The sequence below is a fragment of the Synechococcus sp. OH20 genome (assembly GCF_047502685.1).
Taxonomy (GTDB): domain Bacteria; phylum Cyanobacteriota; class Cyanobacteriia; order Thermostichales; family Thermostichaceae; genus Thermostichus.
Genome location: NZ_JANSIQ010000011.1, coordinates 37998 through 95154, shown reverse-complemented (window position 1 = coordinate 95154; position 57157 = coordinate 37998). Strand labels below are relative to the sequence as shown.

Genomic DNA, 57157 nt, shown 5'->3' with positions numbered 1-57157 from the left:
GCAGATCCACCACCGTATAGCCGCTGGGCACAAAGGGAATCTGCGGGGGAGCGTTGGGGTTGGGTCGCACCACCTCCCGCTGCGGATCCCGCGGATCCGCCACCAGCGTGGCCACCAACCTCGCCCCCCACACCTGGCTGGGATCGTCGTAGTGCAGCCCCAGCACCGCCGTCAGCGGCTCGATTGAAAGCAGGGGCTTGTTTTCTGTAAGATTGTCCCCCACCGCCCAGGCAAAGCTGCCGTTTAGGCTCCAACCGGTTAGGTCGGGGCTAAAGAAATATTGTCCTGTCGCCTCTACGCCATAGATACGGGCGCGGCTGACGTTTTGGCTCTGGAACAGGATGACCGGCGGGGGCGGCGGGCTACCGGGGGGGCCGGGGGGTGAGGGCTCGGATCCCACCTCCCGGAATGCCTCGATAAAGTCGTTGTAGGTGTTGTAGTAGGCCGCCAAGCTGAAGCTGGCCTGCGGGTAGATCCCTCGCAAACCCACTTCAAAGCCCTGGCTGGTTTCCGGGCGCAAGTTGGGGTTGGAGAGGGTGCGATAGCGGAAAACCGGGCTGACCAGGTTGGTGAAGCCGCTGTTGATCTCGTTGTATTGGGGAGCGCGAAAGCCGGTGTTGTACTGGGCCGTAAAGGTGAGGTTGGGGTTAATCCTCCACACTAGGCCCAGCTTGGGGGAGACGGCATCGGCAAAGAGGCTGGCCGCTTCTGACCCGCTTTTCAAGAAAGCTTCATCAGGGCTGGGGGTGAGGTTGTAGGTGTCGTAGCGGATGCCGGGGATCAGAGTCAAGTTGCCGCCGCCAAAGTCGATCTCATCCTGCACATACAGCCCAAAGCGCACGGTGTCCGAGTCGGGAAAATCTTTGGTGGGAAAGGTATCTGGGGGAATGTTTTGGGTTACTGCTCCAGTTTGCAGATTGGTCTGAAAACGGTTGCGAGGTCGCTCGTTGCGGGTGGTGGAGATCTCCATCCCATACACCAGGCGGTGGGAGAGATCCCCGGTTTGGAAGCGGCTTTGGGCCTGCAGGCTGGCTCCCAAAATGTTGCTGACCAGCTCGTTGAAGGTATCCCGCCGCACCGGTACGGGTCGGCCTTGCACCGTGAGGGTGCGCTCCTCTACACTGGGCTCGCGGGTGCGGGCGGGCTGGTAGTAGATCTGGACAGTGGCCAGCTCAAAAGCGGGATTCTCTGGGTTGGCGTAGCGATACTCCAAACTGAGGCGGCTGCGCTCGGTGTCGATGGTTTCCCTAAATAAGCTGACGGCGGGATCCAGGTTGCGCCGCGAGAACGTGGTGGTGGTGCGGCTGTTGAAGTACTCGCCGGTCAAGGTGAGGCTTTCCAAGGGGCTGAAGCGGTAAACCAGCTTGGCCAAAACGTTGTCCCCCTCCACCGTTTGCCGATCTTTGAAACTGGGATCCGCCTTGATATCCGGCTCCCTGGCGTCGCGGCGGGTGTAGATGAGCAGGGCTTCCAGGTTCCCCTGGCGGCCCGCCAAGCTGAGGGTGTTGACAAAGCCTTGGTTTTTGCTGTCGTACTGGCTGGAGAGGCCCACATGGCTGTCCCGTTCCCCCAGCAGATCCACTGGATCTAGAGTAGTGTAGGTTACCACGCCCCCCAGGGCATCGCTGCCGTAGAGGGTGGAAGCAGGGCCGCGGATGATCTCCACCGTCTTCAGGGTCTCCAGCTCAAAGGTGTCCCGCCCGATGTTGAAGGGGCCAAAAGAAAACCGCTCCGGCTGCCGGATCCCGTCCACTTGGATCAGCACCCGGTTGGCGTCAAGGCCGCGGATGTTGAAGTCTTGCAGTCCATAGCGGACATTTCGCCGCACGCTCACCCCCGGCTCGTAGCGCACCAGATCCTGGATGTTCTGGATGAGCTCCCGCCGCAGGCGCTCCCGGTCGATGACGGTGATGCTGGCCGGCGAGTCGGCCAGGGTGCGCTCGGTGCGGGTGCCGGTGACTGTAACCTGCTGCAGGTTGAAGACAGGGGTGCCCTGCTGCAACACCTGCAGATCCGCTTGCAGCCGCTCCACTTCCGCCTGATCCCCCCGCCGACGGGCAGCTTCGATCTGGGCTTCTAGCTCGCGAATCTGCTCTTGGATGGTGGTGGCCCCCCGAGGGGTGGCCTGGGCCAGCAAAGGAGTCTCAGGAATCCGAGCCGCGGGTTGCGCCTGGGCCAGGGATCCCCAACTCAGCCCCAGACACAGCCCCAAACTCACTGCCTTCCAGCCACAGCCGGTTACTCGCATAACTTCTCACTCTCCCAAAAACCACCAGAAACAAGTCAAACCTTCGCCTCAACACCCTTTCCTCCCAGCCAGAGGGGCCTTGCCGGGTCTGCGCTGCGCAAGGGGCAAAGCTGGAGCCCCACCGGCGTTGGGATCCACTCCACCTCTAGGCCAAACACCTGCCGCACCCTCTCAGCAGTCAAGGCCGCCTGCGGGGATCCCAGGGCCTGCAACTGGCCGGATCCCAGCAGAGCCACCCGCCGGCTGTAGCGAATGGCCAGGTTTAGATCGTGCAGCACGCTAACCACCGTCAGCCCCTGCTCCTGCTGCAGCCGTCGCAACAGCTCCAGCAGCTCCAGTTGGTGGCGCAGATCCAAAAACGTGGTGGGCTCGTCCAACAGCAGCACCTGCGGCTCCTGCACCAGGGCTAGCGCCAGAAAGGCCCGTTGCCGCTCGCCGCCGGAGAGCGTTTCCACCCGCCGCAGGGCCAGGGATCCCAGTCCCGTCTGCTCCAGCGCCCATTCCACCCGCTGCTGATCTGCCCGCGGCAACTGCCACGCCCACCAGGGCTGGTGAGGAGAACGCCCCAAGCTCACCAGTTGCCGCACCGTCAGCCCTGTCGGGATCCGCGGCTGCTGGGGCAAAAGGGCCAACTGCCGCGCCACCTGTTGCGGGCTGAGCTGGGTGTGCAGATCCCGACCGTCCAAAAGTACGCGCCCCGCCTGCGGAACCAACACTCGGCTGAGTAGCCGCAGCAGGGTCGATTTGCCTGAGCCATTGGGGCCGACAATGCTCAGCCAGTCCCCCGCCTGCAGGCTGAAGCTCACCTGCCGGATCACCTGATGCGAGCCATAGCCCCCGCTCAGCGCCTCGGCCTGCAAAATCGGCCGGCCCGCCCTCATTGCCCCGCCTCCCGCTGCCGCAGCAGCCAGCCGAAAAACGGCGCCCCCATCAACGCCGTGACGATCCCCACCGGCAGCTCTACAGCCCCCAGCCGGGCGAGGAGATCGGCGCCGCTTAACAGAGCCGCCCCCGCCAAGGCAGAAAGGGGCAACAGCCAGCGGTGATCCGATCCCACCCCCTGGCGCACCATGTGGGGCACCACCAACCCCACAAAGCCGATCAACCCCCCCACGCTGACGACTGCCGCCGCCAACAAAGCCGCCACCAAGCCGATGGTCACCCGCGTCCGCACCAACGGGATCCCCAAGCTCACCGCCATCTCTTCTCCTAGGCCCAGCAGGTTCAAAGCCCGCGCCTGCGCCCAGCCCAGCCCCAGCCCGGCCAGGATATACACCCCGGCCACCCGCACCTCCGGCCAACCCCGCCCGCTCAGGCTGCCGATCAACCACGTCAGGGCCACCTGGACCCGCTCATCGGCCAGGAGCAACAAAGCAGAGCTGATCGCCCCAAAGAGGGCGCTGACAGCCACTCCCGCCAGGATCAGCCGTTCCACCGCCAGCCCGGAGCGGGTGCGCGCCAGCCCATACACCAACACCGTGGTCAGCACGCCGCCCACCCAAGCTGCCAAGGGCACCCAAGCCGTCCACTCCCCCCAGGTGAGCAGCGCTACGGCCGCCAGGCCCGCCCCCGCCGAGATGCCCAGCAGGTAGGGATCCGCCAGCCCATTGCCCAACATCCCCTGCAACAGGGCCCCCGCCATCCCCAAGGCTGCCCCTAGCAACTGGGCCAAAAGCGCCCGCGGCAGCCGCAACTGCCAGACAATGGTCTGCCGGATCGGATCCCCTTGCCCCCACAGGGCCTGCCACAGCTCCGAAAAAGTTATGGGAACGGATCCCAAGGCAATTGAGATCCAAAGCAGCAAGAGGATGACACCCAGTAGCAAAACCATCAAGCCGACCGGCGAGCGGATCCGCCTGGTCTGCCCCCAGCGGGTCTCCGGGTCAACTCCTGATGACAGACGCTCTTGCTTGGCCAACATCGCAAACCTCTGGACTTTTAAGAGGGGGAGATCCCCAAGACAAGACAGCCCCAGCCGGCTCGCCAGCGCACCCAGACCCACCCTGGCGCAGCCCTAACCTGCCGAGCTTCTTAGCCTGTTGAGACTTAGATTCAATAAAAACGTAGCTGTCAGAATAACAGGCTTTCTTAGCTATTGCAAGTTAGTTTTAATAAGTCTTCGACCCCCTTTGAGCCAAGGGGAGATGGATCGGCACTCCCAGCCGCCTAGGCCGGCTTGTTCCCCGAAACCAAAGTCTGCCTTCACTGAGCTGCCCAAGGAGAGGGGGGAAGATCCCCAATAAAATGGCCGAAGCCGGCTAGCTTGGGTTGGACAGAGCCGTCTTGAAGTATTGGCGCTATGACTTCTTCCGCTGCCCCTGAGCCCACCTGGGATGCCCTGCAGGTGGATCCCGCCCTGCTCACCCCCATGATGCAGCACTACGTAGAGCTGAAGCGGCAATACCCCCACGCCATCCTGCTCTACCGCCTGGGGGATTTCTACGAGATGTTTTTCCAGGACGCGCAACTGGTGTCGCGGGAGCTGGAGCTGGTGCTCACCGGGCGAGAGGCGGGGGCCATCGGGCGGGTGCCCATGTGCGGGATCCCTTACCACGCCTTTGACCGCTATGCCGCCCAGTTGGTGGCCAAAGGGTATGCCCTGGCCGTCTGCGACCAGATGGAGCCGGCGGATCAAGCCAAAGGCTTGGTGCGGCGGGAAGTGACGCGGGTGATCACCCCCGGCACGGTCATCGAGGAGGAGCTGCTGCAGGCGCGGCAAAACAACTACCTGGCGGCCATTGTCCGCCTGCGAGGCTCCAAGCAAACCGCCTGGGGCCTGGCCTATGCCGACATTTCCACCGGCGAGTTCTGGGTCTGCCAGAGTGAGGGGCAAGAGCAGCTAGAACAGGAGCTGGCCCGGCTGCAGCCGGCGGAGATCCTGCTGCCCACCGAAGAGGGGCTGGGCCTGGGCCTGATGCGGCCTGGGGATCCCCAAGCCCCCCTGGGCCTACCCGGCCAGTACACCTATACCCTGCGCCCGGCGGAGCCCTTTGAGCTAGCGGTGGCGCGGGACAACCTACTGCAGACCTATAGCCTGCGCTCCCTGGAGGGCTTGGGCTGCGAGGGGCTGCCGCTGGCCATTCGGGCGGCAGGGGGATTGCTCCACTATCTGGAAGAGACGCAAAAGAATCTGGTGCAGCCCTCTCCCCAAGGGGGCCATCCGCTTCTGCGCCCGCCCCGCACCTACCAGCTCACCGACTACCTAATATTGGACGCCCAGACCCGCCGCAACCTGGAGCTGACCCAGACCATCCGCGAGGGGGCCTTTGTCGGATCCCTGCTCTGGGTCTTGGATCACAGCCGCACCGCCATGGGCGGGCGCACCCTGCGCCGCTGGCTGCTGCAGCCTTTGCGGGATCGAGAGCAAATCCGCCTTCGCCAGGACACCATCCAGGAGCTCTTGGAAAACCCCTCCCTGCGCACCCGCCTGGGATCCCTGCTGGACTCTCTCTACGATCTGGAGCGGCTGGCCAACCGCGTCGCCTCCGGCACTGCCAACCCGCGCGAGCTGGTGGCCCTGGGATCCTCCCTGGGCAAACTGCCCCAACTGGCCGAGCTGGTGGCCGAAGCCCAAACTCCCCTCCTGCAGAGCCTGCAGCAGGTGGATCCCGCTCTGGTTGACCTGGGCCGGCGCATCGAGCACACCCTCTTGCCCTCGCCCCCGCCCATTCTCACCGAAGGGGGGCTGATCCGGCCTGGCGTAGATCCGGAGCTGGACAGGCTGCGGCAGCAGGTGGAGCAAGACCGCCAATGGATTGCCCAGTTGGAGAAAACCGAGCGCGAGCGCACCGGCATTCCCACCCTCAAAGTGGGCTTCAACAAGGCCTTTGGCTACTACCTCAGCATCAGCCGCGCCAAGGCGCAGCAGGTGCCCAAGGAGTACATCCGCAAGCAGACGCTAACCAACGAAGAGCGCTTCATCACCCCCGAGCTCAAAGAAAAAGAAGCCCGCATCCTCACCGCCCAAACCGACATCAACCAGCGGGAGTACGAGCTGTTTGTGCAGTTGCGCCAAGAGGCGGGATCCCAAGCTGCCGCCATCCGCCAGGTGGCCCAGACCCTGGCCGCCGTCGATGCTCTGTTTGGCCTAGCCGAGGTGGCCGTGCAGCAGGGCTACACCCGCCCGGTGATCACTGCAGATCGCCGTTTAATCATCGAAGAGGGTCGCCACCCGGTGGTGGAGAAATCTTTGCCCCAGGGCCTGTTTGTCCCCAACTCGGTGCGCCTGGGATCCCCCCACGGCCCGGATCTCATCGTCCTCACCGGCCCCAACATGTCCGGCAAGTCCACCTACTTGCGCCAGATTGGGCTGATCCAGATCCTGGCCCAGATGGGCAGCTTTGTCCCGGCGCGGCGGGCGGAGCTGGGCCTGTGCGACCGCGTGTTTACCCGCATCGGCGCCGTGGATGACCTGGCCACGGGACAGTCCACCTTCATGGTGGAGATGAACGAGACGGCCAACATCCTCAACCACGCCGGCGAGCGATCCCTGGTGCTCTTGGACGAGATTGGCCGCGGCACCGCCACCTTTGACGGCCTCTCTATTGCCTGGGCGGTAGCGGAGTACCTGGCCACCCAGGTGCGCGCCCGCACGATCTTTGCCACCCACTACCACGAGCTCAACCAACTGGAGACGCTGCTGCCCAACGTGGCCAACTTCCAGGTGGTGGTCAAAGAGCTCCGGGATCGCATCATCTTTTTGCACCAGGTGCAGCCGGGGGGAGCCGACCGCTCCTACGGCATCGAGGTGGGGCGCATGGCCGGCCTGCCCCAGCCGGTGATCGAGCGGGCCCAACAGGTGCTGGCCCTGGTGGAACAACACAGCCGCATCGGCCTGGGCCTGCGCAACCAAGGGAAAAGCCGCCTCTCCGCCAAGAAAAAACAGGCTGAACAAGACTCTGAGACCGATGGGATCGTCGCTCCCGCCCAAGGGGATCAACTGTCCTTGCTTCCGGCTTCCTTCTTCCCCAAAGAGCTCTAGGGCTACCCTCGACCTGGATCCCGTTCTTGCAGCCCCAAGGTAATGGCCAGCACCTCCAGCTCATCCCGGTGCCCCTCCACCCACAGCAGGGATCCGGGGGGCGAGTCCGCCGCTTGCAACCTCAGGCGGATCTGCTCCGGGCGGTGGCTGCGCCGCCAGTAGTACCAGCCCGCCCAAGGAGAGACCAACAGCAGTGTCCAGGGCCAGGCTCCCCAGCCCGGCTCCAGCACCTGCAGCACCAAAGCCAGACAGGCCAGCCCCGCCCCCGCCAGCCCCGTCAAAAAAACGGCCAACCCGGCGCTGGCCCGCGCCTGCCCCGCAAAGGTGGCGATCCCCTCCGCATCGGCAGACTGCAAGCAATAGGCCCGCTCTTCCAGGTGCTTTCGGAGAAGGGATCCCATTTCCTCCAGGCTGCGACTGCTAAAATAGAGACGAGCTTCGACGCGGTCTTTGCCAGAGGCTCGCAGAAAAAAGAATAAGCCGATGGCCAGCAGCACCGTCAGCGCCAAGGTTGAAACTCTGCCCCCCGTCAGCGTGGCGTCTGGCGGCACAAAGGCGATCCCAAGCATCTGAGCAGCGCCCATCCTGCCAGGAGTCAGTGGGTTCGGTAAGTCTAACTTTTCGGGGAGCTTCTCCGCCAGCAAGCCGAATAGAATATGTGAACGGGAACGGCTCATCCGATCACTTAACAGATGACTTAAAACATTGCTTCTCAAGTTTAGACCCTCTAGACCTTGAGGATGGATGGGTTGCCGGCTTCGCCGGCAGAGACTGTCCCGAGGGCAGTGCGCTTTTCGGCAGTAGCGGTGGCAATTGAGCTGGGGGAGCTCTACGCTGGATCTCATGCGTTTAAGCCGAGAAATGCAACTATAATTAAGTTATGATAAGGGGCTCACGCTCCGCCCATTGGGTGGCCCCTCCACCACTTCAGCTTTTCTCTGTGAAGTATGGGCATGAAGTCGGGCTGAGGGCAGTGTTTCATCCGTTTGGATGATGATAGCGCGAAGCCCTCGGTACTGGGGAATACTTAAGCCCAACCGGCTCTACAGCCATCACCACTGCTTGCTCAGCCCACTTGACGGCCTGCCTCTATCGCTGTTTCAGCAACACCCTACATGTCTAACTACGAACCTGAACTCAACGATGTTTTGTTGGATGGCGATCTCCTCGATCCTCCGGAGGAGGTAGAGGTCGATCTGGCCGAAAGCGAGTTTTTGGAAGAGGAGCCGACTCGTCGCTCCACCGACTTGGTACGCCTCTATCTGCAGGAGATCGGGCGTGTTCCCCTCTTGGGGCGCGATGAAGAGGTGGCCCTGGCCCAAAAAGTCCAAGACTACATGAAGCTCTTGGACATACGCCTGCGCCTGCAGAAGGAGCTGGGACGGGATCCCACTCCCGCCGAATGGGTGGCCAAAGCCAACCAATACCCCGAGTGGGCCAACCTCACCCCCGAAAAGCTGCAGCAGATCCAGCGGACTGGCAATCGTGCCAAAGAGCACATGATCAAGGCCAACCTGCGCCTGGTGGTGTCGGTGGCCAAGAAGTACCAAAATCGAGGCCTGGAACTGCTGGACTTGATCCAAGAGGGCACGCTGGGCCTGGAGCGGGCGGTGGAGAAGTTCGACCCCAAGAAGGGTTATCGCTTCAGCACCTACGCCTACTGGTGGATCCGGCAGGGCATCACCCGCGCTATCGCCACCCAGAGCCGCACCATCCGCCTGCCCGTCCACATCACCGAGAAACTGAACAAGATCAAGAAGGCGCAGCGCAAGCTCTCCCAAGAAAAAGGTCGCACTCCCACCATTGAAGATATCGCCTCCGAATTGGAGATGACCCCGCCTCAAGTACGAGAGCTGTTGGTACGGGTGCCGCGCTCGGTCTCTCTGGAAACTAAGGTGGGCAAAGACAAAGACACCGAACTGGGGGATCTGCTGGAAACCGACGACATCTCCCCCGAAGAGACGATGATGCGGGAGGCCCTGCATCGCGATCTGCAGCAGTTGCTGGGGGATCTCACCAGCCGCGAGCGGGATGTGATCCGCATGCGCTTTGGCTTGGGAGATGGGCGCACCTACTCGCTGGCGGAAATTGGTCGCGCCTTGGATCTGTCGCGGGAGCGGGTACGGCAAATCGAGGCCAAAGCCCTGCAAAAACTGCGGCAGCCGAAGCGGCGCAACCGGGTGCGAGACTACCTCGAAGCCATCAGCTAGTCGGGCCTGCCTAGGGTCTGGATGGAGATCGCCGGCTGGCAATCTTGCTCAAGCGCGTCTGGATCCGGGCTGCCAGCCAGTTCACTTCCGGGATCCGCAAATACAGGGCCCCCGCCGCAAACAAGCTGAGACCGATGCCGGCGGCCAGACCGGCCCAGAGGGCGGCGGTGATCAAAGGGGATCCCAGGATCTGCTGGGAGCGCAGTTGCGTCCACAGCCAATGGCTGAGGGCCCCGGCCAAGGTGGTGATCCCCAGCAAGGGCAGCAGGGCCTGCCCCATCTCCCGCCAAGGGATCCCCGGCAGACGCCGGTGGAGGCGGATCCCCAGTCCAATCAGAGCCATCAGGTTAACGCCTGCCGTAGCCAGGGCAATGCCCGGTGCTCCAAAGGTTGGCAAAAACAGGAAGTCCAGCAGGGCATTCAGGCCGATGGCCAGGCCGCTGATGTGCAGAGGTGTAGCCCCGTCCTCCAGGGCGTAGAAGATGCGCACCAACACATCCCGCAGCAGGTAACAGGTCATCCCCAGCCCATAAGCCATCAGCAGGGCCGCCACCTCCTGCGTCACCTCCGGCGCAAAGCGACCGCGCTGGTAGGCCACTTGAACGATAGGTTCGGCCAGGGCCACCAACACCATCGCAAGGGGCAGGGTGAGGATGGCCGTAACCATCAGCCCTTGGCGGATGCGCTGGCGCAGCTCCGGCCAACGGGATCCATCCCCCGCCAACTGGGCGTAGAGGGGCATCAGGGGCACCAGCACCATGTTGGAGAGAATCCCCAGGGGGGTTTGCACCAAAAGCTGGGCATAGCCCAAGTTGCCGATGGTGCGATCCCCGGGCACGAAAGAAGCAAAAAAGAGATCCACGTAGACATTGATGTGGATCATGCCGGAGGAGATCACCGCCGGCAGCATCAGCAGGCCCACCGCCCGCACCTGCGGGGATCCCCACTCAAAGCACAGCCGCAGCCGCCCCAGCCCCAGCCGCATCTGTAGAGGCACCTGCGCCAGCCACTGGGCAATGGCGCCGATGAGCACACCCCAGGCTAGCAACGTCGGGATCCCTGTCCACCCCAACGTGACCAGGATCCCGATCACCGCCAAGCTGGAGATCAGGGGGCTGAGGGCGGGCAAGAGGTAGTGCTCGGCCGCATTCAGCGCCCCAAAGCCGATCCCAATCCAGCCCGAGAGCAAGGCCAGGGGGGCCATGATCCGCAGTTGCGCAGCGGCCAAAGCGTGGACTTCGGGGCTGGCCCCTGGCGCATTCAGGCGCACCACCCAGTCGGCTCCCCACCAGAGGCCCAAGGTCACCGCCAAGAGCAAACAGCCCACTAGGGTGGAAATCGCTTCCAGCCAGACGGTCGGATCCTCTCTGCCAGGATCCCGCTGTTTTTTGAGAATGCTGACGATGGCGCTGTGGAAAGGGCCGTTGATCCCACCCAGCAAGATCAACAAAAAGCCGGGCAGGACGTAGGCTATGCTAAAGGCGCTGTACTCCGGCCCTGACCCGTAGACTGCCGCGATCAGAGCCTGCCGGATAAACCCCATGCCCTTGCTGAGCAGCGTGGCCCCTGCCACCAGCCCTGCCACCGAGAGCAAAGAACGGGACGGCAGGGCGGAAGACTCCTGCGTGGCGGACTCCTCTATCACGCTGCCCTAACCCCTGCCTCAACAACCAACGGCTGCCGGGATCCCTCACCACATCCCTGGGAACCGTCCCCCATTATGCGGCATTTGCAGGTTCCGTCAGGCTCCTTTTATAAGAGAGGGCAGCCCTCAAGCCAACAGTTGCCGTTCCTGCTCCAGTTGCTGCAACAAATGCTCATCCCCACGGGTTTGGGCAGAACGGATGCGCTCCTGCAGCCGGTGCAGCAGGTTCCGCCGATGGGTTTCCTCAACCAAGCTCATAAAGTGTTTCCGAGAAGAGGCTTGAGGGGAGACAACTGCTGCCGGGATCCCTTTCACCTCAGGGCTCGCCGCCGTCACCCTTGTTTCAGACTGGAGGGCCACACCTCGATACATGAAGGCAAAAGACTGAGGCAGCGCCACGGCTACGGATTGAGCTGGCCAGCTCCACTCCAAACCTCGATGCCGAGCCGGCACGCCCTGCCGATTCTGAATCGCCGCAGAGGGTGAAACAAACTCATGGGCAATACCCCGATAGGTCAGTTGCATAGGAAAACTCCCTTGGTTCAGTTGATCGATCTTTACTTTCTCTAGAGAGCTTAAAAAAGCCGCCACCTCAAGGCTGCCCAAAGGGGATCTCTCCTTCACGCAACCCAAGCGACCGAAAAGACAAAAACAGGCTGAAAGGGTAAGCCTTAACTTTATTCTGTATTCACTTTGACAAAATCATCCCTTTGGTGTCAACTTGCGGTTACTGAGCACATGGACTACCCCACCGCATGGGCGGGTGGGGTTTCCTGACCTACCGGCAGGTCTGCGAAGAATAGGCAGGCGGCACCAGCAGCAACCGAACGTCTGCTCTAGTTGCTTTGTGAGCACTCGCCATAGCAGCGAGGAGCGCTTGGGGAACACCTCTACAGAAAGCCTGCAAGAGCCTGCAGCTCAAAGCAGCTCGTCGATCAGCCGCAGCACCTGCTGCAGCTTGGCGCTGGGGGATTCTTGGTGTTTTAGGTTCATCTCCACCAACTGCTTGAGGGCGAGCAGCTTGATGTTGGACTCCACCGCCGCCGCTGCAATGGCCTGTGCCGCCGGCAAATAGCCGCTGGCCCCCAAATCCAGGAGAGCAGCCCGCCGCAGGTGGATGTTGGTGTGCTCCAATACCGAGAGCAGACGCTGGGCAAAAGCCGGATCCCCAGTCAGACGATAGCAGGCCCGCGCTGCCGCGCATTGCAAACGAATGGACGTGTGCTCTAGGTAAAGGCGGATTGGCTCCAGGGCAGCGGCCACTTGCAGGTGACCAAGAGCCTCGATAATCGCCTCTAGGGCGGCTTGCGCTTCCGTCTCCAGCCCTTGCTCCACAAAGCGCAGCCCTTCCAGCAAAGCGGATCCCAGCTTTTCCACTTCCTCAGGATCCCCATCGAGGTTGTTGGCCAGAGCGATCTCCACCAGCGCTTGGGCGGCGGCTGCCACCACTTGGCCATCGGAGCAAAACAAAGCCCCTTTTAGTGCTGGGATCCCGGCAAGGGATCCCAGTTTGCCCAGGGCGCGAGCAGCATTGCGCCGCAGCGGATATCCCCCTTGAGCTGTGCGATCCGTTTCATCCGCCAGAGCTTCGATCAGGGCCGGGATCCCTTCGGGGATGCGCATGCGCCCCAGCCACCAAGCAGCATAGTAGCGTTCCCCCGGATCCCCGTGGCGCAGCTTGGCGACCTGACCAGCCGGCGTGAGATCCACCGACGGATTGGGATCCGAAGGAACAGCAGTGGTCATGAAGTCAACAACGAAGAAAACACGCAGAAGGGATCAAGCGCTGCGGACGCTGACGATCTTGGCGCCCGATTTGAGCAGCCGCTGCATCGTCGCCGACAGTTGATCGGCGGAGACGAAGATCTGCTGGTTGGATTTGCGCACCCGGCTGGAGGTGGCCAGAGCTGAAGGCGGATTCAACAGTCGGGTCACTTCCACACAGAACATGCGATCCGACTGGCCCGTTGGCGGCCCCAGGTGCTTGGAAATGGGGCTGGGCGGCAGCAGGCCCCGCACCCCGATGCGGCGAATGGCCGGGGTAAAGCCGGTGGCCAGAGGCATCATCAAGCGGGGTCTGGGCCCCTGGGAGCGGTCGTTGTTGGCGTAGCCTCCGTAGAGGGCAAAAAGGTTGGTGAAGTCGCGGGTGGTATGGGCCTTGCGGTATTCAAACCCGCGCGGATAGGGGACGATGTTGTCGCCAAAAGCTTCCAGGTATTCCGGGCTGTCGATGTAGGAGTCGATCTCGGCGCTGTGGCCGCCCGATTGGTAGATGTCCAGGTGGCGGGCGATATCTTTAGAACTGGTGGGAGCGCGACCCAGCAGATGCTTGAAATTCAGTTCGATGGCACGGGTTTGCGAGTTGGGGTAGAAAAACCGCTTCTTATAGGCTTCGGACTTGGCGATCAGTCGCACAAACTCGCGCACCGTCAGGCTGCCCTGGCGCAGCAAGGATTCCGCACTGGCCAGCTCCTTCCTGTCCGCCCCAAACAAATGATCGTTGCCCAGCACCTGACGATAGATGGCGCGCAGCACCGCATTGAGCTGCTCCTGGCTGGCATTGGGACGCAACTCCAATGGGGTGGTCTCCGTAATACCCCGGATGCCCATCTGGCTTGCCGCTGTGATTGCACTCATGCTAGTTCCCCCGATTGAGCTGGATGAATACAGATTGCAAATTGACTTGACAAAAAGCTTGTGTTTGGAGATCAACAAAAGCCAAAGCCCTAAGCTGAATGAGAGCAACAGCGGTGCCCTCTCGTTCGCTGGAGAGACTGCCCCTTAAACCCACCCGGTTAAAAGGAACTCTCCACTCCGTAACAGGCTGACCACCGTTGCCCTCAACAACCTCATCCCCCGGCGCCTGCACGACCGGCCAGCTATCTTCTGGCCAGCGTCAAGGGGGATCCCAAGCCAAGGGCCTAGCTGAGCGCGTTGATGGCGTAGTCGATGTAGGTGTTGGCTTCGGTGGCCGCTTGCCCGGTCAGGCCGTGGTTGGCTTTGATGTAGCGCAGGGCTTCGATAAACCAACTGGGGGAGAGTTCAAAAGCGGCGTTGATCTCGCGGATCCCGGCCAACTGATACTCGTCCAGAGGGCCGGTGCCACCGGCTACCAAGCAGTAGGTGATGTAGCGCAGGTAGTGGCGCACATCGCGGGCGCACTTGTCTTTGCCGGCCTGGGTGTGGCACTGCCCGCCCGGCTGGGTGGTGTAGGGGAACTTAGCGTAAACCGCTTCGGTGGCACCGCGCACCAGCTCGTCGGCACGGCTGCTCAGGACGCGGGCAGCTTCCATGCTGGCGGCAGCTCGCTGAAAACGGCCATTGATGGCTTGCAATTCGCTGTTGCTCAGGTAGCGCCCTTGGCTATCGGCAGTAGCAATGGCGTCAACAATTGGGGTTTGCATGATTCAAAACGCTCCTTTACTTAAGCTCAATGCAAAAACAAAGCAAAAGATTCAAAGTCGTAACTGCAAAATGTCTCAACTGCAAAATCGCTGCAAAAAAGCCACTTTTCCAGGGATCCCCTGTCAACCTAAGCTGCTTTGGATTCCAGAGTGGTCTTCACAACTGGATCCGTCTACAGCAGAAGCTCTGGCCCAAAAGGGATCAAACGACAGCCGCAGCGGCGCGATCGAAGTAGGATTCGATTTCGGCAATCAGAGCGCTGCAATCGCCCCGGGTGATCCCGTTGGGGTCGTTCACCACCGCCACCGCGGCTTTTTTCATCTTTTGGATGCCGTTGGCCACCGAGCTACCGGGGGTGCCCAAGGCTTGATAGGTCTCCCGCAGGCCGTTCAAGCAGCGCTCGTTCAGCACGCTGGCATCTCCGGCTGCCACGGCGTAGGTGATGTAGCGGAGGATGATGTCCATATCCCGCATGCAGGCAGCCACGTTACGGCTGGGGTAGGCAGGGCCACCGGGAGCGTTCAAATTGGGCTCCTCGGCAAACAATTGACGGATGGCATCGGTCACGATCTTAGAAGCGTTGCTGGTGAGGCGGTTCACAGCATCCAAACGCTTGTTGCCCTCAGCAATCACCTGCTGGAGAGCCGCAAACTCGTTCTCCCCCAGGAAAGCACCTTTGGAGTCAGCTTGGGCAACCACTTTGCCAAATACATCGTTCATGGTTTTCAATCTCCCTAGCGAAAATAAAAGAGGTTATGAACCCACATTCCCTACCGCCGACCGGAGGACACACGCCAGTCGGAAAGGCGACACTGCTTGGATCCTCAGTGCCGAAGGGCGCTGCTTGGCCTACAGACCCACCGACGGGGTCAAAGCCAAGAGAACCAAGATGAGCCAGCAAAGCCCCTATCCTCCAGCAAAGGTAAGCTGCTGCCGAGGGTAAAGCTACTCCAGGTTGCAATCCAAAGAATTGGACTTGGATCAGAACCCTCAGCCGCTGCCGCCAACCGCAACTGGGCAGAGGGGGAAAAGTCGGCTCCCCTTGTTTCCAGTCTTTTTCTACCGCGAAGGCAGGAAGCGGTTGCATCAAAAAATGTAAATTGCCTTCACCTCGCGCAAAAAGAGTTGGATTGCTTTCCAAGCTGCTTCCCATCTGCGATCCCGGCCAACGCTCTCCATCTTTTTAGCGGGAGTTTTTTTTACAAAAGAACATGGTACTTTGCTTAGCTTTACAATATAAAGAAAGGTGTCAGCCTCGATCGCGGCTTTGCCGCTTGGCAGGGAGCCATTTTCGGTGTCGGGGCGAACACTCTCAGAAAAGAGACATAATTTAACATTTGCTGAGATCCTTGGATGGGCCTGGGGTTGGGGCAAAATCTGAGAAGGCTTTTCTCGATGCCGGCAACTTTCGGTATACGCCTTTACAGAACTTTTGGATGATTGCCTATGCCTGTCGGGTTTGATCGCACCGCTTCCCCGGAACTGCTACAGATGGCGCGCTGGCTGGCAGGAGACTTCAGCAACCAAGAGCAAGCCTGGGAGAATCCGCCCTTTTTTGCTTCCATCCGGGTGGCCTATCGCCCCTTGCCGGCTCAAGTGTTGGGTGGGATTGGCTTTTATGTGGAGCAAGCTTACAGCGGCCATTTGGAGGATCCCTATCGGCAGGCGGTGGTGGAATTGACTCAGGTGGGCGCCGGGATCCGGATTCGCAACTACCGTCCGCTGGAGCCGCAGCGGTGGCGAGGCTGTGCCCGGGAGAGGGCAGACCAACTGCGCCAACTGAGCGCCGCCGATCTGGCTTATTTGCCTGGGTGCGATGTGCAGGTGCGACGGGAGGGATCTGGCTTTGTGGGCGTGACGGAGCCGGGGTGCCGGTGCTGCGTGGTGCGCAACGGCCAGACTACTTATTTGCAGACCACCTTGCACCTGAGCGAGAGCGAGTTTTGCAGCCATGACCGAGGCATGGATCCCATCACCCACCGGCAGGTTTGGGGGGCATTGGCGGGCGCTTTTCGCTTCCAAAAGGTGGTCGATTGGCAAGCGGAGCTGTTGCTGTGCGGATGATCCAATGCAAGTGAGGTCGAGCCCAAAGGATGAGCCACGGTCGGGGGGGATGTTGCCGGCTCTGATGGTGATGCTGGCTTTGCTGCTGCTCGGTGTTGGATGTGCTGGCCAGGGGGAATCTGTCGCCCCGGTGTTGATCCCTCTCCCGCCGCAAGCGGGAACTGAGTCGATTCCCATGCCGGTGCGCACGCTGGGCAACAGCCGCTTTAAGTTGCTCGGCTTGAACGTGGGGGTGGCCGGGGCCGGCGCGGAGTTGCTCTTGGACACCGGCTCGGCAGGTCTGCGCATTGTATCGGCGGCGGCAGGTCGCTTCGGCCTAGAACGGACGGAGATCCCTTCTACCGTCACCTTTGCCGATGGCACCCAGTTTGTCGGCGTATTGGCCCGTGCCCCCTTCAGCATCGGCGGGATCCCCAGTCGAGAGCCGGTAACGATTCAGTTGATCGACCGCATCGCCTGTGTGGACGCGCTGGTAGCCAATTGCTCAGACAACCTGTTTGGGGTGGGGCGGCCTTTTGCCGGGATCCTGGGCACGTCCCTCGATGAGCGCAGCCCCGATCCGGAGCTGTTCAGTCCGCTCACCCGTCTGCCGGGCAATTTTCGCTCCGGGTACATGATCCAAACGGGCGGCTTCAACTCCACCCAGGGCCTTTTCACGGTTGGCCTGACGGACAACAACACCGCCGGCTTTAACTTCCGGCAGTTTCCCCAAGTGGGGAGCTTTCCCGATGGCACCCCCATCTGGCGGGATGAGGCTTTGCAAGTGGCCTACAGCATCAGCAATACTTCCATCCAAAATGCCCTCAGCCCCACCCAGTTCGACAGCGGCTCTTCCGACATTTTCCTCAACGTCAGGCTGTTGGGAGCAGCTCCCTTCTCCACCTCGACTCTCCCCCCTGGGGCGGAATGGCGAGCAGTGTTGGAGGGGGCTTTCGACTACCGTATTCGAGTTGGCTTTCCGATTACGCCCAGTCGAGATCGAATTTTTGTGAGCGGCAACCAGGGGGTGCAACTGTTGGGCATGCCGCTGTTTTTCAACACTGATGTTGCCTTTGATGTTGAACGGGGTCGGGTCGGCTTTCGCGTGCGTTGAAAAAAAAGAGCTTGTTGCAGACTGTTGCACGGCTGGCCAGATCCAGCTAGCTTTCCCCGGTACCGGCCACATTTCGAGCGGTACTGAAAGGGCAATTAAGGGTTCTGCTTCCCTTTGGTCAGGAAATAGCGGCGGCTGATCCCCTGGGTCAACAAGACAAACAACACCAGGGATCCCTGAATGATGCCGGCCAGCGAAGACTCCAGTTGCAAAGAGAGAGGCAGTTGCAAGCTGCCGATGTTGAGGCTGACGGAGTCATTGCGTCCGGAGGAATGCGAGTCCGGCGTAGGTACGGAGCCGGGCAGTAACATAGTATCTGTTGAGATAGAATAGGAGCATGCACCAAGTCCTGACTATCTCCTGCAGGCTCAAGGTGTCTGCTTCGCAAGCCGCCAAGCTGGATGCGACGCTAGACGCTTTTGCACAAGCCTTGAACTGGGTGAATGAGAACACGCCGGAGAAGATAGTCAACGCCGTCAAGCTCCAATCTCTCTGCTACCGCGAGATCCGTACCCGCTTCGGGCTATCCAGCAACCTGGCACAACAGGTGTGCAGGCGGGTTGCTGGCTTGCGCAAGGTTGCCCGGCAAAAGAACCGTCCGGTCAAAGCGTTCAAGGGGGGTTTTGTGACCTATGACGCCCGCATCTTCTCTTTCCGCGAGAAGGACTGGACGGTGTCGCTAACCACCGTTGAGGGGCGGGAACGCTTTGAGTTGGCAATTGGCAACTACCAGCGGGGCGTGTTGGCAGGCACCAATCCCAAAGCGGCCACGCTCATCAAACGCAAAGATGGTTCTTACTACATCCAAATTTGCGTGGAGCGCGACCCACCGGAGCCACGAGACACCACCGAGGCGATTGGGGTGGACTTGGGTAGGAGAGATATTGCTCATACCAAGGACTCCGTCCCGCTGACGCGAACAGAAGGAGACCACTGGAATGGACAGCAGTTGAACCAGGTCAGAGACCACTACTCCCGCTTGAGAGCGGCTCTGCAACGCAAGGCCGGTAAGGGCACACGCAGCACTCGGCGCAGGTGTCGGCAACTGCTGCAACGGCTGTCTGGTCGGGAGAGACGCTTTCAAGCTTGGGTGAACCATCGCATCTCCAAGTCCATTGTTGCTAGGGCACTGGCCACCCACCGTTTTATTGCCTTGGAAGACCTGACCGGGATCCGGGAGCGTACCAACCAACAGCCACGCAGCAAGACGGAGCGGCGGCGGGCGAACAGTGAGGCCTACGGCCCGCTAGCGCGAGGGGCGTTCTACCAGTTGCGGCAGTTTGTGCACTACAAGGCCGCCAGAGCAGGGGTGAAGGTTGTGGTGGTGCCGCCTGCCTACAGCTCGCAGACCTGCCACCGGTGTTTGTGGCTTGGGCAACGGGAAGGGAAGCATTTTCGTTGTGTGAACCCGGCCTGTGGTTGGGAAGGGGATGCAGATTTGAACGGTGCCAACATTGCCCTTTTGGGGGTCGCTGTAAACCGGCCCAGAGGCCCGTGGTTGGCTTGCCAACTGCAGGGCTACCCTTCGCGTCAGCGGCGCGGAGCGCTTAAGCCCGCTCCGTACCGCTTAGCGGTCGGAGTCGGGTAGTTTACAGTTTTGATCGTAAACGCCTCAGGAAGGCTCCCCGCTGGCCGCATCTGAGAGGGAGCGGTGCACCAGTTGCCAGCCCTCCACCTCGGCCAAAGGCTGCAGTCCCAAGTCTTCGATGTCAACCTGTTCTGCCTGCACAGGGGATACCCAAAGGTAGTCTCCATGCTCCCCTTGTTGCAGAGCCTGATCATCCACCCATCTTCCCGGATTGGGCGTATAAAAGGCGATGGCCTGCGCCTGACAGACATCCGGCAAGCCGCTGCGGCCAATATCCACCACGGGAAAACCAGTGTCTGCAGATCCCAGCATCTGTTTCCAGTCCATCTGGGCAAAAGCAGGGCTGAAATTGCCGAAGTCAGGCCGCAGGAGGATGCTCACCATGGCGAGAATCCCGGCAGCTAGGAGTGTGCCCAGCCAGAGCTCCCCGGCATGGTGCAGCACCCGCCGCCAGCTCCAGATCCCTGGCAGCAAGAGGTACAAAAGACCCATCACCACCAGAGGCCAGGCATGGGGTTGTAGGAGCTGCAGACCGTCTACGCCCAGGCGGACGGCTACCCCCAAACCCAAAAGCAGCAGCCCTACCGCCGCTAACCCCCAGGAGAGCACCTGGGCCAGGTGGGGTCTGTCTCGCCGAGAACCTCGTCCCGCTGTCCCAGTCGAGGCGGTGCGGAGCGGAAACGGCAGAGCTTGATCGAGGACCACCCCCGCCAGCAGAGCTAGCCAGGGATAGAGCTGCACCGTGTAGTAGGGGGTTTTGGTGGGATAAAGCTGCAATAGAACCAAAAGCAGCAGGGGAAAAGACCAGATCAACAAAGTGGATGCCGGCTTTTGCCGCACCAAGAGAATTCCTCCCACCACCCCCAAAACCGTCCAAGGAAAGCCGTGGGCCGGGATGTGCCAAAAGTAGTACCAGCCGGTGGCATCGGCATGGAAGGGTTCTTGCCCCAGATCCCACACCTTTCCCACCAAGGTGGCCAGCACCTCGGAACCGTATATCCCCATGGCCGGCACCAGCCAGAGGCCAAAGATCCCCAGGCCCAGCAACATCCCCAGCCAAAAGGGGGCGGATCCCAGCCAGTGGCGCCGCTGCTGCACCCAGTAAGGGATCAAAGCCGCTGCCGGCAGCAGGATCATGGCGCTCTTCATCAAAAGGCCCAGCCCAAAGGCCACCCCCACCAGCCAAAACCAAACTGGGTGGCCGCGGCTGCCGTTCACCAGCCCCAGGATCCCCAAGAGCTCCAGGCAGGTCAGGGGCACATCTTGCCCCACCAGCCGCCCCTGCTGTACCCAGAGGTAGCAGAGGGGCAAAACCGCCATGCCCAGCAGGGCCGCCCGTGTCGGCAAAAAAGCCCGCCCAATCCAGCCCACCAGAGGAATGGAGAGCAAAGCGGCCAGGATCCCGGGCAGCCGAGCCGCCCATTCGTTGATGCCGTAGAGGGCAAAGCTGAGGGCCACGCTCCAGGTGAGCAGAGGCGGTTTCTCGAAAAAAGGCTCCCCCAAAAAAGTCGGCCCCAGCCAGTTGCTCCCCCACAGCAGCTCGCGGGCCATCTGGGCATAAAAGCTCTCGTCGCAGCCAGCCAAACTGGGATCCGCCCCCGAAAGCACAAACAGGGGCACCGCCAGGCCCATGATCAACAGGCTCAGGCTCCAAAAGGGCAACAGGTGCGGGTCGCGGCGAAACTGGACAAAAGAGCTGGTTGCCGGCAGGGATCCTCGGCTGGGAGAACTGCCCAGACGGTTAGGTTGGCCGAAAGGACACATGAGACAAGCCTTCTGGAACGACACCAAGGGGCGGCTCTGACCAAACTAAACTAAACCCTGCGGTAAAGAGATCTGGCTTTTTTTACGGAAGCTCCAGGGATCTAGAGGCGCTCTCCAGCTTATCTGCCAGAGAGGTCAAGCCCTGAAACCAGCCGAAAAACTGCTCGGCATAGGGTTGCAGGGCCGGTTCGAGGTAGTAGAAGTTCTCCCCCCGGTCGGTGAACTCCCAAAACTCCGCAGCCGTAGAGAGCAGCTCTTGGCGGATGCTCTGCAGGCGCGCCGAGGGCTCGTGCTGCATATCCCTGTAGATCAACTTGGCCAAATCCTCCCGCCCACGGCTGAGAAAGTAAGCCGCCAGCCGCACCTGGGTTTTGCGGATCCCGCGCAAGGTATTCTCCTGTTGCTCGCTTTCGGGGTCTTGGTCTAGGCGTAACAAAGCCTGCACAATGGCTTCGGTTGTTTCCGACTGCAGAGCACAGCTCAACTGGGCCAGCCTTCCCAGATCGAAGCCAAAGGTTTCCGAAAGGAAAAAGAGGCCGGCCTTGTAGGCAGTCAAGCTGTAGTAGCGAAAGTAGTCAACAATCTGCAAGACCAGGGCCGACTGACGGTGGTGTAGGGCTGCCTCGGCCAGCAGGCGGTATTGCTTGAGCAGGTTGTAGCCACCGCGGATGTCGCGCGCGTTGATGACAGCCCGCAGGTAGGTGTTGAAAAACTTGATCACCCACCCCGCTACCGTGAGTCGTTGGGTTTCCAGGGCGCGGATCCCCAGCTCCCGGCTGTGAATGGCCACCAGGGTGCTCGCCTGCTGCATGCCGTTTAGCCCCTCGACAAACAAGGCCTGATACTGCCGCAAGATCTTCAGCTCCAGCCAGGATCTCTCTGCCTCGATCTGGCTCAATAGGCCCTTATCCACCGAAGCAAAGTCCGGATCCCGCTGCAGAGCCGCGGTCAAGAGAAACCAGGTGGGGTGCAGTTGTGCTTTGTGCTCGGCATAGAAGATCCATAGAGACTTTAGACTATCCAACGCTTCCAAGAAAATGCTTCCTTCCTGTTGGCGGAGAGCGCTGGTGGCGATGCTTTTGATCTCATCGAGGGCAGCAAGGCAGCGCTGATGAGCTGGCGAACATTGGCCTGTTGGAGAGTGCTGCTCTGTTGCCACACCACGCCGACGCCAGCGAGAGAAACGACTCTCCTCGAACCCGAAATCAGATCCCAATCTTCTGGAGACAAGGGATCCCAGGACGGCCTGCCGCACCTGCTGCTCAATGCGACGGATGATCGAGGTCGGTTGCAAGAAGTTAAACACAAAGCGAAAGTAGGGGATCAGCACCAAAAACGAAGCTGTGCCCAGCAGCAGGTTCAGCCCGATGAGCAGCCCCGGATGTCCGCTGGCGGGATCGTAAAAGCTCAGGGCTATCGAGCTCCACAAACTGACCACATTGGCCAGGATCAGGAAAAAGAAGAGATAGAAGTTGACCTGCTCGCGCAAAAACAGCTCGGTGACCTTCGGGGTGAAGCGATCCGCGCTCAACTGCACCACAATGGCCACCACCGAGAGGGTAACGCCCAACACCCCCGACAACACCTGGGTCAAGGTGGCTACAAATTCTTGCAAAGCCTCTGCATCCTGGGTGGATCCCGTCCAGGCCAGGTTCAACCCGCTCTGGATCCAGCGGTGCCCACCCCAGGCCCAAAGCAAACCTGCTCCCACCCCCGCAGCGCTCCAGGGCAGAAGGCGAGGGCGACGCCCAACACAGTTGGGAGCTGTGTGTGTCTCTTTCACGGTGGCTTTTCCCAGAAAGGGGGCGCCTCAATACTCGCTCAGGAGAGCTTCCACAAACTCATAGCTGGAAAAAGGCCGCAGATCTTCCAGCCCCTCGCCGGCGCCGATGAAGCGGATGGGCAAGTGCATCTGTTGTGTAATGGCCAGGGCAATGCCCCCCTTGGCGGTGCTATCCAGCTTGGTCAGGATCACGCCGCTCAGCTTGGCCACTTCGGAAAACACCGCCGCTTGGCGCAAGCCGTTTTGCCCTTGGGTGGCATCCAGCACCAGCAGGCTTTCCACCTTGGCTTCAGGAGCTTTTTTGTCGATGATGCGGCGGATCTTGGCCAGCTCCTCCATCAGGTTTTTCTTGTTTTGCAGACGGCCCGCCGTATCCACCAAGAGCAGCTCGGTGCCCCTGGCCTGGGCGGCTGTGATGGCGTCAAAGACCACCGCCGCCGGGTCAGCATTGGGAGAAGGATTGGCGATCACCTCTACCCCCGCTCGTTCTGCCCAAACCTTGAGCTGCTCCACCGCGGCAGCCCGGAAGGTGTCGGCAGCGGCGATCAAGCAGCGGTACCCAGACTCGCGGGCCACATGGGCAATTTTGCCGATGGTGGTGGTTTTGCCCGCTCCATTCACCCCGACAATCAGCCAAATGTTGAGCGTGCCCCGTTGCGGCGCAAAGGTGGGATCCCCTACCGTCAACATCTGGCGCATCTGCTGCTTGAGGTATTTGACCGCCTCCTCCGGCGGCACCACCTCCTCGCGCATGCGCTTTTGTAGGGCTTGGATGATCCGCTCGGTGGCATCGATCCCCACATCGGCCTGCAGCAACAGGGCCTCAATTTCTTCTACAGCTTTCTGGTCGAGGGGGCCACGGCCTACCAGGGCCTTCAATTGGTTGATTAGGTTGAGGCGGGTTTTGCCCAAGCCTCGCCGCAGCTTTTGCAGCCAAGAGATCTCTTCTACGGAGATCTCTTCCGGTTTGCGCCCTTGGGCCGCCAAGATCTCGGCTGACCAGCGGAAGCCTTCATCGAAGACCAGCTCTTCCGGCCCGGTCTCGGGAGAGGGAGCGACGGCTGGGGTCATCGGCTCCGGCTCTTCCACAGCGCTGGCTTGCAGGGCTTGCAGACGCTCGGCAGCACGGGGAGCCAGATCGAAAAACGAGGGAGCTGCCGCCGGCTGCACAGAGGGTGATTCTGGAGATACCGGTTCTTTTGTTGGAATAGGCTCCGGAGGCGAGGCCGGTGGCTGTGGCTGGAGAGCTTCTGCAGGGATCCCTTCTATTTGCCCATCTGTTTGCTCAAGCGGGACGGAGTCCTTGGCTGGGGCCTCCTGGCCAGCGGCACGGGCCTTCAGGTTGGCATAGGCGGCTTTGGCGAAGGCCAAATAGTCTTCGGGGGAGATCTCCGCTGGCTTCGTGGCCGACGTGGGGTCTGGTGGCGAAGGCTTTGCTTCACCAGGGGAGTCGGTATAGCGGCGGCGAAACCAATCGAAGGCCATAATCCCAATCTCCAGCCAGACTGTTTTTTTCCAGTTTGACAGAGCAGACCTTAGAGCGCAGCCGTAAACTACCCGACTCCGACCGCTAAGCGATACGGAGCGGGCTTCTGGTAGCCCTGCAGTTGGCAAGCCAACCACGGGCCTCTAGGCCGGTTTACAGCGACCCCCAAAAGCGCAATCACGTTGGCACCGTTCAAATCTGCATCCCCTTCCCAGCCACAGGCCGGGTTCACACAACGAAAACGCTTCCCTTCCCGTTGCCCAAGCCACAAACACCGGTGGCAGGTCTGCGAGCTGTAGGCAGGCGGCACCACCACAACCTTCACCCCTGCTCTGGCGGCCTTGTAGTGCACAAACTGCCGCAACTGGTAGAACGCCCCTCGCGCTAGCGGGCCGTAGGCCTCACTGTTCGCCCGCCGCCGCTCCGTCTTGCTGCGTGGCTGTTGGTTGGTACGCTCCCGGATCCCGGTCAGGTCTTCCAAGGCAATAAAACGGTGGGTGGCCAGTGCCCTAGCAACAATGGACTTGGAGATGCGATGGTTCACCCAAGCTTGAAAGCGTCTCTCCCGACCAGACAGCCGTTGCAGCAGTTGCCGACACCTGCGCCGAGTGCTGCGTGTGCCCTTACCGGCCTTGCGTTGCAGAGCCGCTCTCAAGCGGGAGTAGTGGTCTCTGACCTGGTTCAACTGCTGTCCATTCCAGTGGTCTCCTTCTGTTCGCGTCAGCGGGACGGAGTCCTTGGTATGGGCAATATCTCTCCTACCCAAGTCCACACCAATCGCCCTGGTGGTGTCTTGTGGCTCCGGTGGGTCCTGCTCCACGCCAATCTGGATGAAGTAGGAACCATCTTTGCGCTTGATGAGCGTGGCCGCTTTGGGATGAGAACCGGCCAGCATGCCGCGCTGGTAGTGACCTACATTCAGCTCAAAGCGTTCGCGTCCCTCGACGGTGGTCAGCGACACCGTCCAGTCCTTCTCGCGGAAAGAGAAGATGCGGGCGTCATAGGTAACAAAGCCAGACTTGAACGCTTTGACCGGACGATTCTTTTGCTGGGCAACCTTGCGGGCACCGGCCAACCTTCTGCACACCTGTTGGGCCAGGTTGCTGGATAGCCCAAAGCGGGTACGAATTGCGCGGTAGCAGAGCGATTGAAGCTTGACTGGGTTGACCACCTTCTCTGGTGTGTTTTGGTTGACCCAGTAAGGCCTACGGCCCGCTGGCGCGAGGAGTGCTTGTGCAAAAGCCGACAAGGTTGCCTCTAGCTTCACGGCTTGCGAAGCAGACACCTTGAGCTTGCAGGAGATAGTCAGGACTTGGGCCATGTCACGATTATCCGTCGTCCGCATTCCTCCCGACCCTGACCGGCCCGCCTTCCCCCCGTATACGGGTGGACAGAGGGGGGTACAGGGCGGGGCTCCTGCGGTTTCTAGCTGAAGATTGCATCCATGCTCAACCGGGATCTCTGGCCGTCCGCGTCAGGGATCATGATCTTCTCCAGCGTCTCCACCCGCACAAACCCAATCACCTGCAATTGGTCAGGTTCTATCTCTAGGCTGAGCACCCGCAGCAGGATCCCGATCTCTTCCAGCTCTTGCAGGTCAAACACCTTATTGAGCCCGCCCAAGAAGGCTGCTGAGATCTCATCGGGAACCCGTACAGAACCGATGACAAACTCCGGATTCTCCAGCTTGAGGCTGCGCCCTTCTTCCACCCGGATCCCGGCGTTGAACACCACTTCGACCGACTGCTCGGTGCCGCCGTCCCGCTCCACCAAGAGGGCAGAAAGCTGAATACGGCTGGGATCCAAAAACTCGACGCGGGGCTGACGCAGGTCAAAACGGCGAGCTTCCCTGCCAGCTCCGCCAAAGGGCAGATCTGCTTGAATATCCTGAAACTGGCGGAGCACCTCTGGCAGGTTGAGGGCAGCATTCAAGTCCTCTTCTCGCACCACCACCCGCACCGCAGCTTGCAGAGGTCGCGCCAGGCGCAGGGGAGCCCCCTGAAAAAAAGAGGGATCGATCGCCACCGGATCGGTTTCCAACTCGAGAAGCTCAAGGCGGGGGAAAGGGGCCCGATACAGCCCGCGACCGGCAATCAGCAGGCGATCCGCTTGGCCCTTCAGCAGACGGTAGTTGGGCCGGCTTTGGATGCGCACCTCCAAAACCTCGGCCCGATCCAACTGATCCAGCAAAAGCTGCCGTGCCGTCTGATCTGCCAGATAGCCTGCTCCTCCTCCCAAGCCTGCCAACAGCCCCACGAGAATCGCCAGGAGCTCCATACTCACCACCCTGATGCGCCCCAGCCCAGGTTAGCAAAGGGGCCATCTTGGGGATCCCGGCTAGCGCAGCACCTTGAGGGGACTGGCCTCGATGGGGCGGTTGCCCAGGAAGGTTTTGGCAATTTTCAGGCCATCGGCCATCACCGGACGATTGAGAGCGGGATCATGGATGAATTTGGCCCCCGAGGCAACCGTTGGGCGCCCCTCGCCCCAGGTATCCACAACCTTAAGAGTTGCGGCGGCAACCGGACGTCCGTCGGCATAGTAATCTACCACCTTCAGGGTCGAAGCCCCCACCGGACGGTGGTCGATCTCGATCTTGCTGAACTTGACAGGGCTGGGGAAGACGGGCGGGCCGGATCTCTCCGTCAGCAGTACCGGCATCTGAGCAGAGGCCCCCTCAGCAGGCAGAGGAGCCAGGTTCAGAGGGCTACCCATCTGCGTTGGCGAGACGGAGTCCTTTCCCACAGAAGAGGCTTCTTGCTCTGGAAGCGTGCTGGAATGACCATTGGGAACGGCCATAAGAATCTCCCAAGTTGATAGAAAAACAAACCAAACAGGACGGGAAAGGATCTAGACCCAGTGGGGCGCTGCAGAAGAGCCGTACAGCTCAGCCAGGCTAAAGTTGACCTCTTCAAATCCAAGCTAAGCCGAAATCTAAAAAGATTATAAACCAAACTTGGATATGGGATCCGCTGGGCACAGCTCGGCGCTCTCTTCAAACTGACCCTGTGTTCTGCTCTTGAGCTCATGGTTGTCCAGATGCAACCCATTGAACACCCCTGCGCAAGACCCAAAAGGGTTGGTACACTAGCGCTGGAGTGAGTTGGCCAGATCGATGGCGGGGATCCCTCATGTCTGTTGGCCCTGGGCTATAGGGTAAAACCGGCAGCACAGGCAAGATCTCGATTTCGGTGCGCTGGGTTTGGGGGAGAGATTGCGCAGGCCAAGTGGAGCTGCCGGAGCTGACTAGGCCATGCTGAGCGATTTGGCCAAAAATTGCACCATACCCCTGGGGAAGAATGGAATAGGATGAGGCTCTATATTCGGGCAAATGTTCAGGCGCCGTCATGATGGGATCCCCTACATGGAACCCTGAAATCTCCCCGCTTACCCCATCTCCAGACTCCTGGGCTACGGGCAGTGTGTACTTTCGCTCGGATGCCCAAGGGATCCATCTGCACCTGCCCAGCACCCTGACCTGGGAAGAAGTTTGGGAGAACTTGGTGTGGCAGTTGCGCAGCCGCAAACCCCACTGGGCAGGAGTGGCCCCCCTGACCCTGTGGTGCCAAGGGCGAGAGCTGGACATGCCTGCCTTACAAATCCTTGCTGCCCTGTTGTCCCAGCATGGACTGCAACTGTGGCGCGTCCAAACCGGATCCCGCTCGACGGCGATTGCGGCGGCGACGCTGGGCTATTCTGTGGAACAATCTTCCCCCTTAGAGGCGATTCCCCCTGTCCCCCCGGATACCACCCCCCTCTACCTGCGATCCACAGTGCGCTCGGGAATGTCCGTGCGCCACCGCGGCTCGGTCTTCTTGCTGGGGGATCTCAACCCTGGCGGCGAGATCATTGCGGGCGGAGACATTTGGGTTTGGGGACGTCTGCGAGGGCTGGTGCATGCCGGCGCCGAGGGAGATAGGAGTGCTGTGATCTTGGCTTTGCAGTTGGAGCCGACTCAGTTGCGCATTGCCGATCAGGTGGCCCGTCCACCCGAGGGTGGATCCCCCCCCGACACGCCAGAGGTGGTTTACTTGCAGGAGGATGCCATCTGCATTGCCAGCCTTCAGGATTTTCTGCGGAGGGGGGTATGAGCCGAGTCATTGTCGTAACCTCTGGCAAAGGCGGGGTGGGCAAAACCACCCTAACGGCCAACCTGGGCACTGCCTTGGCGCGCTTGGGTCGCTCGGTGGTGGTGGTGGATGCCGACTTTGGCCTGCGCAACCTGGACTTGTTGCTGGGGCTGGAGAATCGGGTGGTGTACACGGCTCTAGAGGTGATTGCGGGGGAATGTCGCCTTGAACAAGCGTTGGTGAAAGACAAACGCACCCCCAATCTCTCGCTGTTGCCAGCAGCCCAAACCCGCAACAAAACGGCGGCCAACCCAGATCAGATGCGCCAGTTGATCGAGAAGCTGGCCGGCAGCCACGACTATGTGCTGATCGACTGCCCGGCAGGGATCGAACAGGGGTTTCGCAATGCCATCGCGGGGGCCGGCGAGGCACTCATCGTCACCACCCCGGAGGTGGCGGCAGTGCGGGATGCAGATCGCGTAGTGGGCTTGTTGGAAGCTGCACAAATTGCACCGACCCAGCTTATCGTCAACCGCCTGCGCCCCGATATGGTGGTAGCCGGCCAGATGATGTCGGTGGAAGACGTGGTGGAGGTGCTGGCCATCCCCTTGGTGGGTATCATTCCAGAAGACCGGGAGGTGATCGTCTCCACCAACAAAGGGGAGCCCCTAGTCCTCTCGGCCAACCCAACTCTGGCTGCTCAGGCCATCCAGCGCATTGCCCGACGGCTGGAAGGGGAGACGGTGGAATTCCCCAAGTTGGCCAGCTTGGGTGAGTCTTTCTGGGAAAAAGCCAAGCGGTTTTTAAACCAAAAGGTGCTTTGAATGGCTCTTCTGCCTGATTTGGATTGGGTTTGCCCATCCCCATTCGCCTTGACGACTGACTCCAGCTACCGCTAAGGCCCATGCTTCTCGATTTCTTAGATCAGCTTTTCTCCCGCCACTCCGGCAGCAGCCGCGAGCAGGCCAAGCAACGCCTGAAACTGATCTTGGCCCACGACCGCACCGACCTCACCCCGGCAGCCTTGGAAGCGATGCGGCTGGAGATTTTGGGGGTGGTGTCCCGCTATGTGGAGCTGGATGCGGAGGGGCTGCAATTTCACTTGGCGGCAGAAGGGGGGACGACGGCCCTGATCGCCAACCTGCCTATTCGTCGTGTCAAGCCCCTGGCGGAGGCCGGCCCCTGCCAAGAGGACAGCCTGCAACAGGGAGCTGCCCCCTCCGAGGGCGGCCATTTGAGTTCACCTTCGGCCTGAGCTACCCTAGACTCAAGGAGCAGTAACTTCAAGGTGTTACATAAAAGTGTTACATTCGGCCAGAGTTTGCCTGTTCGTCAAGATGCTTTCTCGCTGCTCCCACCTGTGTCTGTCCCGGCCCGGAGCGACTTGTAGTTGTTAACAGCCTGTTCATGTCAACCTTCTGTGGCCCCAACGCTAACCAAGACAGAACTGCTGGGACAGAGTTCTCGCTAAGGGAGGTTGAGCCTCGGCATGGAAAACTCCTTTGAGCTGACGATCCTGTTTACGCTGGCCCTAGTGGCCGGGATCGCAGCTCAAGTCCTGGCCAATTTTGTCAAGGTGCCCAGCATTGTTTTCCTGCTCCTGTTTGGGGTGCTGCTGGGCCCGGATGGCCTGAGCTGGGTTCACCCCCAGGTTATGGGATCCGGGCTGGAGGCGCTGGTGTCGTTGGCGGTGGCTCTGATCCTGTTTGAGGGGGGGCTGAACCTGCGGCTGCAACGCCTCAACCAAGTCTCCGATAGCCTGCGCAATTTGGTGTTGTTGGGATCCCTGCTGACCTTGGGAGGGGGGGCGCTGGCGGCCCACTATTTGGGGGAGTTTCCCTGGCCCCTGGCCTTTTTGTTCGGATCCCTGGTGGTGGTGACGGGGCCGACGGTGATTAACCCCATCCTGAAGCGGGTACGGGTCGATTCCGCCGTCAGCACCCTGCTGGAAGGGGAAGGGGTGCTCATCGATCCGGTGGGGGCCATCTTGGCGGTGGTGGTGCTGCAGGTGGTGCTTTCTGGCCACCCCAGCTTCCTCATGGCCTTGGAGCAGTTGTCCAGCCGCTTGGCCATTGGGTCGGCGGTGGGGGCGCTGGGGGGCTGGCTAATGGGATCCTTTCTGCTCTGGTCGCGGCAGTTTTTGACGGAAGAGCTGCGCAACTCGGTGGTGCTGGCGGGGGCGCTGGGGGTGTTTGCCCTGGCCCAGTCGCTGCGCTCCGAGGCGGGGCTGATGGCGGTGGTGATGGCGGGCCTGGTGGTGCGGCAGAAGGCGGCCATTGCCGAGCGGAGCGTGCGCCAGTTCCACGGCCAGTTGGTGGTGGTCGCTATCTCGGTATTGTTTATCCTGCTCACGTCCACCCTCTCTCTGAAGGCGGTATTTGCTCTGGGCTGGGGAGCGTTGGCCACGGTGCTCTGCCTGATGCTGGTGGTGCGCCCCTTGAGCGTGTGGCTGTGTACCTGGCGCAGCGACCTCAATTGGCGGCAGAAGCTGTTTGTGGCCTGGCTGGCCCCCCGCGGCATTGTGGCGGCTTCGGTGGCCTCTTTGTTTGCCATTTTGCTCACCGAGCGGGGCATTACCGGGGGAGATGCCCTCAAGGCGCTGGTGTTTTTGACCATCTCGCTCACGGTGACGGTGCAGGGGCTGACCGCCGCCTGGGTGGCCCGCTGGCTGGGCTTGGATCAGGGCAGTTCTACGGTGATCGTCGGCAACCATCCGCTGGTCGACCAGTTGGCCCAGTTGCTGCGCTCCCTCAACCAGGCGGTGGAGGTGCTGCCACTGCCGTCGGGATCCCGTCTGCGCGAGCCTGTCGGCCCAGCCGAGCTCAACGGCCACAAAGCCGGCCATACCTCAGGGCCCCAGCCCCCCACCAGCAATGGGCTCTCCAAAGCTCTGCCCGTTCGCGTCAGCGGGACGGAGTCCTTGGAGGAACCTGGCCAGGTGCTTCCCGGATCTTTGCAGGAAGCCGTGCTGAGCGAGTCAGCCTTCTTGAAAGCCGATATCGACCATGCGGAGACGCTGCTGATCCTGACTTTGGATCCCCAGATGAACTGGGCCATTGCCGAGTTGATGGTGAAGCTCTCGGTTTCCGCTGCCATCTGGACGGTATTGCTGCCGGAGATGCCCATCTCAGAAGGGATCCGCACCCTGCCGATCCCCTTTTCCCAACTGCAGCGCTGGGCCGGCTACCTGGAGGCCAACCGGGCCGAGTTGCGCTCGATCACCCTGCCCACCTTGGCGGATCTGGGTCTGAAGCCCCCCCAATTGACAGTGGCCTCGGCCCAGGAGTCGATCTCGGCGGCGCGCTCAGCTCTGCTCAACCCCTTTTCAGCCCAGATGGAAGTGGAGGATCCCACGTTGGAGCGGCTGCGGGATCAGTTTGCCTACCGCATCAAAGCCGATCTTTGCCTGCCTTTGTTGCTGGTGCGCCCGCAGCGCTTGGGGGGCTGGTTCCGGGAGGGAGGCGGATCGTCTCAACTGGGCCGGTTGTTTTACCTGCCTGAGCCGGACGTTTGGCGACGCGGAGATCGCATCTACTACCTGGAGCGCACGTCCAGCCCTGTAGAGGCCGCTGCTCCCTTTGCCAGAGAGTCGGATCCCCCGGAATGGGATCCACCCTCAGCCGAGTTACTGCCCCAGTATGTTGAGGGCGTCAAGCTCCACTTTGATCTCTAGGGATCTCGAGGCAGCCAGCGGCCACTGGGGATGAGCGAGCACCCCTGCACCTGCTTGGGCCGACCTAGGTATACCCAGGCCGAGGTGCCGCTCTCCAATTGCACCCACCGTCGTTCGTACAGCCGCGGGTGATCTTCCAGCTCGTCTAGGCGGGGTAACAGGCTCAAGGGAATGCGGTAGCGCTCGCCGTAGAGCCGATTTTGGCCAGGAACCGCCATCGGGTAGGGGCCGAGATCGTAGAGGTCGATGTGGTTGAGGCTGTCGGTTCCCAAAAACTCTGCTCCTTGCAGCAGGCTGTGGTACTGGCCACCCCGCAGCAGGGATCCGTAAACGAAAACCACTGTCGTCTGTTCCATCGTGCTCTGGGACAGGGTGAATTAGGGAGATTGGGCCAATTTTTGGCCGATGCGCGGCTCCGAGCCGGCCAGCAGGCGCTCGATGTTGCGTCGATGAGCCCCGATCACATACACTCCGCCCGCCAAGGCAAACAACACATAGGGCAGAGGCTGAGCCATTGCCCACATCAGCAGCGGCGCCACCACCGCCGCCAGCAAAGAGCTGAAGGAGACAATGCGGGTGAGGGCGATCCCCAGTAGCCAGACTCCGCAAGTGGCCAGCGCCACCGGCCAAGCCATAGCCAACAAGATCCCCAGGCTGGTGGCCACCGATTTGCCCCCCTTGAAGCCCAGCCAACAGGAGCGGCTATGGCCGATCACCGCCCCCAGGGCCGCTACGACCACCCACCACGGCGATCCCAAAGCCGATCCCAGGGCCACCGCTGCCGCCCCTTTGGCAGCATCCACCAGCAACACCAGCAGCGCCGGCCCCTTGCCCAGCGTCCGCAACACATTGGTTGCCCCCGTCGAGCCGGATCCCTGTTGGCGGAGGTCGATGCCGCCCCACCAACGGCCTACCCAGTAGCCAGTGGGGATGGATCCCAGGAGATAGCCCCCCAGCGCCGCCAGGAGAGCCGCAAACAATGTAGGCATGGCCGGATCTTGAACGCTCTTCCCTCACTTTGCCACATGGCTTGAGCTGCAACTGCCTTGACCTATTCATGAAACGTTTCTCTACGTCGTTATTGCTACGCAACGCTGTCGCGAACACGCCTATCCCTAACTCCCCTCTCCCTCAGGGAGAGGGGTCGGGGGTGAGGGCTGCTCCCTCAGGGAGAGGGGTCGGGGGTGGTCGCGTGAGCGGCGCGGAGCGCTTGGGCCAGCGGCAAAGTGTCTTAGATCCTGTTGGAAACGACTGTAACTGCCGACAGTGGAGAGCGACCCTCCTCCAGAGGGCAAAGCTTCCCGCCATCGGCTAGATATCCAGAGCCGCCAGATCCAGATGGGCACTGTGAGCCTCAATAAACTCCCGTCGGGGGCCGACAGCATCTCCCATCAAGATGGTGAAAATGCGATCCGCCTCCACCGCATCTTCAATGGTGATCTGTTTGAGGGTGCGCGTTGCCGGGTTCATGGTGGTCTCCCAAAGTTGTTCGGGCATCATTTCCCCCAGACCCTTGAACCGTTGGATAGTGTACTTGGCGTTGGCCGGCAATCCCCGCACGATCTGATCCTTCTCGGCGTCGCTGTAGCAATAGCGAACATTATTGCGGCCCCACTCGATTTTGTAAAGCGGCGGACAGGCGATATAGACATAGCCCTGTTCCAGAAGGGCCTTTTGATAGCGGTAGAAAAAGGTCAGCAACAGGGTGCGAATGTGGCTGCCGTCCACGTCGGCATCGGTCATGAGGATGATGCGGTGGTAGCGCAGTTGGCTGGGATCAAATTCATCGCCTTTAACCCCCAACCCCAGCGCCGTGATCATCGCCTGAATCTCGGCATTTTTGTAGATCTTGGCGGGATCTGCCTTTTCGATGTTGAGGATCTTGCCGCGCAAAGGCAGTACCGCCTGAAACTGCCGATCCCGACCTTGTTTGGCGCTGCCCCCCGCCGAGTCGCCTTCCACCAAATACACCTCGGATTCGGCCGGGTCACGGCAACTGCAATCGGCCAACTTCCCCGGCAGCGTGGAAGATTCCAGAGCGGATTTGCGCCGCACCAATTCCCTGGCCCGCCGGGCTGCTTCGGCAGCGTTGAAGGACTGGATGGCTTTATCGACGATCCCCCTGGCCACGTTGGGGTTGAACTCCAGATACTCCGCCAGCGCCTCGGAGACGAGGGTCTGGACAATGCCCCGCACCTCCGTGTTGCCCAACTTGGTTTTGGTCTGCCCCTCAAACTCGGGGTTGGGTACTTTGACCGAGACGATAGCCGTCAGCCCCTCCCGCACGTTTTCTCCGGCCAGGTTGCTGTCAGAATCTTTGAGTTTGTTGAGCTTGCGGGCTTGGCTGTTGATGGTGAGGGTAAGAGAGGCTTTCAGGCCCTCCAAGTGGGTGCCCCCCTCGGTGGTGCGGATGTTGTTGGCAAAGCCGATCAACGTGTCGGTATAGACATCCGAGCACCACTGCAGCGCCACTTCCACCTCGACGCCATCCCGCTCCCCCCGTATGTAGATGATGTCGGAGTGAATGGGGGTTTTTTCGTGGTTGATGAAGGCTACATATTCCTTGATGCCGCCCGCATACTGATAGGTTTCGCGGTGCGGTGGATCCCGCCGCAGGTCGGTGAAGGTAATTTTCAGGCCAGCGTTGAGGTAGGCCAACTCGCGAAAGCGGGCCGCCAACAGAGCATAGTCGAACTCTCGCTCGGGAAAGATCAGCCCATCCGGCTTGAAGCGCACCTCTGTACCCCGCCGGTTGGATCCCTGGGGTTGCGGCTCGGATTGCAAGGATCCCACCACCGCCCCGCGCTCAAACCGCTGAAAGTGAACCTTGCCCTCCCGCCAAACCGTCACCTCCACCCATTCGGAGAGGGCATTTACCACCGACACCCCTACCCCGTGCAGCCCGCCGGAGACCTTATAACCGCCGCCGCCGAACTTGCCCCCCGCGTGCAACACCGTCAGCACCGTCACCAGGGCCGACTGCCCAGTTTTGGGATGAATATCCACCGGAATGCCGCGGCCATTGTCCAAAACAGACACCGAGCCATCGGGGTAGAGGGTAATCTGAATATCGTCGCAATAGCCGGCCAAAGCCTCATCGACGGAGTTGTCCACCACCTCGTACACCAAATGGTGCAACCCCTTGGGCCCGGTGGAACCAATGTACATGCCAGGCCGCTTGCGCACAGCCTCCAAGCCTTCCAAAACTTGGATCTGCTCTGCACCGTAGTTTTCCGTCATTCGCAACTCCAATCCTGAAGAAGACCCCCAGCCAAGATCCACAGAAACCCAGAAAATTGACCTTAAAGGCCAGGAGTGAGTCTAGTATCCCAAAAAACTGCCCCTATGGTAGCACAAAAGGCTAGAATAGCCACACAGACGCTTCTGGGGGCCGAGTTCAGGAGGGGATGCAGGTAGAGAAATCAGTCTATCTCTCCAGACCCTAACCCAGAAAGCTCTCCACCAACCCCGGCGGCGGCTGTACCTGAAGCGTGCCTTTTTCCAAATCCACAACGGGCACCAGGGCTTTTACAAAAGGGATCAACACCTGTCGGCGGTCAGGGGTTGTTATCTCCAGCACATCCTGGCCGGCGGCCAAAATCCCCGAAACCTGTCCCAGCAGCTCTCCTTGGTGATAGACGGCCAAGCCGATGAGATCGCGGTAGTGGTACTCCTCCGGCTGGAGGGGCAAGCGGTGGGAAGCCGGCACCAGCACCTTGGCTCCCACCCAAACCTCTGCCGCCGTTCGATCGGGGATCCCTTCCAGTCGCACCAAGTAAAGGCCCTTAGCCGGGAAAAATTGCCCCTCGATCAAAGGATGTAGTAGGGGCTCCGGATCCGCATCCCGCTGCAGCCAACGGGGCCCCGGCTGGGTGAGTCGCTCCGGGAAATCTGACCAGCACTTGACCCGCAGCCAGCCCCGCAGGCCATGGGCCGCCACCACCTGCCCCACCAGCAGCCAAGCAGGAGCTCCTTCCTGGGCTGAAGCCACCATGGTTTAGTCGAGCCGAGGAAGATCCACCTCAGTTGGGAAAGCAGCGGAGGTGCGCAACGGTTGCGATCCGGAGCCCTGTCCGCTTTTGGCAACGTCCACCATGGAGACCAATCCTTGCAGGGTGCCGGGGATGGAGTTGGGATCCATAAAGATCACCTTCGAGCTGGGACTGCTGCCCACCTTGAAACCCATATCGATGTAGTTTTGCGCCATCAGGTATTGCAGCGCATTGACTGCCTCCGGGTTCTCCTGCAGAGTGGCGGCAATGGTTTTGATGGCCTCAGCCGTACCCTCGGCCAGCAGCAGCCGCTCCCGCTTCTCGGCCTCTGCTCGCAACAACTGTGCCTTAGCAGCCCCTGCCGCCTGATTGATGCTGGCCTGCTGTTCCCCTTCCGACTTGAGGATGGCGGCCCGCTTTTCCCGTTCGGCAGCCATTTGCTTTTCCATCGAGTCTTGCACCGTCTTAGAGGGCTGGATATCCCTGACTTCTACGCGGGTGATCTTGATCCCCCAGGGATCGGTGGCCTCGTCCAGTTCTGTCAAAAGGCGGGCGTTGATCTCGGCACGGGAGGAAAAGGTTTGATCCAAGTCCATGCGGCCAATTTCGGCGCGCAAGGCCGTCAGCACCAGATTAATCAAAGCCCGTTGCACATCCTCCACTGCATAGCGGGCCTTGATCATATCAGTGATGCGCCAATAAACCACTGCATCGGCCATCAGCGAAACGTTGTCGCTGGTGATGCACTGCTGCGGTGGCACGTCCAGTACCTTCTCGCGAATGGTTTCCTGGAAAACAATTCTGTCGAGGGGGGGGAGAATAACGTGCAGCCCTGGGGTTAGCTTGCGGTGAAACCGGCCCAAACGCTCTACCAGTGCCTCATACCCCTGGCTGATGATCTTGACCGAGTTGAACAGGTAGCCAATGAAGATGAGGGCAATGGCCGCTAAGATGCCTGGCATAAGGTTCTTCTCCTGACAGAGAGTTCAGCCCCTATTCTAGACGGTTGTTGGAACTGATCCCTTCACCTCGACACGCCTTAATAGAGACATGATGCATGAACAGGATAAGCAGACCTTCGGGACATATGGATTTTCTTAAGGTTTTTGGATCCGCGACCGACGACTTGAAGGTTACCCAGTAGAAAGCTTACGAGAGGATGCCATCTATGAAGCTGAACAGCAAGAACCTAGAAGTTGGCTTGAACAAAATCTACGATGTCATTGTCGCCGGCGGCGGCGCAGGGGGGTTGTCGGCGGCGATCTATCTGGCTCGCTACGGCTTGAGCTGCCTGGTCGTAGAAAAAGGCAGAGGCCGCTCTTTTTGGATGCAGGATTTGCGCAATTATCTCGGCCTACCTCCGACCACGCCAGGGCGGGAGCTGTTGCGACAGGGAAGGGAGCACGCCCTCAGCTTGGGGATGGACTATCTGTGGGGCTATGTGGAAGATGTGAAGGATGAGGGAGAGCTTTTTGCCGTCAAGGTCAAGGTGGGAAAAGTCAACAGCCTCTACCCCGTTTTTCGCAGCCGATATTTGATTGCAGCAACGGGCATCATCGACCATTTGCCGCAATTGCCCGACATGCAAAATGTTTACGAGTATGCAGGCTACTCGCTGCATGTTTGTATGATCTGCGATGGCCATGAAATGCGGGATCAAAAGGCGGTTTTGATCGTCGGCTCCGAGGCTCAAATCAACACCGCTTTTGTCCTCAACTGGTTTACGCCTTATATCTCGGTGTTGACCCACGGCCTCTGCTCGGTTGGCCCTGAAATGCGCCAAAAACTGGCCGAACACGGCTATCCCCTCTACGAAGCTCCCATTCGCCGTTTTTGGGGAGAAAACCACCAGATGAGAGGGGTAGAGCTGGAGGATGGCACCTACATTGAGGCTACCACCGGCTTGGTGGCGATGGGAGCCAAATACCACAACGACTACTTGAAAGGGATCCCTGACTTGAAATGGCAAGGGGAGAGTCTGCTCACCGACGAGTGGTGCCGCACTGCCCACCCGCGCCTGTTTGCGCTCGGGGATTTGAAGCAGGGCCTGAACCAGGTGTCAATTGCGGTTGCCGATGGCACCCTGGCTGCCACAGCCATCTGGCGGGACATCCGCCGCGCCTCTCCTGCTCGTAAATGGGAAGAGCGCCTGCGCTCATAAGTTGAGCTCATCCTGCTCTCTCTGGAGAGTTGGGGTAGCCTTCTGCCCTATGATTGTTGCGAAAGCCCCGGCAACTTCCATGCATTCTCTGAAAGCGGCGATCTTTTTCTTGGTTTTCCTATTGGTGGGGCTGTACTACTACGCGGTGGAGGCCCAACCGCTTTTCGATCTCAACCTAACCCTGACCTCAGAATACGACCCCGTTCTCCCGATTGAGAGCGTTCGAGTCGTGCGCGGCAGCAACCCGCAAGATCTCCTCATTTATTTGTCGGCTCCCTCTGCTGCTTGGGTTCATCAAGAGCGGGTGAACGGGCATTATTTGATCGACATTCCCTATGCCGTGATTACCCGTTCGACCCTTGTTGAGGTGCCTGCGGAGCTGCCCTATCGGCTGAGCTGGGGCAACCAGGACGAGCACACCGGGCGCCTGTTGATCACCCCTGCTCCCCCTCATGTGGAGGTGGTGCTGCAACACGGCTGGGCGGCAGATCCCAATTGGCTTGATCCTTGGGAAAACAGCCAGCCTTTGCCCCTGCCTTTGGAAGAGGTGCTGGAGCCCTTATTAGAGGTGCCGCCCCGTTCTGCTTTCCTCACCATTGACGATGGGCCCTGGCCACAGTCCACCCCTCGCCTTTTAGAGGTTTTGGATCAGCTACAGATTCCGGCCACCTTCTTTCTTATCGGCAATCATGTCTCTCAATTTCCAGAGTTGGCCCAATCCATTCGGGCTCACCACCACACCATAGCCAACCATACGTTTACTCACGATTATCGACGCCTCTACAGCAGTGACGCGATCTTCTATGCCGAGGTGGATCAGACAACGCAACTGCTGAAAACGTTGCATTTGGATCCCCAACTGGTGGTTCGGCCGCCGGGAGGTTTTCGTCTCGATTCGGCTTTACGGCGTTCTTTGGAGCAGGCAGGGTATCGCGTTCTTTACTGGAACATGAGCCCAGAAGATGCCTATGCCGGCCAAACGGCGGCCCAACTGTTGGAACGCGTTCAAGCCCAGTTGCAGGTGTTCAAGAATTCGGATCAACCCCTGGTTTTGCTGCTGCACGATCGCTGGCCCCATACCGCCGAGGCCCTGCCGAATATCGTCGCCGCCATTGAAGAGGCAGGCTATCGCTTTTTGCCCTGGCCGGCTTTCAGGGATCCCGCTTGAAGGCGACTCTTCTCATCGGCTACCGCAGGAGTTTCCTGGCCAGAGAACTGAGGTGCGAAAGCCTGTACCTTGACAAGCTTTCCCCCAGGTAGCACATTGAAGGGTTACAGGAATTGGCTACAGGCCGGGAAGATGAGCGAGAGGACACTATTCGACAAGGTATGGGATGCTCACACGGTGCGGATGTTGCCCTCGGGGCAGACGCAGTTGTTCATCGGCCTGCACTTGATCCACGAGGTCACCAGCCCGCAAGCTTTTGCCATGCTGCGGGAGCGTCATCTGCCGGTTCTGTTCCCGGAGCGGACGGTGGCTACAGTGGATCACATCATTCCCACCGACGGCCGGGCGCGGCCTTTTGCCGATCCCTTGGCGGAGGAGATGATCCAGGAATTGGAGCGCAACTGTCGGCAACATGGCATTCGCTTCTACAACAGCGGCTCCGGTCGGCAGGGGATCGTGCATGTCATCGCGCCGGAGCAAGGGCTGACGCAGCCGGGGATGACCATTGCCTGCGGCGATAGCCACACGTCCACCCATGGGGCCTTTGGGGCGATTGCCTTCGGCATCGGCACCAGCCAGGTGCGGGACGTGTTGGCCACCCAAACCTTAGCTTTGTCCAAACTCAAGGTGCGCCGCATCGAGATCCAGGGCACGTTGGGGCCGGGGGTTTACGCTAAGGATGTTATCCTGCACATCATCCGCCGGCTGGGGGTCAAAGGCGGGGTGGGCTACGCCTACGAGTACGGCGGCAGCGCCATCGAGGCCATGAGTATGGAAGAGCGCATGACCCTCTGCAACATGTCCATCGAGGGGGGAGCCCGCTGCGGCTACGTCAATCCCGATGCGGTAACCTTTGAGTATCTAAAGGGGCGGGAGTTCGCTCCCCAGGGATCTGACTGGGAAGAGGCAGTGGCCTGGTGGAAAAGCCTGGCCAGTGACCCCGATGCGGTCTATGACGACGTGGTCGTGTTCCAAGCTGCCGACATTGCCCCGACGGTTACTTGGGGGATCACCCCCGGCCAGGGTATTGGCGTGGATGAGCGGATCCCGGCTCCCGAGGAGCTGCCGGAAAGCGAGCGGGAACTGGCCCAAGAGGCCTATGCTTACATGGATTTGCAGCCGGGGGATCCCATTGTGGGGACGCCGGTGGATGTCTGCTTCATTGGCAGTTGCACCAATGGCCGCTTAAGCGACCTGCGGGAGGCGGCCAAGATCGCCAAGGGGCGGCGGGTGGCGCCTGGGGTGAAGGCGTTTGTAGTACCCGGCTCGGAGCGGGTCAAGCAGGAGGCCGAACAGGAGGGCCTGCGGGAGATCTTTGAGGCAGCAGGGTTTGAGTGGCGGGATCCCGGCTGCTCCATGTGTTTGGCGATGAACCCGGATCGGTTGGTGGGGCGCCAGATCAGCGCCTCTTCTTCCAACCGCAACTTTAAGGGCCGTCAGGGATCCCCTACCGGGCGCACCCTGCTCATGAGCCCGGCCATGGTGGCGGCAGCGGCCGTGAGCGGCAAAGTGGTGGATGTGCGAACGCTGCTTTGAAACCGTGACGTACTCCCGCGCTCATGCTGACGCATAGAGTGCGGGCTTCAAGGACTACGTTCCGCTTCGCGAACACTAAAAATCTCGGCTGCTGCGAGTCAAAGCCTCTTGGATATCCAGATCCAGATCCCTCACCGATTCCAGCACCGAGCGCGTAATCAGCTTGCCTTGCTGGACCAAAATCGCGCCGGTTACAGGGTGCAAGAGCGGCTGTTCGGCCCGCCGCCCGATCAACGCCTCGATATCCTTAAAGGCATTGATGTACATCCCCGCCGGCAATTCCACCACCACCCCTTCTCCCAGGACCCGCGCTTGGCAGGCCAGTCGGGAATTGGGCTTGCAAGTGGTGATCACCTCCAGAGTGCGCTGCTCCCGCTTGGTGACCGGCGAGAGAGACTCCATCCCCTCTTTCACATACACATGGCAGGTGGCACAGAGGCCGCGCCCGCCGCACTCTTTCAACACATTCAGCTCTTCTTGCAGCAGCACCGAGAGCAAATTGCTGTTGGTGGCAATCTCAGACACCTGGGCAATGGGATCCAATCGCACGCGCTTGACCATAGTTCTCCTCTGTTACATGCCTTAACATTAGCTTGCCCAGGCGAGGGATCCTAGCGCTCTCTGCCTTGTATTATTGAATACTTTGGTGGGCCAGTCGAGCCTCTTGTGGGGAATTGGGCTAGATTGGATCCCACTGCTGATTGCTGTTGTTCACTCTCAAAGTTTTGGCGGCATGGGTTCTCCGGCCATCCAGTGGTATCCCGGCCATATTGCCAAGGCCATTGGCCAATTGCGGGAACAGTTGCAGCGGGTGGATGTGGCGATCGAGGTGGTGGATGCACGGATCCCGTTGGCCAGCCGCCATCCCGATCTGGGCCAATGGCTGGGGGAAAAACCTCGCCTCCTGGCTCTGAACAGGGTGGATTGTATCGAAGCCAGGGATCTGAAAGCTTGGCAGGAGTATTTTTTACGGCAAGGGATCCCTGTCTATCCCACCAACGGCCAATCGGGAGAAGGAGTGAATCGCCTTAAACAGGCGATTTTGCAACTGGGGCAGGCGGTCAATAGGCGACGTCAACAGCGGGGCATGCGACCGCGGGCGGTTCGGGCCGTGGTGGTGGGCTTTCCCAACGTGGGCAAATCCGCTTTGCTGAACCGGCTTTTGGGGCGGCGGGCCGTCGAGAGCGCCGCACGTCCGGGGGTGACGCGGCAATTGCGATGGGTGCGGCTGGGAGGGGAGTTGGATCTGTTGGACTCGCCGGGCATCATTCCGCCCTCTCTGCCGGATCAGCAGGCGGCCTCTCTGTTGGCCATCTGCGATGACATCGGCGCAGCCGCCTACGATCCCGAACGGGTGGCGGCCCACTTTTTGGATCAGGTGCTGAAGGTGCAGCCCCAAGCCCAAGCGCTCCTACAAAAGCGCTACGGCTGGACGGATGCGATCCCTCTCGGCAACGTAGCCGTGCAAGAGCTGGCCGAGCGACGCTATCAGGGGAATCCCGAACGAGCGGCGCGGCAAATTCTCAACGACTATCGCAAGGGCTTGCTGGGGCCACTGGTCTTGGAACTCCCTCCCGATACCTGAGCCGCCCAAAAGAAAGTCACGTGGGGCCGCCAGGGGGCATTGACTTTATCTGGAAACCATTCACACTTGTCCCCAGCCGGGATCCAAGCTCTGTTTCCAGGGCCGGTACACCTTGAAGTAGACAACAGAACCCACTTGCCTGGCCAAGGCTTTGGCGAAAGTGTCTCCGCCCATACAGCGCTGGCAAACGGGATGGTTCACCTGCAAGCGATGGAACCCCTGCCGCAGCACACAGGCCGGCTGGCCCCGCAAAGTGTCGGCCAGGGATCTCCCCGGCGCCACCTGCCCCAGTGGGATTCGCCCTTCGTAGTCTTTGCAGCAAGGCACCACCGTACCGTCGTAGAGGATCCCCGCCTGAGCAGAAGCCCCATTGCAGTATCCCCAACGGGCTGGGATCACCCGGTTTGTTTCCACATTGCCCCAACTGTCCAACGGGAACGTTTCCAAAACCAAGCGCGGATGGATGGGGATCTGCTGCCAGCGGCCCGCTCGATAAGTGGCAATCTGGGCGTCCACCCAATCGGGAGCCGGTGCATCAGGGATCCCTTGCAAAGCTCGTCTGGCCCAAGCCGAGAGCTGAGCGCGCATCTGCTGGGCAGAATCGATCACCGAAAGAGCCTTGTGCGGCACCAAAAAAGGGTGGGGGCTAGTATCCAGGAACTTGAGATGCACCCGCGTAGGGCTGGTCGAGCGCAAATGCGTCTGCAGAAACTGGGTGATCCCGGCAAAGTAGCGCTCCGGCGTCAGGCGGGTCGGTGCTCCGCGGATGCTGAAGGTAGCCGGATCGGGAGTTTGCAGAGAGAGCGTCAACTTCGTCAGCCGGCTGCGGCTCAGCTTTTCAACGTGCTCTGGCCAGAGGGCGAAGGTGCTACCGTTGCTGGTCAAGTGCAGGCGGAGACCAAGCTCAGCGGCCCTGTGAATGCCCTCAAAAAGGTGTGGGTAGAGCAACGGCTCCCCCATCAGGTGAAAAGCAATCACGCGGGCTAGCCCTGTTGCCGCTACCTCTGCCAAAATCTGCTCCAGCAGCGCGGGATCCATATGCCCCCGCCGCCGTTGCATGATCGCATCTGGACAAAACTCACACTTAAAGTTGCAAACGTTGGTTACCTCGATGTGTAGTCGCTCCAGTGGGGAAACAGCAGCAGGCATAGAGAAAACCTAGGCGGAATCAGGCTGAGGACAAATGGCGGATCCCCCACTGGCGCTAGGTAGTGATACGCTGTTGAGAAGGTTAGATCCAGATTGGAGCCATTGTAATGCTGAAGTGTACCACCCGCCACGTTCACATCTTTGCCGGCGAGGTTACTGCCGACAACAACTTTGTGCCCCGCGACGATCTGCTCACCCTCGATGTGGATCCGGATAACGAGCTGGTCTGGAACGATGCCGCCCTGCAGAAGGTCTATGCCCGCTTTGAGGAATTGGTGGAAGAGTACAGGGGCCGGGATCTGACCGAGTACAACCTACGGCGCATCGGGTCTGACCTGGAACACTTCATTCGCTCTCTCCTCAAGCAGGGGGAGATTGCCTACAACCTGCAGGGGCGTACTCCCAACTACAGCATGGGCTTCCCCCAGATCCCTGCCGAAGGGATCGTCGGCCAGTACATCCCCAAAGGCTAGCCCTCTTCGCCCTTCTGGACAGATCTAGCCCATTTGAGTCTGTAGCCCAACTTACTTGTTGTCGGAGCACCGATCCATGTCTGGAGAACCCACCCCTCAAGAGACCACTGGCGAAAAGTCGGCCCCTGTCGAGGTCGCCAATCCTGCTACTGAGGCGACTGGCTCCGCCAAAGCCGCGGCGAAAAAACCAGCCAAGGAAGAGAAGCCTTTTGAGCAACTGATTGCAGAAGACCTGATCCCAGCAACCATCGCCGCTTTTGAGAAACGCGGCGTCAACGATCTGCAACTGCGGCTGGAGGGCAAGACGCTGGTCGGCTCATTTGCCGGCGGCAAGAAGCAGTTTAGCGTCCTCTTTGCTGAGGGATCCCTCAACGGGCCCAAGTTCTTCCGCTGTGCTGTTGAAGGATCCCCGGCCAGCACCCTCGAGTCTTTTATGATCGACGAGCGCCGCGTGGACGTGAACCTGTTTGTTTTCTATCTGGTGCAGCGCCTCTACGCCCAGCAGTGGTATTGAGGGATCCAAGCTCCTAGATAGCCCAGCCAAATCGCGCCTGTTCTGCCAGAAGGGATCCCTATTCGGGGATCCCTTTTCGCTGAGGCGGGGGATGGGCTAGCGAAGCCAAAAGAGATTATCTTTTGTGAAGAAAAGTAAGGCGGTGCTACGGGAGATCTCGAAATGTACATCGTGCAGATTGCGTCGGAATGTGCCCCCGTCATTAAGGTGGGTGGGCTAGGGGATGTGGTGTACGGCCTCAGCCGGGAGCTAGAAGTGCGGGGGCACTGTGTCGAGCTGGTTTTGCCCAAGTACGACACCATGCGCTACGACCAGATCTGGGGCTTGCACGATGCCTACCGCGACCTCTGGGTGCCCTGGTATGGGGGAGCCATCCACTGCTCGGTGTACTGCGGCTGGGTACATGGCCGCCTTTGCTTTTTTATTGAGCCCCACTCCGGCGACAACTTCTTCAATCGCGGCTGCTACTATGGTTGCCCAGACGACAACATGCGCTTTGCTTTTTTCAGCAAGGCAGCTTTGGAGTTTCTCCTCAAAAGCAACAAGCGCCCCGACATCATCCACTGTCACGACTGGCAGACAGGACTGGTGCCGGTACTGCTCTTTGAGATCTACAAGTACCACGGCATGGAAAACCAGCGGGTATGCTACACCATCCACAACTTCAAGCACCAGGGCTTTGGCGGCCCGGAAATTCTTTGGGCCACTGGCCTCAATCGGGAGCCCTATTACTTCCACTACGATCGTCTGCGAGATAACTTTAACCCCTTTGCCCTCAACTTTATGAAGGGCGGGATCGTCTTTTCCAACTTTGTCACCACGGTTTCTCCCAACCACGCCCTGGAAGTGCGATTTGGCGATTACGGCTATGGGCTGGGTCACACGCTTTATTTACACCAGCACAAGTTTCGCGGCGTCCTGAACGGCATCGATTACGATATTTGGAACCCTGAGATTGATCGCTTTATTCCTTTTCGCTATACAGCGCAAACTTTGGAAAACAAGGCCAAAAACAAAAGAGCCCTGCGAGAACGGCTGCTGTTGCAAGATGTCGAAAAGCCGATTGTGGCCTATATCGGACGCCTCGATGAACAGAAAGGCGTGCATCTGGTGCACCACGCCATCTACCGCTCCCTGTTCAAAAATGCCCAGTTTGTCCTACTGGGATCCGCCACGGAGCCGGGGATCGGCGCCTGGTTTGCCCATGAGAAACGCTACCTCAACGACAACCCCGACGTTCACATCGAGCTGGGTTTCAACGAAGAACTTTCCCACCTCATCTATGCAGGGGCAGACATCCTGGTGGTGCCCAGCCACTACGAGCCCTGCGGCCTCACCCAGATGATCGGCCTCAAGTACGGCACAGTTCCGGTGGTGAGGGGCGTGGGCGGCCTGGTGGATACCGTTTTTGACCGCGACTACGACAGTTGCAAATTGCCTGAGCAACGCAATGGCTACGTGTTCTACCACACGGATCACGCAGCCCTAGAGTCGGCGCTGGATCGGGCCATCGACCTGTGGTACACCGCCCCCGACCAGTTTCGCCAACTGCAAACCCAAGGCATGAGCTACGACTACTCCTGGAACTACCCCGGCAAAGAATACCTAGAGATCTACGACCAAATTCGCCACCGCTGGTCCTGACCAACATCCCCCCGGCGGCCACCAGCGATCCCCAGCGATCCCAGCCCTTGACCGCGAGGGGGAAATGCTGGACGATAGGTAGCAATGCTGCTCTTAACCTTCCCTACAGATTGATTGCTGGGGAAGGAAAGCTTGCTCCCTTATCTTCTCCCACCTGAGGATCCCTAGCCGCCATGATAGGCTATCTTGCCTTGGTACTCCACGCACACCTGCCCTTTGTGCGCCACCCGGAGCAGGACTTTGTGCTGGAAGAAGAGTGGCTCTACGAAGCCATCACCGAGACCTATGTCCCGCTGCTGCACATGTTCGAGGGGCTGCGGCGAGATGGCATCGACTTTCGCTTCACCATGTCTCTGACGCCGCCGCTGGTGTCGATGCTGCGGGATCCCTTGCTGCAGGAGCGCTACGACCACTATCTAACCAAGGTGGAAGAGCTGGCCCAACTGGAGTACGACAAGAACGCCACCAACGGCCACATTCGCTACCTAGCCGAGCACTACATCAAGCAATTTGCCATGGTCCGCGATCTCTGGGAGCGCTACGACCGAGACCTGGTGCGGGCCTTCAAACAGTTTCAGGACAGCGGCAACTTGGAGATCATTACCTGTGGCGCCACCCACGGCTACCTGCCCCTGATGCAGATGTACCCGCAGGCGGTTTGGGCGCAGCTGATTGTGGCCTGCGAGCACTACAACGAACACTTTGGCCAATGGCCGCGGGGGATCTGGCTGCCGGAATGCGCCTACTACCAAGGGCTGGAGCGGATGATCGCCGATGCCGGCCTGCGCTACATGATCACCGACGCCCACGGCCTGCTCTACGCCAAGCCACGGCCCCGTTACGGCATGTACGCCCCCATCTTTACCGAGACCGGTGTTGCCGTCTTCGGTCGGGATCACGAGTCTTCCCAACAGGTGTGGTCGGCGGAGGTGGGCTACCCCGGGGATCCCGTCTATCGCGAGTTCTACAAAGACCTAGGGTATGAGGCCGACTACGAATACATCAAGCCCTACATCATGCCCAACGGCCAGCGGAAAAACACCGGCATCAAGTACCATCGCATCACGGGGCGCAACCTAGATCTGGGGCAAAAGCAACTTTACGATCCCTACTGGGCCAGGGAGAAGGCGGCAGAACATGCGGGCAACTTCATGTTCAACCGCCAGCGACAGATCGAATATCTGCACAGCGTCATGGGGCGCCCGCCGCTGGTGGTGGCTCCCTACGATGCTGAGCTGTTCGGCCATTGGTGGTACGAGGGCCCCTGGTTTTTGGATTTTCTCATTCGCAAGAGCTACTTCGACCAAACCACCTATCGCATGACCCACCTGGCGGAGTACTTGCGGGAGAACCCCACCCAACAGGTGTGCAAACCGGCCCAATCCAGTTGGGGGGCGCGCGGCTTCCACGAGTACTGGCTCAACCCCACCAACGCCTGGATCTATCCCCACTTGCACAAGGCCACCGAGCGGATGATCGAGCTGAGCCGCCGTGAGCCCGCCGATGACCTGGAGTGGCGAGCCCTGAACCAGGCGGCGCGGGAAGTGCTGTTGGCCCAATCTTCCGACTGGGCCTTCATCATGCGCACGGGGACGATGGTTCCCTATGCCGTACGCCGCACCAAGTCCCACCTGCTGCGCTTCAATCACCTCTATGAGAAGATCCAAGCCGGCCAGTTGCGGCGAGAAAAAGCCACCCCCGAAGACGAGCAGTGGCTGGCCAAGGTGGAATACATGGACAACATCTTCCCCAACATCAACTACCGAGTTTACCGGCCCCTCTGAATGTCCCCTGTATTTCTCGGGATCGATCTGGGCACTTCGGGGATGCGGGTGGTGGCCCTCTCCGAGACAGGGGAGGTGGTGGTCAAAAGCGAGCGCTCCTGGGATCCCCCGGAAACCAATCCAGGCCGCTGGCTGCGCACCCTGAAGGCACTGCTGGGCCACCTCAAAGCTCAACTGGGGGATCGCTGTGCCATTGTTGCCCTCAGTGCCTGCAGCACCTCGGGTACAGTGCTGCCGGTGGACGGGCGGGGCATGCCGCTGGATCAAGCCTGGCTGTATTCCGACCGGCGGGGCCAGGCCCAGGCCCAGCGCCTGGGGATCCCTGCCAGTTGGGGGCTCGGCCGCTGGCTGTGGTGGGCAGAGGCCCATCCCGACCAATACCGGGACAGCTACCTGGCCCATCCGGCGGACTTTCTCCTCAGCCAACTGGGGGGCCGCCGGCGGGTAACCGATCACACCCATGCCCTCAAGAGCGGCTTTGACCTGGAAACCTACACCTGGCCGCGGGAGCGGCTATCTCAGCAGGGCCTTGATCCCAAGCGCTTTCCTGAGGTGGTGGCGCCAGGAACAGTTCTGGGAACGGTGCGGCCTGAGTGGGAGCTGGGGCCAGAAGTGCTGATTGCTGCCGGGATCACCGATGGCTGCGCCGGGCAACTGGCAGCAGGAGCTACTCGCTTGGGGCAGGTTTCCACCAGCCTGGGCACAACTCTTATCTTCAAGGCCAACAGCCCTGACCCTGTGCAAACGCCGAGTATCTATTCTCATCTGCACCCCGACCGCAGCGGTTGGTGGCCGGGGGCGGCCTCCTTTTGCGGCGGCGGCGTCCTGCCCCACTTCTTTCCCGGCGGCGACTTTGCTGCCTTGGATCGGCAGGCGGAGGCCCATCTGCCCACGGGCCTAGTCAGCTATCCTCTCTGCCGGCCCGGCGAGCGTTTTCCCATCCTGGATAGCGAATTTGCCGGCTTCTTGCCCCAGGCGGAAGTGGGATCCCTTCGCTTTTATGCAGCTCTTTTGGAAGGGGTGGCGATGGTGGAGCGGCTGGGGCTGGAAACCTTGATTGCCCACGGGATCCCAGTGCAAGAGCCGCTATTAACCACTGGCGGCGGCTGCAAAAGCCCCCTCTGGCTGCGCCTGCGGGCCAGCATCCTCGCCCGCCCCCTGGCAGTGGTCAGGCACCCGGAGCCGGCGGTAGGGGCAGCCATCCTGGCCGCCTCAGCCTATTGGTGCTGTTCGGTGCAGCAGGCTGCCGATCGCTTGGTACAGGTGGAACGCCTCATCCAGCCGGATTCCGAGTGGGTCAAGGCTTATGCCGAGATCTACTCGGAGTTCCGTAGCCGCCTTTTCTAGGGAGTTTCCAATTTCTTTTCTTTTCCTTCCAATTTCTAGGGATCCCCCGAAGAGCTAACCGCTCGCCTCCCCTCTCCCACTGGGAGAGGGGCCAGGGGTGAGGGAAGTTGGATCCCCCCGAAGGGGAACCCCACCCTGGGCGTAGCAGCACTGGCCCGCCCCGTCGTCCCGGGTTTCCAATTTCTAGGGATCCCCCCGAAGGGGAACCTAAGCCGGCGAAGCCTAAGCCGGTGAAACCGGCGACCAGTTTCCAATTTCTAGGGATCCCCCCGAAGGGGAACCTGTCGACATACGTTCCGATTACACCATCATCAACATTGTTTCCAATTTCTAGGGATCCCCCCGAAGGGGAACCCCGTTCCCGACGTTGACTATCGTCGAGGGGTGATTATTTCTGGGTTTCCAATTTCTAGGGATCCCCCCGAAGGGGAACCGCTAAACCTGCAAGCACAGGCAGAGGGAGGGATTAGCGTTTCCAATTTCTAGGGATCCCCCCGAAGGGGAACCCTTCGCGAGCTAATTCAGATCCTTCCAGACTGGCCAGCGTGTTTCCAATTTCTAGGGATCCCCCCGAAGGGGAACCATTAAAGGGGTTGGCGCACCCCTCAACCCGTCTAGTAGTGTTTCCAATTTCTAGGGATCCCCCCGAAGGGGAACCTTGAGGAGAAAGCTAAGCTTAACTACCTGGCTCGCAAGTTTCCAATTTCTAGGGATCCCCCCGAAGGGGAACCAAGAAGAGAAGGGGAACATGATTCGAACTCTGGACGAGTTTCCAATTTCTAGGGATCCCCCCGAAGGGGAACCGGCCCACTGACCGTCAGCTTCAACCCAAAATATCTGTGTTTCCAATTTCTAGGGATCCCCCCGAAGGGGAACCCCGAAGAATTGCTGCAGATACTTGCTGCTGCGAAGACTCCGGTTTCCAATTTCTAGGGATCCCCCCGAAGGGGAACCTCGTCCGGCGAGTGTCCTGATTATGGAGGGGATGTGATGGTTTCCAATTTCTAGGGATCCCCCCGAAGGGGAACCCGCGGCCGTTGCCCGGCTGCCGCTCCGCCTTGAGGCGGGCGTTTCCAATTTCTAGGGATCCCCCCGAAGGGGAACCCTCTCAGGTGAGCGACGAGCTCATCGACCAGCTCGAGTTTCCAATTTCTAGGGATCCCCCCGAAGGGGAACCTTGAGGAACGAAGATCGTTTGGAGTTTCGGATCTTCAGTTTCCAATTTCTAGGGATCCCCCCGAAGGGGAACCGCTCTTTCTCCTTTCTCCAAAACAACAGCTCCCCTCTCTTGTTTCCAATTTCTAGGGATCCCCCCGAAGGGGAACCTGTGCGCGTGCAATAGGCCCATCGCGGCTTCCCTCACTGGTTTCCAATTTCTAGGGATCCCCCCGAAGGGGAACCTCTACCCTTATTAAACCCAAGCGGGGCAAGGAATGCAAGACCCATTTGCGAGGGGGTCGGTCGAAGACGGCAAAAAAGAGCCTGGAAGAGGGGGGGTGAGAGGCCTGAAAGCCTTGTGGCGCAAGGCATCGAGCGGGTCAACGAAAGAATCGGCCTTTGTGGGATTTGGCGAGGCGCTCGCGGAGCTGCTGCTACCGTTTTTGTGTTGCTTTGCCAACACAGCTAGCTTGAGGATCCACGTAAGGGGCCGACAACGGTTTTAAAGGGGATGCTGCATCAGCCAAAAGCCGGCGAAAGACTGGGCCCGGAAATCGCTTTGGATGGCGAGGAAGTGGATCCCTTGGGCTTGGCGTTGGCGTTGGGCAAAGCCTTCTGCCTCCGCTTGCAGCTTTTCATCTTTTAGTTGCGCAAACAGGTAGCAATCGCTGAGGCCAGCCTCGAACAGCAGCCGTCCCTCCGCCACCGTCAAGTAGGCAGGCTCCATACCGCTCAGCCAGGCTGCTATGGGCAGCGCCCGCCGCGAGGCAATCACCAACCCAGGAATGATTGTGTCAGGCGCCAGGGCCTCCCAGTTTAGGGGGAACAGCTCACCAAATTCCATTGGCCAGGTCTCGGCATCCCGCAGATCCCCGGCCCGCAAGGTAACGAACGCCCAGCGCTCCCCCTGCAACTTGTCCGGCAGGGGGATGGGATCCGGCGGATCCGTCTCCACCGGCGGCTCGGGGCTGTAGGTAAATTGGGTTTCCTGAGGGTAAACCTGCTCTGCCCGTTCCCGCATCCAGGCCTTGAGGGCATAGACGCGGCGGCTGGGCAGCATCGGGATCCCAACGGCGTTGCAGGCCCGTTGCAAAATGGAGCTCATGCGGGCGCGGAAGACGCGAATGGCCGAAGGGGGCTGGGGGGCCACTTCCAAATAGCTGCGCAACTGTTGGGCCACCCAGGTGCTATTGACCTCTTGGTTGCTGCAGTACTGGGCCTGGCGAAACTGGCCGCTGGCATCGCACACCAGCAGCTCCCAAACCCGCCGCTCCTGCGCATCCCGCAGCGGAACGGCGTTAAAATCCATCTGCCAAATGGGGCCGCGCGCAGGGCCTAGGGGTTGAGTGGCCAAAGGATCCCTCCTGTTCGCGCTATGTGCCACTTTCGCCACCACCTGAGTGGGCCGAGGGGTGTTCCCGCGAGCGGTGCGAAGCCTCATCCCCGACCATGGCCCATTCCCGCTCCCCGAAAATGGCGGTGGTGTGGCGGTAGTGCTTAAACTCCAGCAGGTTGTAGAAGGGATCCTGCAAAAAGAAGGTGCCGTGCTCCAGGGGGGTGCCGACAAAGCGCCAGCGCGGCTCCTGATAGAAAGGCAATCCCCGTGCCTGGGCCCGCTCAGCCAGCGCCTGCCAATCTGCTTGGGCAGGGAAGATCAGGCCAAAGTGGCGGGGGTAGATGCCCCGCTGGGGCCTTAGCTCTTCCTGGGTGAGGTGGGCCACCAGTTGATGGCCATAGAGGTTCAAAATGACTGAAACAGGCGTTTCCCGACCGATTTGGCAACCCAAGCCCTCGCCGTAGTAAGTCTTGGCCAAGGCAATATCGGCAACGGGAAAGGCCAGATGAAAGCGGATGGGTTCCATGGGCTCTCTCGCAAAGCAGCCTGCTCGACTCAGGATCCCTGCTCTTTATCAAGGTAGGCGATTTTGGAACGGCTGCTGCCAGGTGGGATCCCTTCTCAGGCCCAAGCTGTACGCCTTTGCGCAGGAGTGCCAACCGCTCGGATGCTATAACACTAGCTAGTGTGTAATCCGCTCGCGTCAGCGGGACGGAGTGGCCGAGTCTGCAACAAGAGAACTCGGTGTGTTGAGAGGTTTGTAAGAAGGGGCAATCTTGGCCATGGCCAGCATCTGGGTTGAACAGCGCCGCCGCGAGGACGAGTCGCGCGATTTTTTTTGGATGGTGGCGCTGTCCTTGTTGCTGCATGCGCTGGCGCTGCTGGCCTTGCTCTACTGGAGTCGGTTTTGGCCGCTTCGCCAGGAAGAACAAAAAGCCATCGAGTTTATCCTTCTGGAGCCAGAAGATCTCAAGCCGCCGGAAGAGGCAAAGCTGGTTTCAGAAGTGGATTCCCGCGATGGGGGCAAACGGGCGGAAGCCCCTCCTTCCCAGGGCAGTCCACCCCAATCCCAGGCTGCTCCTCGCCAGGAGGCTCCCCAACCCCAGCCGCCGCAACCACAGCAGCCTGCCCCTGTGCCACCCCCTGCCCCGGCGGAAGTTGCCCTGGCCACTCCTAGACCTACCCCACCCCCCACACCAACTGCGCCTCCGGCTCCTCCTCGGCCTGCGGCAACCCCAACTGCAGCCCCACCTCCGCCCACCCCAGCCCCCCGACCCACTCCCACCCAGACCCCGCCGCCCGTGGCGGCTGCTCCTCCTGCCACGCCGGCTCCCACGCCTCCCCCCACCGCCGAGCCTCTACCCGTGCAGCCCAGCGAGCGGGCCTCGGATCTCAGCCAATTGCAGCCCGTTGCGCCTGCTCCCCAACCGCCGACGGAGGTTCTCCCTGCTGAGCGGCCCTCCGATGCTTCCCAGTTGGGGCCGCCCATCAGCGCTTCCGCTCCCAGTGATGGGGCCGGGATCCAGGGCAGAGGAGCCAGCGGCTTGGCCAACCCCACCCAGTCGGCTCCCAACCCCCCCAGTGTGGCGGCGCGGGCCAATGTGGATTGGGGCCCTTGGCTGGCAGCTTTGCAACGGAAAGTGGAACAAAATTGGATCCCAGGGCAGACCGGCACTTCCCGCCGCACGGTGGTGATCTTCACCGTGGGTCGAGCCGGCGACCTACAGAGCATTCGCTTAGGGCGCACATCTGGCAGCCAACAAACCGACGACGCGGCGCTGACGGCGATTCAGCGGGCGGCACCCTTTTTGCCTCTGCCTGAAGCCTATGAGGGCAACTCGGTGACGATCAACTTCACCTTCGACATCAACGTGTTGGGACAATTAACCGTAGGTGGATCGGCTAACTGACAACGGCCTCACGGTGCTGCCTCCCAAAACGTCGCAGCAGAACTGCAGGGATCGCTCCAGCTTGTCAATTGCGGATCATGGCAGGGACAGAAGGCACTGGACAAGCTCGGAGAATCGGCGACGGTGCGTTTATCCTAGTCCTTGATTCTTAGAGATCCGTTGATGGGCACAACTTCTCTGCAGCGCACCCCCCTGTTTCCCTTCCATCAAGCTCTGGGGGCGCGGTTTGTCTCCTTTGCCAGCTGGGAAATGCCCCTGCAGTACCAGGGGGTGGTGGCCGAGCATCGAGCAGTGCGGGAGCGGGTGGGGGTATTCGACATCTCCCACATGGGCAAGTTCGAGCTCTGGGGGCCGGAGCTGGGATCCCACCTCAGCCGGCTGGTGCCCAGCGACCTGGCCGCCGTTCGGGCGGGATCCGCTCGCTACACGGTTTTGCTCAATCCGCTGGGGGGCATTGTGGACGATGTCATCTTCTACCGGCATCCACCGGAAGGGGAGCTGGAGCACTGGAGCCTGATCGTCAACGCGGCCACCCGCCACAAAGATAGGGAGTGGCTGCAGCAGCAGGGGATTCCTGGGCTGGAACTGCAAGATCACACCGAGTCCCAAGTGCTGCTGGCGGTGCAGGGGCCGGCAGCGGAAGAGGTCCTTCAGCCTTTTTTGGCGGGATCCCTGAAGGCTTTGCGCCGCTTTCAACACGGGCAGTTTGCTCCTCAAAAAGGGGGATCCTCAGGGGCAAGGGTCTTTGTGGCCCGCACCGGCTACACCGGAGAAGACGGCTTTGAGATCTTGCTTAGCCCCCCAGAGGGCTGCTGGCTCTGGGAGCAACTGGTGCAGGCAGGAGTACAGCCCTGTGGCTTCGGCTGCCGCGATACCCTGCGCCTAGAGGCTGCTTTTTGCCTCTACGGCCAGGACATGGACGAGAGCACCACTCCCCTGGAAGCTGACTTGGGTTGGTTGGTCAACAATCCAGGGGACTACATTGGCAAGCTGGCCCTCGAACGTCAACGCGAGCAAGGGATCCCGCGTCGCCTGGTGGGGTTTCGCCTGTTGGATCGAGCCATTCCCCGCAGCGGCTATGCCATCTACGCTCCCAACTCCCCTGAGCTGATCGGGCGGGTAACCAGCGGCAGCCATTCTCCTACCTTGGGCTACGGCATTGGCCTGGGATATGTGGATTCAACTTGGGCCAAGGTGGGATCCCGGCTGGAGATTGAGATTCGGGGCCAGCGCCGGCCCGCCGAAGTGGTAAAAAAGCCCTTCTACAGAGGGGCAGGCTCCAGTTAGCTTGGGGGGTTGAGCTGTCTGCCGGCCTTGGGGGTGGAGTATTCCTGCTGCAGCCGCCGCAATTTCCGCAGGGCCCGCCGCTCAATTTGCCGGACTCGCTCCCGCGAAAGACCGATGTGCTCCCCGATCTCCCGCAACGTCAGGCCCTTCGACCCATCCAGCCCATAGCGGGCCACAATTACCTGCTGCTCGCGTTCGCTCAGTTGGCCCACCAGAGCGCGCACCTCCTCGCAATGGGCAACCCGGTTCAGATGTTCGACCGGATCGTTGTCCTCGTCGGGGATAAAATGTTGCAGCTCGGTGCCGTCTTCGTCCCCTACTCCCACATTCAAAGAACGCATCTCCGCCATGTGGCGGGTGATCAGTTCGCGGTAGTTGTCGCCAATATCTAGCGAATCGAAAACTTCCTCTGCGGCAGGCCGGGATCCCCTTTCGGCGGACAGCTCGCGGTAGCGCCGCTTCACCTGGGAGACCTTCTCGTACATGTGGGCGGGCAGCCGGATCAGGCGCCCCTTGTTTTGGATGCCGCGGTTCACGCTCTGCCGGATCCACCAGGTGGCGTAGGTGGAGAACTTGTACCCCCGCGTGGGATCGAACTTTTCCACGGCGCGAGTGAGGCCGATGGTGCCCTCCTGAATCAGATCCAGAAAGGGCAGACCGCGGTTGCGGTAGCGCTTGGCAATCGACACCACCAGGCGCAGGTTGCACTCCACCATGCGCTTCTTGGCGGCTTCCCCCTGCCGCAGGATCTGCTGCAGCTCCTCTAAAGGGATCCCCAGCCGTTGGCTCCAATCCTCCAGCGACTCGTGCTGCCGCCGCTGCTCCAGAAGGGCCATCATCCGCTGCACTTGGTGGGCCAGACGCAGTTCTTCCTCGGCAGTGAGCAACGAGTAGCGCCCAATGATTTTTAAGAAACGCCCCACTGCGTCTTGCAGCTCAAGATTTTCCGACATATCCAACCCCACACCATAAGTTGATGCCCTGTCAGAATCTTCTCTTCTGCTGTCGCGTCAAGCTTTCTTCCCACTAGGAAGCCGACCTTGCTGCAAACAGCACCTTATTCATACCAGTAGAAAAGCCTTTCCGTAAAGGTTTTGGCAACCTAAAATGCAGACTTTCAGCGCCTATTTGATTCACTAAATTTATTGAGTCCTGTCCGTGAGCTACTGCCAGCAGTGCCTCAGTTCTGGGCTCTGTCGGCTCCCTGATCTACGGGTAGATGTTACGAAAATAAAGCGATTCCGTTACTCAAAACTTAGACCAATAGGATCGGGAAAAAGCAAGTAAAATCGGTCATGCTCTCTTAATCGTTAACCAGATTGCACTGAGATAAAAAACATGTTTTTTGATACACTCTACATCGCTACAGATGCCTATTTTGTCTGTAGAAACCCATCGGAGAGGCCGGCCCAGCAAGGCATCGAACGGACTGCTGGCCCATTTCTGCAACCTTTTGAGGCTGATTTCAGAGAGAGTTGTCAATAAGCCTCAGCCCCAAACCAGCCAAGGCAGATCCCAAGGAAAAGCCGTCGTCTTGGCTTTCCCAAGTTTAGGGCAAATTAAGGCAAATTTTGAGCCTTAGACACTACCTGTGGAGTCAAACCTTCGAGCCGCCAGCGTACTACAGGTTATCCGTCGAGTAGGGGCTGTGGAGCCCGGAGGGGAAAAGCCGCAACCCCTGCTGGCGCACGCGTTGCTCCTGCAGCGGGAGAGGAGTGATGCGCGGCAAAGGCGTAGCCTCAGGTTGAGGTGTTGGAGTGGGAGCAGGCGTAGGCAAGGGGCTAGGTGTTGGTTTCGGCGTGGCCACTACAGCCGCTGGGGTTGGCACAGCAGGTGTGACCTCAGCCGGGATCCCTTCTGAGGTGGGACGGGGACGCCGGAGTTGAAAGCGCGGCTGGCGACGTGGTGCAAGAGTGGGCGTCGGCTCTGGTGTGAGAGTGGGTGCCGGCGTTGATGTGGGTGTTGGTATTGGTTCTGGCGTCGGTGTGGGTGTGGGCGTCGGCGTGGGAAGCGAAGAATCCTTAGACTTAATCAACTCAATAGATGTCGAAGAAGACCATAAGGTATAAGTATGTGTACCAGTAGTAAAAAAAAAAAAAATGT

Annotated in this window: 47 protein-coding genes, 1 pseudogene and 1 CRISPR repeat array (1 of these 49 running past the window's edge); of the genes and pseudogenes, 20 read left to right on the top strand and 28 right to left on the bottom strand. The window is 60.3% G+C overall.

Features of this window, described 5'->3' with window-relative positions; all coding sequences use genetic code 11:
* The 3 genes in view from NW826_RS02425 to NW826_RS02415 are tightly spaced (at most 35 nt apart) and all read right to left on the bottom strand, a layout consistent with a single transcriptional unit that may run on beyond the window.
* A protein-coding gene (locus NW826_RS02425) for a TonB-dependent hemoglobin/transferrin/lactoferrin family receptor (protein ID WP_414509352.1) crosses the window boundary here: on the bottom strand, positions 1–2248 show its 5' portion. 173 nt of this gene lie to the left of the window's left edge; only the first 2248 of its 2421 coding nucleotides appear in the window; the start codon lies at positions 2246–2248; the stop codon falls past the left edge of the window.
* Positions 2249–2283: 35 nt separating this feature from the next.
* Entirely contained in the window at positions 2284–3129 is an 846-nt protein-coding gene (locus NW826_RS02420; protein WP_414348831.1) for an ABC transporter ATP-binding protein, read from the bottom strand.
* On the bottom strand, positions 3126–4169 hold the full coding sequence (locus tag NW826_RS02415) for a FecCD family ABC transporter permease (protein WP_414509351.1): 1044 nt from the start codon (positions 4167–4169) through the stop codon (positions 3126–3128). The genes NW826_RS02420 and NW826_RS02415 overlap by 4 nt, the downstream gene beginning before the upstream one ends.
* A gap of 378 nt (positions 4170–4547) precedes the next feature.
* Here NW826_RS02415 and mutS point away from each other — a divergent pair, with 378 nt between their 5' ends.
* A complete protein-coding gene (gene mutS, locus NW826_RS02410) occupies positions 4548–7229 on the top strand; it encodes a DNA mismatch repair protein MutS (protein WP_414509350.1) in 2682 nt (893 codons plus the stop codon).
* A 2-nt stretch (positions 7230–7231) separates the two neighbouring features.
* On the opposite strand, the gene NW826_RS02405 is transcribed toward mutS, so the two are convergent.
* Entirely contained in the window at positions 7232–7813 is a 582-nt protein-coding gene (locus NW826_RS02405; RefSeq protein ID WP_414509349.1) for a cofactor assembly of complex C subunit B, read from the bottom strand.
* A gap of 531 nt (positions 7814–8344) precedes the next feature.
* Here NW826_RS02405 and sigC point away from each other — a divergent pair.
* Positions 8345–9439 (top strand): RNA polymerase sigma factor SigC, encoded by a 1095-nt coding sequence (sigC, locus tag NW826_RS02400; protein WP_414509348.1) that lies wholly within the window; start codon positions 8345–8347, stop codon positions 9437–9439.
* 10 nt (positions 9440–9449) lie between these two features.
* Here the strand turns inward: sigC and murJ are convergent, their stop codons facing one another.
* The 6 genes from murJ to NW826_RS02370 all read right to left on the bottom strand — a co-directional run bounded on the left by murJ (position 9450) and on the right by NW826_RS02370 (position 15209).
* Positions 9450–11084: a murein biosynthesis integral membrane protein MurJ gene (gene murJ, locus NW826_RS02395; RefSeq protein WP_414509347.1), complete on the bottom strand. Its 1635-nt coding sequence runs from the start codon at positions 11082–11084 to the stop codon at positions 9450–9452.
* Positions 11085–11210: 126 nt separating this feature from the next.
* Positions 11211–11609: a DUF4278 domain-containing protein gene (locus tag NW826_RS02390; RefSeq protein ID WP_414332333.1), complete on the bottom strand. Its 399-nt coding sequence runs from the start codon at positions 11607–11609 to the stop codon at positions 11211–11213.
* 393 nt (positions 11610–12002) lie between these two features.
* On the bottom strand, positions 12003–12830 hold the full coding sequence (locus NW826_RS02385; RefSeq protein WP_414332331.1) for a HEAT repeat domain-containing protein: 828 nt from the start codon (positions 12828–12830) through the stop codon (positions 12003–12005).
* Positions 12831–12863: 33 nt separating this feature from the next.
* A complete protein-coding gene (locus tag NW826_RS02380) occupies positions 12864–13721 on the bottom strand; it encodes a phycobilisome rod-core linker polypeptide (protein ID WP_414509346.1) in 858 nt (285 codons plus the stop codon).
* Positions 13722–14005: 284 nt separating this feature from the next.
* The gene (locus NW826_RS02375) at positions 14006–14488 is read right to left on the bottom strand and encodes a phycocyanin subunit alpha (RefSeq protein ID WP_011434281.1); all 483 of its coding nucleotides are present in this window, start codon (positions 14486–14488) and stop codon (positions 14006–14008) included.
* A gap of 202 nt (positions 14489–14690) precedes the next feature.
* On the bottom strand, positions 14691–15209 hold the full coding sequence (locus NW826_RS02370) for a phycocyanin subunit beta (RefSeq protein WP_011434282.1): 519 nt from the start codon (positions 15207–15209) through the stop codon (positions 14691–14693).
* A gap of 726 nt (positions 15210–15935) precedes the next feature.
* Between NW826_RS02370 and NW826_RS02365 the strand changes: the two genes are divergently transcribed.
* Both NW826_RS02365 and NW826_RS02360 read left to right on the top strand, forming a co-directional pair.
* Positions 15936–16553: a chromophore lyase CpcT/CpeT gene (locus NW826_RS02365; RefSeq protein ID WP_414332326.1), complete on the top strand. Its 618-nt coding sequence runs from the start codon at positions 15936–15938 to the stop codon at positions 16551–16553.
* Between the two features lie 49 nt (positions 16554–16602).
* Positions 16603–17646: a hypothetical protein gene (locus NW826_RS02360; RefSeq protein WP_414332324.1), complete on the top strand. Its 1044-nt coding sequence runs from the start codon at positions 16603–16605 to the stop codon at positions 17644–17646.
* A 95-nt stretch (positions 17647–17741) separates the two neighbouring features.
* Here the strand turns inward: NW826_RS02360 and NW826_RS02355 are convergent, their stop codons facing one another.
* On the bottom strand, positions 17742–17957 hold the full coding sequence (locus tag NW826_RS02355) for a hypothetical protein (RefSeq protein WP_414509345.1): 216 nt from the start codon (positions 17955–17957) through the stop codon (positions 17742–17744).
* A 26-nt stretch (positions 17958–17983) separates the two neighbouring features.
* Between NW826_RS02355 and NW826_RS02350 the strand changes: the two genes are divergently transcribed.
* Entirely contained in the window at positions 17984–19234 is a 1251-nt protein-coding gene (locus NW826_RS02350; protein ID WP_414509344.1) for an RNA-guided endonuclease InsQ/TnpB family protein, read from the top strand.
* A gap of 24 nt (positions 19235–19258) precedes the next feature.
* Here NW826_RS02350 and NW826_RS02345 read toward each other — a convergent pair whose 3' ends face one another.
* The 6 genes from NW826_RS02345 to NW826_RS02320 all read right to left on the bottom strand — a co-directional run bounded on the left by NW826_RS02345 (position 19259) and on the right by NW826_RS02320 (position 27066).
* On the bottom strand, positions 19259–20998 hold the full coding sequence (locus NW826_RS02345) for an ArnT family glycosyltransferase (protein ID WP_414509343.1): 1740 nt from the start codon (positions 20996–20998) through the stop codon (positions 19259–19261).
* A gap of 82 nt (positions 20999–21080) precedes the next feature.
* The gene (locus tag NW826_RS02340; protein WP_414509342.1) at positions 21081–22781 is read right to left on the bottom strand and encodes a DUF2254 family protein; all 1701 of its coding nucleotides are present in this window, start codon (positions 22779–22781) and stop codon (positions 21081–21083) included.
* 27 nt (positions 22782–22808) lie between these two features.
* Positions 22809–24266, bottom strand: a complete 1458-nt coding sequence (ftsY, locus tag NW826_RS02335; RefSeq protein ID WP_414509341.1) for a signal recognition particle-docking protein FtsY — start codon at positions 24264–24266, stop codon at positions 22809–22811.
* 68 nt (positions 24267–24334) lie between these two features.
* The gene (locus tag NW826_RS02330) at positions 24335–25588 is read right to left on the bottom strand and encodes an RNA-guided endonuclease InsQ/TnpB family protein (RefSeq protein WP_414509430.1); all 1254 of its coding nucleotides are present in this window, start codon (positions 25586–25588) and stop codon (positions 24335–24337) included.
* A gap of 104 nt (positions 25589–25692) precedes the next feature.
* Entirely contained in the window at positions 25693–26544 is an 852-nt protein-coding gene (locus NW826_RS02325; protein ID WP_414509340.1) for a DUF2993 domain-containing protein, read from the bottom strand.
* A 60-nt stretch (positions 26545–26604) separates the two neighbouring features.
* Positions 26605–27066 carry a hypothetical protein gene (locus NW826_RS02320; RefSeq protein WP_414335779.1) on the bottom strand — a complete coding sequence of 154 codons (462 nt, stop codon included), beginning with the start codon at positions 27064–27066 and terminating at the stop codon, positions 26605–26607.
* A 548-nt stretch (positions 27067–27614) separates the two neighbouring features.
* On the opposite strand from NW826_RS02320, the gene minC reads away from it, so the two are divergent.
* The 4 genes from minC to NW826_RS02300 all read left to right on the top strand — a co-directional run bounded on the left by minC (position 27615) and on the right by NW826_RS02300 (position 32010).
* Positions 27615–28358, top strand: a complete 744-nt coding sequence (minC, locus tag NW826_RS02315) for a septum site-determining protein MinC (protein ID WP_414341945.1) — start codon at positions 27615–27617, stop codon at positions 28356–28358.
* The gene (minD, locus tag NW826_RS02310) at positions 28355–29161 is read left to right on the top strand and encodes a septum site-determining protein MinD (RefSeq protein WP_414337293.1); all 807 of its coding nucleotides are present in this window, start codon (positions 28355–28357) and stop codon (positions 29159–29161) included. Before minC ends, minD begins: the two co-directional genes overlap by 4 nt.
* Before the next feature lie 80 nt (positions 29162–29241).
* A complete protein-coding gene (gene minE / locus NW826_RS02305; RefSeq protein ID WP_414335782.1) occupies positions 29242–29592 on the top strand; it encodes a cell division topological specificity factor MinE in 351 nt (116 codons plus the stop codon).
* 234 nt (positions 29593–29826) lie between these two features.
* Positions 29827–32010: a cation:proton antiporter gene (locus tag NW826_RS02300; RefSeq protein ID WP_414509339.1), complete on the top strand. Its 2184-nt coding sequence runs from the start codon at positions 29827–29829 to the stop codon at positions 32008–32010.
* Here the strand turns inward: NW826_RS02300 and NW826_RS02295 are convergent.
* From NW826_RS02295 to NW826_RS02275, 5 genes are all read right to left on the bottom strand, one after another.
* Complete coding sequence (locus NW826_RS02295) at positions 32007–32366, bottom strand: gamma-glutamylcyclotransferase (RefSeq protein ID WP_414509338.1); 360 nt, start codon at positions 32364–32366, stop codon at positions 32007–32009. The two genes, NW826_RS02300 and NW826_RS02295, sit on opposite strands and share 4 nt — an antisense overlap.
* A gap of 21 nt (positions 32367–32387) precedes the next feature.
* The gene (gene plsY / locus NW826_RS02290) at positions 32388–32999 is read right to left on the bottom strand and encodes a glycerol-3-phosphate 1-O-acyltransferase PlsY (protein WP_414335787.1); all 612 of its coding nucleotides are present in this window, start codon (positions 32997–32999) and stop codon (positions 32388–32390) included.
* A 322-nt stretch (positions 33000–33321) separates the two neighbouring features.
* The gene (gene gyrB / locus NW826_RS02285) at positions 33322–35250 is read right to left on the bottom strand and encodes a DNA topoisomerase (ATP-hydrolyzing) subunit B (protein ID WP_414335672.1); all 1929 of its coding nucleotides are present in this window, start codon (positions 35248–35250) and stop codon (positions 33322–33324) included.
* 202 nt (positions 35251–35452) lie between these two features.
* On the bottom strand, positions 35453–36004 hold the full coding sequence (gene rimM / locus NW826_RS02280) for a ribosome maturation factor RimM (protein ID WP_414335673.1): 552 nt from the start codon (positions 36002–36004) through the stop codon (positions 35453–35455).
* 3 nt (positions 36005–36007) lie between these two features.
* Positions 36008–36964: an SPFH domain-containing protein gene (locus tag NW826_RS02275; protein ID WP_414337296.1), complete on the bottom strand. Its 957-nt coding sequence runs from the start codon at positions 36962–36964 to the stop codon at positions 36008–36010.
* Between the two features lie 206 nt (positions 36965–37170).
* Between NW826_RS02275 and NW826_RS02270 the strand changes: the two genes are divergently transcribed.
* The 3 genes from NW826_RS02270 to leuC all read left to right on the top strand — a co-directional run bounded on the left by NW826_RS02270 (position 37171) and on the right by leuC (position 40867).
* Entirely contained in the window at positions 37171–38163 is a 993-nt protein-coding gene (locus NW826_RS02270) for an NAD(P)/FAD-dependent oxidoreductase (RefSeq protein WP_414347596.1), read from the top strand.
* A gap of 79 nt (positions 38164–38242) precedes the next feature.
* Positions 38243–39331 (top strand): polysaccharide deacetylase family protein, encoded by a 1089-nt coding sequence (locus NW826_RS02265; RefSeq protein WP_414335678.1) that lies wholly within the window; start codon positions 38243–38245, stop codon positions 39329–39331.
* Between the two features lie 132 nt (positions 39332–39463).
* Positions 39464–40867, top strand: a complete 1404-nt coding sequence (gene leuC, locus NW826_RS02260; RefSeq protein ID WP_414335680.1) for a 3-isopropylmalate dehydratase large subunit — start codon at positions 39464–39466, stop codon at positions 40865–40867.
* A gap of 75 nt (positions 40868–40942) precedes the next feature.
* On the opposite strand, the gene NW826_RS02255 is transcribed toward leuC, so the two are convergent.
* Positions 40943–41428, bottom strand: a complete 486-nt coding sequence (locus NW826_RS02255; RefSeq protein ID WP_414335682.1) for a 2Fe-2S iron-sulfur cluster-binding protein — start codon at positions 41426–41428, stop codon at positions 40943–40945.
* Between the two features lie 172 nt (positions 41429–41600).
* Here NW826_RS02255 and ylqF point away from each other — a divergent pair, with 172 nt between their 5' ends.
* Positions 41601–42452: a ribosome biogenesis GTPase YlqF gene (ylqF, locus tag NW826_RS02250; protein WP_414335692.1), complete on the top strand. Its 852-nt coding sequence runs from the start codon at positions 41601–41603 to the stop codon at positions 42450–42452.
* Between the two features lie 60 nt (positions 42453–42512).
* Here the strand turns inward: ylqF and NW826_RS02245 are convergent, their stop codons facing one another.
* On the bottom strand, positions 42513–43601 hold the full coding sequence (locus tag NW826_RS02245) for a radical SAM/SPASM domain-containing protein (protein ID WP_414509337.1): 1089 nt from the start codon (positions 43599–43601) through the stop codon (positions 42513–42515).
* A gap of 107 nt (positions 43602–43708) precedes the next feature.
* On the opposite strand from NW826_RS02245, the gene NW826_RS02240 reads away from it, so the two are divergent.
* The 5 genes from NW826_RS02240 to NW826_RS02220 all read left to right on the top strand — a co-directional run bounded on the left by NW826_RS02240 (position 43709) and on the right by NW826_RS02220 (position 49363).
* Positions 43709–44074, top strand: a complete 366-nt coding sequence (locus tag NW826_RS02240) for an NAD(P)H-quinone oxidoreductase subunit M (protein WP_414335694.1) — start codon at positions 43709–43711, stop codon at positions 44072–44074.
* A 76-nt stretch (positions 44075–44150) separates the two neighbouring features.
* Positions 44151–44588 carry a DUF2996 domain-containing protein gene (locus NW826_RS02235; protein ID WP_414509336.1) on the top strand — a complete coding sequence of 146 codons (438 nt, stop codon included), beginning with the start codon at positions 44151–44153 and terminating at the stop codon, positions 44586–44588.
* Positions 44589–44750: 162 nt separating this feature from the next.
* Positions 44751–46232, top strand: a complete 1482-nt coding sequence (gene glgA, locus NW826_RS02230; RefSeq protein ID WP_414509335.1) for a glycogen synthase GlgA — start codon at positions 44751–44753, stop codon at positions 46230–46232.
* 173 nt (positions 46233–46405) lie between these two features.
* Positions 46406–48016: a glycoside hydrolase family 57 protein gene (locus NW826_RS02225; protein ID WP_414509334.1), complete on the top strand. Its 1611-nt coding sequence runs from the start codon at positions 46406–46408 to the stop codon at positions 48014–48016.
* Entirely contained in the window at positions 48017–49363 is a 1347-nt protein-coding gene (locus NW826_RS02220) for an FGGY-family carbohydrate kinase (protein WP_414509333.1), read from the top strand.
* Positions 49364–49535: 172 nt separating this feature from the next.
* Positions 49536–50764: a CRISPR direct-repeat array (repeat unit 36 nt; unit sequence GTTTCCAATTTCTAGGGATCCCCCCGAAGGGGAACC).
* A gap of 259 nt (positions 50765–51023) precedes the next feature.
* Here the strand turns inward: NW826_RS02220 and NW826_RS02215 are convergent.
* Both NW826_RS02215 and NW826_RS02210 read right to left on the bottom strand, forming a co-directional pair.
* Positions 51024–51875, bottom strand: a complete 852-nt coding sequence (locus NW826_RS02215) for a Tab2 family RNA-binding protein (protein WP_414369081.1) — start codon at positions 51873–51875, stop codon at positions 51024–51026.
* Positions 51876–51894: 19 nt separating this feature from the next.
* Complete coding sequence (locus tag NW826_RS02210) at positions 51895–52383, bottom strand: VOC family protein (RefSeq protein ID WP_414335947.1); 489 nt, start codon at positions 52381–52383, stop codon at positions 51895–51897.
* 256 nt (positions 52384–52639) lie between these two features.
* On the opposite strand from NW826_RS02210, the gene NW826_RS02205 reads away from it, so the two are divergent.
* Together NW826_RS02205 and gcvT are read left to right on the top strand one after the other, a co-directional pair.
* Positions 52640–53767 carry an energy transducer TonB gene (locus NW826_RS02205; RefSeq protein ID WP_414509332.1) on the top strand — a complete coding sequence of 376 codons (1128 nt, stop codon included), beginning with the start codon at positions 52640–52642 and terminating at the stop codon, positions 53765–53767.
* A 162-nt stretch (positions 53768–53929) separates the two neighbouring features.
* The gene (gcvT, locus tag NW826_RS02200; RefSeq protein WP_414509331.1) at positions 53930–55054 is read left to right on the top strand and encodes a glycine cleavage system aminomethyltransferase GcvT; all 1125 of its coding nucleotides are present in this window, start codon (positions 53930–53932) and stop codon (positions 55052–55054) included.
* On the opposite strand, the gene NW826_RS02195 is transcribed toward gcvT, so the two are convergent.
* Complete coding sequence (locus tag NW826_RS02195; RefSeq protein WP_414509330.1) at positions 55051–56007, bottom strand: sigma-70 family RNA polymerase sigma factor; 957 nt, start codon at positions 56005–56007, stop codon at positions 55051–55053. The genes gcvT and NW826_RS02195 overlap by 4 nt on opposite strands.
* 668 nt (positions 56008–56675) lie before the next feature.
* Positions 56676–57157 (bottom strand): annotated as a pseudogene (locus NW826_RS02190) (hypothetical protein); the annotation flags it as partial.

Excerpts from the sequence above, each read along its gene's own strand:
- NW826_RS02420 (WP_414348831.1), bottom strand. The coding sequence starts at position 3,129 with ATGAGGGCGGGCCGGCCGATTTTGCAGGCCGAGGCGCTGAGCGGGGGC.
- NW826_RS02415 (WP_414509351.1), bottom strand. The coding sequence starts at position 4,169 with ATGTTGGCCAAGCAAGAGCGTCTGTCATCAGGAGTTGACCCGGAGACC.
- mutS (WP_414509350.1), top strand. The coding sequence starts at position 4,548 with ATGACTTCTTCCGCTGCCCCTGAGCCCACCTGGGATGCCCTGCAGGTG.
- NW826_RS02405 (WP_414509349.1), bottom strand. The coding sequence starts at position 7,813 with ATGGGCGCTGCTCAGATGCTTGGGATCGCCTTTGTGCCGCCAGACGCC.
- sigC (WP_414509348.1), top strand. The coding sequence starts at position 8,345 with ATGTCTAACTACGAACCTGAACTCAACGATGTTTTGTTGGATGGCGAT.
- NW826_RS02390 (WP_414332333.1), bottom strand. The coding sequence starts at position 11,609 with ATGCAACTGACCTATCGGGGTATTGCCCATGAGTTTGTTTCACCCTCT.
- NW826_RS02385 (WP_414332331.1), bottom strand. The coding sequence starts at position 12,830 with ATGACCACTGCTGTTCCTTCGGATCCCAATCCGTCGGTGGATCTCACG.
- NW826_RS02380 (WP_414509346.1), bottom strand. The coding sequence starts at position 13,721 with ATGAGTGCAATCACAGCGGCAAGCCAGATGGGCATCCGGGGTATTACG.
- NW826_RS02375 (WP_011434281.1), bottom strand. The coding sequence starts at position 14,488 with ATGCAAACCCCAATTGTTGACGCCATTGCTACTGCCGATAGCCAAGGG.
- NW826_RS02370 (WP_011434282.1), bottom strand. The coding sequence starts at position 15,209 with ATGAACGATGTATTTGGCAAAGTGGTTGCCCAAGCTGACTCCAAAGGT.
- NW826_RS02365 (WP_414332326.1), top strand. The coding sequence starts at position 15,936 with ATGCCTGTCGGGTTTGATCGCACCGCTTCCCCGGAACTGCTACAGATG.
- NW826_RS02360 (WP_414332324.1), top strand. The coding sequence starts at position 16,603 with ATGTTGCCGGCTCTGATGGTGATGCTGGCTTTGCTGCTGCTCGGTGTT.
- NW826_RS02355 (WP_414509345.1), bottom strand. The coding sequence starts at position 17,957 with ATGTTACTGCCCGGCTCCGTACCTACGCCGGACTCGCATTCCTCCGGA.
- NW826_RS02350 (WP_414509344.1), top strand. The coding sequence starts at position 17,984 with ATGCACCAAGTCCTGACTATCTCCTGCAGGCTCAAGGTGTCTGCTTCG.
- NW826_RS02345 (WP_414509343.1), bottom strand. The coding sequence starts at position 20,998 with ATGTGTCCTTTCGGCCAACCTAACCGTCTGGGCAGTTCTCCCAGCCGA.
- ftsY (WP_414509341.1), bottom strand. The coding sequence starts at position 24,266 with ATGGCCTTCGATTGGTTTCGCCGCCGCTATACCGACTCCCCTGGTGAA.
- NW826_RS02330 (WP_414509430.1), bottom strand. The coding sequence starts at position 25,588 with ATGGCCCAAGTCCTGACTATCTCCTGCAAGCTCAAGGTGTCTGCTTCG.
- NW826_RS02325 (WP_414509340.1), bottom strand. The coding sequence starts at position 26,544 with ATGGAGCTCCTGGCGATTCTCGTGGGGCTGTTGGCAGGCTTGGGAGGA.
- NW826_RS02320 (WP_414335779.1), bottom strand. The coding sequence starts at position 27,066 with ATGGCCGTTCCCAATGGTCATTCCAGCACGCTTCCAGAGCAAGAAGCC.
- minC (WP_414341945.1), top strand. The coding sequence starts at position 27,615 with ATGATGGGATCCCCTACATGGAACCCTGAAATCTCCCCGCTTACCCCA.
- minD (WP_414337293.1), top strand. The coding sequence starts at position 28,355 with ATGAGCCGAGTCATTGTCGTAACCTCTGGCAAAGGCGGGGTGGGCAAA.
- minE (WP_414335782.1), top strand. The coding sequence starts at position 29,242 with ATGCTTCTCGATTTCTTAGATCAGCTTTTCTCCCGCCACTCCGGCAGC.
- NW826_RS02300 (WP_414509339.1), top strand. The coding sequence starts at position 29,827 with ATGGAAAACTCCTTTGAGCTGACGATCCTGTTTACGCTGGCCCTAGTG.
- NW826_RS02295 (WP_414509338.1), bottom strand. The coding sequence starts at position 32,366 with ATGGAACAGACGACAGTGGTTTTCGTTTACGGATCCCTGCTGCGGGGT.
- plsY (WP_414335787.1), bottom strand. The coding sequence starts at position 32,999 with ATGCCTACATTGTTTGCGGCTCTCCTGGCGGCGCTGGGGGGCTATCTC.
- gyrB (WP_414335672.1), bottom strand. The coding sequence starts at position 35,250 with ATGACGGAAAACTACGGTGCAGAGCAGATCCAAGTTTTGGAAGGCTTG.
- rimM (WP_414335673.1), bottom strand. The coding sequence starts at position 36,004 with ATGGTGGCTTCAGCCCAGGAAGGAGCTCCTGCTTGGCTGCTGGTGGGG.
- NW826_RS02275 (WP_414337296.1), bottom strand. The coding sequence starts at position 36,964 with ATGCCAGGCATCTTAGCGGCCATTGCCCTCATCTTCATTGGCTACCTG.
- NW826_RS02270 (WP_414347596.1), top strand. The coding sequence starts at position 37,171 with ATGAAGCTGAACAGCAAGAACCTAGAAGTTGGCTTGAACAAAATCTAC.
- NW826_RS02265 (WP_414335678.1), top strand. The coding sequence starts at position 38,243 with ATGCATTCTCTGAAAGCGGCGATCTTTTTCTTGGTTTTCCTATTGGTG.
- leuC (WP_414335680.1), top strand. The coding sequence starts at position 39,464 with ATGAGCGAGAGGACACTATTCGACAAGGTATGGGATGCTCACACGGTG.
- NW826_RS02255 (WP_414335682.1), bottom strand. The coding sequence starts at position 41,428 with ATGGTCAAGCGCGTGCGATTGGATCCCATTGCCCAGGTGTCTGAGATT.
- ylqF (WP_414335692.1), top strand. The coding sequence starts at position 41,601 with ATGGGTTCTCCGGCCATCCAGTGGTATCCCGGCCATATTGCCAAGGCC.
- NW826_RS02245 (WP_414509337.1), bottom strand. The coding sequence starts at position 43,601 with ATGCCTGCTGCTGTTTCCCCACTGGAGCGACTACACATCGAGGTAACC.
- NW826_RS02240 (WP_414335694.1), top strand. The coding sequence starts at position 43,709 with ATGCTGAAGTGTACCACCCGCCACGTTCACATCTTTGCCGGCGAGGTT.
- NW826_RS02235 (WP_414509336.1), top strand. The coding sequence starts at position 44,151 with ATGTCTGGAGAACCCACCCCTCAAGAGACCACTGGCGAAAAGTCGGCC.
- glgA (WP_414509335.1), top strand. The coding sequence starts at position 44,751 with ATGTACATCGTGCAGATTGCGTCGGAATGTGCCCCCGTCATTAAGGTG.
- NW826_RS02225 (WP_414509334.1), top strand. The coding sequence starts at position 46,406 with ATGATAGGCTATCTTGCCTTGGTACTCCACGCACACCTGCCCTTTGTG.
- NW826_RS02220 (WP_414509333.1), top strand. The coding sequence starts at position 48,017 with ATGTCCCCTGTATTTCTCGGGATCGATCTGGGCACTTCGGGGATGCGG.
- NW826_RS02210 (WP_414335947.1), bottom strand. The coding sequence starts at position 52,383 with ATGGAACCCATCCGCTTTCATCTGGCCTTTCCCGTTGCCGATATTGCC.
- NW826_RS02205 (WP_414509332.1), top strand. The coding sequence starts at position 52,640 with ATGGCCAGCATCTGGGTTGAACAGCGCCGCCGCGAGGACGAGTCGCGC.
- gcvT (WP_414509331.1), top strand. The coding sequence starts at position 53,930 with ATGGGCACAACTTCTCTGCAGCGCACCCCCCTGTTTCCCTTCCATCAA.
- NW826_RS02195 (WP_414509330.1), bottom strand. The coding sequence starts at position 56,007 with ATGTCGGAAAATCTTGAGCTGCAAGACGCAGTGGGGCGTTTCTTAAAA.